Below are 57,671 nucleotides of genomic sequence, written 5' to 3'. Positions count from 1 at the left end.
CCCCGCAGGAGTAACCCCAAATGGGCGGTATTGTAAATCGCATCCGCCCGGGTGTAGTGGGTTGGCAGGACCTGGCGCGCTGTTTCTGTCGCCAACTCAAAATCCGGAATCGCCACTACTGGGACAATTTCTGAATGCCAGGGAACGTCACAGATTTCCCAACCGGGGCGATCGGTTGCCAATTCTTCCGGAGTCGATGCCGCCAGACGACATCCCCCGAGTAAGGCGGGAACGACGTTATCGGGATGCTTTTCCATGTCGATCGCCAGATCCACCAGTTGTAGTGGAGTCAGGGGTTTTCCGGCGAGGTGATTGGCGCCCATTAATCCACCGGCGATCGCCGTTGCGGAACTTCCCAGTCCTCGCGCTAGGGGAACTCCAAGTTCTATCTCGATTTCTACCGGCGGAGGGGATTGGCCGAGATGGGCGTAGAATTTAGCAAAGGCTTTATAGACCAGATTCGTCTCATCAGCAATCACGCGATCGGCTTCTAACCCCTTGACGAGAATCTGAAGCGTTTTTTGATCCGGTGTGGATGGATTGAGGGCGATCGCTGAAAATTTAAACTGGTTGTACAGGGTCAATGCGGCCCCAAAACAGTCAAAACCCGGCCCGAGGTTAGCAGTGGTGGCCGGAACGGTAACGGTAACGGTGGAGTGGGTAGAAGACATCAAAGGTTTTAAGGGAGTACGTTTCGTCGGTTCAGAAAAAAGCTAAAAGTTTTCGAGGGCGTCAGTTCAGTATTAAATCCGGAGGACAAAAAACCCGGTTTCTGTTCCTAATGGGTGGCTTATGAGCAAAAATTTTGTAAAGAAACCGGGTTTCTAACCTTTGGCAAAATCTAACTCCCCCCCTGACCAAGGAAGGGTTATTGGGGGTGGGTTTAGAGGAATTTTGCCAGAGGTCTAAGGAAATAAAAGTCAAAGTTCCGCGCCTGAGAGGATGAGGATTTGCAATTTCTTATCTTGACATTTAAGGGGGATGGCTGATTTAAAATTTTCGCTTTTTTTGTTCTTTATCCAAGACTAACGCGCCCACCCAAGCCAGGAAACCGATCGCCACGGGAAAGGATGCTTTTCCGATCGCCCAAAATAAAATGGCCCCACAGATTACCACAAAAGCCGTCATTAATGCATCAGGCACGACTACTTTTTTCTCGTTGGGGGTCGCCGCTAGAATTTGCACCCAGGCATAGCCGACTCCCACTACTGCAATCCAGGCAGAATTGGCGATTCTGTGGGATAAAGCGGGTTCCTCCAAGACGCCTATCCAGGTTTGCGCGGCGATGATTCCCCCCCAGGCTAAAACCGTAGCCCCGGCCCCAGCTAAATAGAGAATATCAAGTTGGACGGCCCCTAACTTTTTGAGGAGGAAGCGGAAGAGGTAATGACAGGCGATCGCCACCAGCAAAGCCGCGAGGGTAACCAAGAACGACTGGACCCCGAACAGGGCCGTTTCTTTGGCCGTAACTCCACGCCTAGCAATGGCCCAAATCCCTGCGAGTAGAAATGCTCCCACCCCAGTTACCGCACTGACCCCAATGATAGTTTTAGCGAGGAACTTGAGGGTAAATTCAATCACGCATCCCCGTCGATTTCCTAGGGAGAGTAATGAACTGTTGGCAATATGCTGGGCGATCGGCCAAAACAGGACCAATCCAGACGGTATCAATAACGCTAGTTTCCAGGTTACGGAGTCGAGTCCGACTACCACCCAACCCCATACTGCCCCCAGAGCCACAACCAGGGAGAGTCCAAGAAGAAAGAGCGAGCGTTGCATCCCCATTGGGTAAATCGCAGGTAGTTATGAGTTTTCCATTGTTAAAGGATTTTATCGCATTTATTCTGGCGCGCCCAAAAATCTCTGAGAACCATCCCCAGAGTTCGGATACCTCATCCAGGGAATGACCCGTCAGGTATCGGGACTATTGTGGCGATCGGGGATGCTGTTCAACGGCTCCACAGCGGGGGAATCCCCCGCTTGCGGCTTAAACCTCTTGGAGTTAACTAACTCATCGGCGCACTCACGACTCGCTCGGATTCATAGCTGGAACTGCCGCCGGTGGTTAAATAAAAGTAGCGCCTCGTCAGTTCAGGTAAAACCGCATCGGCAAAATTCGCGCCCTCCACATTCGTTCCCACCAAGGTGGCATGACTCAGATCCGCTTCTACCAATTCCGCCCGATTTAAAGAGGCCCAATTTAAGTTAGCTTTCTGGAGAGAGGCTCCGGTTAAATTGGCTCCACTGAGGTCCGCCCCCATTAAACTCGCCGATCGCAAGGTGGCATAAGCCAGATTAGCCGCAATCAGGTTCGCACCCTCTAAATTAGAGTTACTTAGTTTAGCTTGTTTGAGATTGATGCCATTCAGATTGACCCCATTCAGGTCCACCCCGTTTAAATAGGCTCCCTCTAAGGTAATGCCGTTTAAATTCGCACCATAGAGCATCGCACCGCTGAGTCGGGCACAATTTAGGATGGCCCAACTGAGGTTGGTCCCTGTGAGATTGGCCGCTCGCAGATTCACCCATTCCATATTGGCCCCAGACAAATTTGCACTCCGCAGGTTAGCGCTTCTGAGGTTCGTGCTATTGAGGTTCGCCGCGCTGAGTTTGGCTCTGGGTAATTTGGCTTTAACTAAGATTGCACCGGAGAGCGCCGCTTTGGTCAGATCCGCATCCATCAATTTAGCGTTTTCCATCTTCGCATAGCTCAGATTCGCCCATTGCAACGCCGCCTTACTCAAGTCAGCTTTAGTCAGATTTGCCCGACTCAAATTCGTTCCCCGCAGCACTGCATGGCTGAGATTTATGCCGCTTAGGTTGGTTCGGCTGAGATCGGCTCCACTCAGGTCCACCCCAGAAAAGTCCCTCTGACCCATTTCATACTGTTCAAGTAGTTCGCTAACGTTCATACGATTCATTGCTCCCTCGATTGTTGTGACAAGCTCGGCTCTCTCAACGTTTTTGTATTAGGACGTGGTTTAGGGTGGGCTAGGATCAGCAGAATGATATAAAAATTTAACGCTCAGACCTATTCTGCTTTAAGCCATAAATGGATGACTGCCCAAAAAATAAAATAATTTATTCATATTGTCATTGTACGCTTAAAGAATGCCAGCTCGTAATAAGTTTTGTTCCAAGAATTCTCGGAATCGGGCTGGCACTCAGGTCGCGTTGTAGTCCGGTCCAAGTCCTGCCAATCTCTAGGCCGGATTTTCCTAACGGAGAGTAGAAGTGCTTATTCCCTGAAACCCGAAACCGGGGGCGATGAGCTTTATTTGCAGAGGGTTGTGTCATTGAGTCCAGGATTCATGGGAGATTGATACCTGAGTATCCCATTGCTGCGATCGCGTTTTCCCCAGGGACAGAAAAAGTCCGTAGATTTGCCGACTTATTCTGATTCGGCTGCCATTAAACCCAAGGCGCGATCGATAATTTCTGCGCGATTTACTTTGTCTTCTAACTCCCTTACCTCGTAACGCCCTTCTTCCACTTCTAGGGACGCTTCATCAAGTGCATTAATATAGGCTTCTTCTACCGTTTCCAGTAAATCTTCCCCACTCAAGTAATAACCCCCTGATTTCCGCCGCTTGTTTTCCCGTTGAATTTCCCGAACTGAATTGCGAATCGACACCTCCCAAGACCGATTAGACCGATTTTCGACTTGCTGCTTAATCAGATGGAGCAGTAAAATCACCGCCTAACTGCGAATAGTCTTGATAATGTCTTTTCGTCCCATTTCTGTCAATTCTTCAACCCGTTCTAAAGAGCCTTTAATATCGCATTGGAGGAGTTTTTATGTGAGTTCTAACAGTTCTTCCATAGGTCAAATGATGTTGGGGTAGGATTTGAGGATTGTGAGGTCATTGTCAGTTTATGATGCAAAACTAAAATATCGGTTGATTTTAAAATAACCATCGCATATTCTTTCCCTTGTGACAGGGATGAATGGCTTCTAGGGCCGTTTTGTCAAAGGGCGATCGCATCCCTGCTGCCTAGATTAGGATATTTCTGGTGAAAAATACAACATTGGCTCAACTATTGCGACCCATCCTCCCGTCTCAGAGAAAGTTTAACAGGTCAAGAGCCAAAATCATATCGGGGAACGTTTAATGGGGGACCGACTTTGGCTGGGGGTGGCTCCTACTTGGGGAGGGCCTGTTCAGCGATCGCCTGATGCAGTAAACTACAAAAATAGGCGCTCCATTCTGCGAACCCCTGTAGCATGGAGCGCCTATTTTTGGGGTTAAATTTATAGAATTAAATACCATGACAGAGGCGATTCCTGAAGAGTTTTGGCAAGCTGTAGACCAGTTTAATGCTCAAGATTTTTATGCCTGCCACGACACCTTAGAAGCGTTATGGATGGATGCAGTAGAACCGGACAAAAAATTTTATCAAGGGGTTCTACAGATTGCCGTATCGCTTTATCATCTAGGGAATTTGAACTGGCGAGGCGCAGCGATTTTATTGGGAGAAGGAATGAACAAATTGGGATATTATTCTCCAGATTATTATAACATAGATATCGATAAATTAATCACAGAAAGTCAACAAATTTTAGTAAATTTGCAGGAGTCAGGTCCTGACAATGTGGCGGAGTTCGCACAGCAGTTATTTACTTCGGACGGCCTAAAAGAAGGGGATGAAATCGCCAGATTGCAAGTCCCTAAACTGGTGAAAATTATCTAATTGGGGAAGACAGTAGCGCTAAGAAAAACAGGGTTTCTTGACAAAGTTTGCAACAATCAGCCAAAAATAGTGTCAAGAAACCCGGTTTTTTGACCCTTTTATCTTTAGACAGAGACTGCACTTTGTTGAGTCGCTTGTTGATAAGCAGCGCGATGGCGTGCTTCTTCTTCCCCATATAAAAAGCTTAATAAAGCAAAGCGTCGTCCGCCGATGACATCGGTTGCTTCGTGGAGTAAACTACAGGAAAATATCACCGCGCTGCCGGTGTTGGGACGATATAAATGGGGACCATATTCGGGAAAACGTAGACAACCGCCTTCATATTCTCCCGCATTGAGATTAATAGTCATGGCAAAGACGCGATGTGCAGTTCCAGGAGTGGTATTATCGCGGTGCGGTCGGAAAAACCCACCTTTGCTGCTGTCATAGCAAACAATCCGAAAATCTTCGATGCGGGTGGCATGAAAGTGATGTGCTTTCCATATTTCGGGGGTAACTCGACTCCCTAAAAGATATTTGATCCGCTCTTTGAGTGGACTGGGTTGGATAAAATGGTCGCGCCTAATTTTGTGTTTGTTATCCATTAAGGCAACGGTTTTTCCATCGACTTGCCGCATAAAACCAGATTCCCCATTGTCGGTATGCCAGAGTTCAATGAGTTGCTGGCATAATTCGGGGTCTAAAACATTGGGAATGAGTAAAACCGGCGCTTGTTGTAAAATTTGGCGTGGTTCTTCACTGAAAAGTAAAGGTTTAACATCAGTTAGTAACTGTTGAGCGTGAGTAAAGGGGTCGAAGTTGGGATAAATTTTAATCACGCGATAGTTCCTGTCGGTGATGAAAGTCGTATAGGTGGAGGTTAAAGAGGTGGTTCCATAGAGGTTAGTTTCTCCGGTTACATTATAAGCGCTGCTAACTTGCCGATCGCCATCCGAAAGAATCGGAAACGTTAATCCATATTGAGTGGCGATCGCCTGATGTAACTCTACGGAATCTGGACCGATCGCCACGCATTTTAGACCGAATTGACGATATTGGGATTGCACCTGCTGCAATCCCGATAGAAGTGTAGTACAATCCATACGAATCGCACTGGGGAAAAAGCAAATAATCATCGGTTTTCCCAGGAAATTAGCGATTTCCTTCACCTCCCCAGTTTGGGATGGCAAATTGAAGGCGGGAATGCGATCGCCAATTGATAAATGAACCGATTCAATGCTCATTAATCTGAACCCCTCTCACTCTCTGGTCAATAAATACAGTTAAGGCCGTTGGCAGTATTGTTTGTAAGAACGCTTGAGTCACGGATTTTAGGCGCTAGGGAACTCAAAAAAATAAAACCCGCAAAACGTTCGTAGTAACCCCTTCAGGGGTTTCTTTAAAGATGACTCGGTGAAGGAGTCACTACGAACGTTTGGAGGATGTATTTCTTGGAACCCCCCTAGTGCAAATAGTGCTACCAGATTATCCCTGTATCCCGGGAGAAAACCGGAAAAAGTACCCCAAGTTCTCCGAGAAAACTTGGGGAAATCGTTGGACTCAAAAACCTCCCTTTACCCTGATTGAGGACATGAAAAAAGGACAAGGTATTGCCTTGTCCCGACCTTCATAATTTCTGATAAACCCTGTAATTACTTAGACCACCCAAGTTGCTAAATAGGCATCCGTTCCTCCTAATGGATTGGGATTGATGGCAGTGGATGTGGTGGCAACCCCGGGATTATTAACGGTTCCAAAAATCACCGCGCGATCGCCTGCCACAGCAAAAGAATTGACCGTTCCCGAGGACCCATTGAGATCGCCAGATGCAGTTAACGGCGTCCAGAATTTGCGGGTGGTAAAATCTGCGGAGACTGCCAACACTGCCATTTCACCCTGGGTATAATTCCCCACCGGAGCCCCGTTAATGGTTTTTAAATTCCGGTTTTGGAGAGAGGCAGCAGCACCCCCACCAATGTAAACATTTCCGGATTCATCGACAGCGATGGAATTAGGATCGAAACTATTGGCATTGCCATTACTCAGGCGCGTGGCGATAAATTGACCCCGGTCGATGATGCCGGTATTGCTATCAATTTTAGCAAAAAAGGTAAATGCTCCACTGCCAGCGCCGGATAAATTATTATACTGGTCTTGCTGAATTAACCGACTGCCAAGGTTCGTAGTAATCGTATTTTCATCCCGAGTAAAAACATTATTTCCGCCATCCGTTTTCCCGAGGAAATAAAGAGTACCATCATCAGCAATGGTCAGACGTTCTCCCCGAGTATCTGCTCCTAAATTTTGGGAGGTGACTTCAGTGGCACTGTAATCCCAGGTATTCCACAGGAGATTTAAGTTGGTATCAAATCCGCGAATAAAAGGGGTTTGCAAGTCAGTGGAAACTTGATTAAATCCGGTGACATAAACCTGATTATTCAGGGGATTGATGGCAATATCCGAGGGACGAATATCCGTACCCGTTAAGGTTGTAGAACCGAGGGAAGTGCCAGTCGCACTCCAAAGGGTGACCGTATCTGTGGCAATGTTTAAGGTGGCGATCGCACCATTATTGGCGATCGCGACCCGATCCACCATTCCCGGTTGGGACCAGAGAAGATTAGTGCCGGTACTGTCAAATACTTTAATCCCAAAATCCCCGGCAGTGACAATTTCTCCACTGTTGCGATCGATATCTAAATCCTTGACAGTTCCGCCTAAATTAATTTGGGACAAAAGAGTATCCCCGCGCTCAGAAAATCGCATGAGTTGCGCCGTCCCGTTTAAATTACCCGCAACGGTAATGGCGCGATCAATGGGAGAAATTCGCACAGCACTCGCTTCATCATTTCCAGAACCTCCGAGATAGGTTGCCTGGGTGAGTTCTAAATTATTGAGATTATCATTGTCAAGAATTTCCACAATAGCGGTATTTTGAGTTCCCAATACTGCACCACCCGCGAGATTTCCGAGGGATAAATTGAGGGTTTCTGTAGGTTCAACTGCGCTATCATTGATGATGGTAATCGGGACGGTTTTAGGGGTAGTGTCTCCTGCGCCAAAGGTGATGGTGATCGGTTCATTGATGTAATCGGCGGGTGCAGTTGCTGTTCCATCGCTAAGGATCACATCGGCAGTGATTGCGCCATTGCTGCCACCCGTGCGAACAACGCTGACAGAGGCGATCGCCGTTCCATCTTCTCTTACTGTAAAGATCGGCGCACTAAATCCCACCGCGCCTGGTGTGAGTTCCGGTGTGGGTTCCGGTGTGGGTTCCGGTGTGGGAGTGGGTTCAACAATGGGGTCTGGTGTGGGTTCCGGAGTGGGAGTGGGTTGCGGATTAGAGATTCCGACAGATGGCGTGGGTGCAAAAACAATTTCTGGAGCAGAAGAAGAGGGGGGAGAAAGGGAGATAAAATCATTCCGCTCTACGGTGGCGAAATCCACTCCATTTAAGATAGCTAAATAGTCAGCGGTGATTCTATCTTGAATGATGGTATGACTAGAATAAGCACCTGTCCCCTGAAAAATATGCAAGTCTTCAAATGCGAGTCCACCCTCTAGGTAAATGCGATCGAGATTGTTTTTAAAATCCATAATCCAGTCCGCTTCTGGCAAGTTGGCGCTGCCGGTGGACCGAAAACCGGACACATCATCTCTCCTGGCCAGTTCAAAGACATTATTGCCACTGCCACCCGTTAAGGTATCCGCACCCAAATCCCCATGAAGGGTATCATCTCCTAAATCTCCAAATAGGAAATCATTTCCCTGACCCCCTCGCAAGACATCATTCTCTTGTCCCCCATGAAGGGTATCATTGCCTTGGTTGCCATTGATGATGTCATCTCCCTGATTGCCATTAATAAAGTCATTTCCTTCTAATCCGAAAATGCGATCGTCTCCATCCAGTGCGAGAATAAAATCCGCCTGATGAGTCGCCACCACCCCCTCGGCATTTTCTGTTAGAAAGTAAGCGGTATTGTATCCGGCGATCGGTTGACGTCCTTCCTGTTTTCCGTGTCGTTGAAAATGTTCTAATCCCGAGGTGAACATCCCCGTCTCTACCGCAACTTTTACGTCGGGATTAGCCGTTAAATAGTCCGTCTCATTTACCAGGACGGTAAAGGTATTTAAGTCTAAAAATTCTTCCACGGGACTCCCTCCAGTTCAACTTTAATGAGTGCTATTACAGGTCCAAAAATTGCCTAATTTACAGCCCACTTTTAGGCAATAGCTGGATAAAATTCAGGATTTTTGCAATCCTATCCTGTCTAGCTGTTGCATCTTTTTATAGTTAGCTTTTCAAGAGTTATAATAATTTTCCGGCAAAATTCAGGAAGGAATTCAACCTAAACTTAAAAATTAGAGTTTCAGATTCAAGTTGGGATTAGTGGTCAAAACCACGGGAAATATTAAACCATCAGCCCCACAAAAACTCACTTTGTCTCGCAAGTAAGTTCTACTGAGCCGATCTTCTCGTGAATTGCATTCATGTTTTTAAACGGTTTAATGGTGACAGTAAAAATTTTACATTTTTATCCCTTGTTGGGACTTGATTGCCCGAAGAGAGGGGAAATATTGAGTCAAATATTTGTAAAAATTAGCCCTACATTGCTGGAGGAGAGAATAATGGGTAATGAATTCCGAGTCTCCCTGTTATTAGGATAATCAAAAATTTTTGGTTTTTTATCGGGGATAATACTTAAGTTTTTAAAGAATTAGATACGTTAAATTAAATTTATAGACCAGAAAATCAAGGGGATTATAAAATTTTCCAATCCCGAAGTTAAAATCCGGAAAGATTACCCGGAGGCCATTACGGCGAAGGGAAAAAGGCCGCTCCCGGAGGGGTGAAGGAGGAAAAGTCAGCCTGGATTTTTCCTCCTTGATTCTTAGCGAAAATCACCTAATTCCTAGGAGTAAATCCCCCTTTAGAGAGATGTTTTAGGCTATTGGGCGGAATAGTGGATCCGGGTAGGGTGAAAAGGGGTCACAACCGCTTAGGAGACGGAAAGACGGTGGCCCTTAATCCAGAGGGAGATAAAGTTTGGTAAAATCTTGTCCTAGTCAAGGCTTCCGAAACTTCGGAAGACTCAAAACAGTCAAACATCAAGCAGAATGGAGGCTACAGAAGTTGCCCTCCGATGCGATCCGGATTACGGATTGGTAGGATTGGCTAAACTACCAATAGAAGATGGCAGAACTCCATCTACATCCTCTTGCGAATGTGCTTACCGTGCCTATACCAGTGAACTCAGCTATGATCCCCTCTGTCCGCTTAAGTTCCTCACATTTATTGCTTCGCCTCGGGTTGGCATTGATGATGCCAGTCGCTTTGTCGAGCGTTGTTGCTATGCCGAGTTATCCGCAAACACCGAATACCCCGCAGGACAACCGTGCCTTGCGAGTGCGATCGGATATGCAAGAATCTGACTCCAGAACCGGGATTATCACGGCACGCGGCAATGTCCGCATCAACTATCCTGCGCGAAATATGCAAGGGACCGCAGCCCAAGCCCAGTTTTTTAGCCGAGAGCAACGCATCGTGCTCAGTGGTAATGCTTATGTGATCCAAGATAACAACAGCATTCGGGGAGAAACGATTACCTATCTTTTGGATGAGGGCCGATTTATTGCCCTTCCGGAAGACAACAAACAAGTGGAGTCGATTTATTTCCTACCGGATGGGACCACCCCTGGACTCTAAGGGAGAGGATGGACTCCGGAACAGTTAAAAATGCTTAAGAAGGAGTGGTTCACAGGCGATCGCCTGTTCCGTAACTCCTTCTCTCCTATCGGGGAAAACACTGCTCCGTTTGTAGAGATTAGCCCTTAGTCCCAAGAGGATGGTCCCGAGTGAAAATATGGTTGGAGAATATTCACAAATCCTACGGCAAGCGCGCCGTCGTCAACCGGGTGAGCCTTTCGGTTTCCCAAGGGGAAATTGTCGGTTTGCTCGGTCCCAATGGTGCCGGAAAAACCACCACCTTTTATATAGTGACGGGACTAGAAAAACCCACCGAGGGGAAAATTTGGCTCGATAACGTAGATATTACCCCGTTATCCATCCAAGACCGCGCTCGCTTAGGAATCGGCTATCTGGCTCAAGAACCGAGCATTTTTCGGAATCTGACGGTCCAAGATAACATTTTGCTGGTTTTGGAACAAACTAAAGTCCCGCCTTGGCAGTGGCAACAGCGGCTGAATACGCTACTGCGAGAGTTTCGTCTACAAGTTGTCGCCCATACCAAGGGCAAAAACGTCTCGGGGGGAGAACGCCGCCGGACTGAAATGGCAAGGGCCTTAGCCGTACAGGGCGAGGGTCCTACATTTTTGCTGTTAGATGAACCCTTTGCTGGGGTTGACCCGATCGCCGTGTCGGAAATGCAGGAAATCGTTGCCAAACTCCGCGATCGCCAGATGGGGATTCTGATTACCGATCATAATGTCCGCGAAACCCTCGCCATCACTGATCGCGCCTACATCATGCGGGATGGACAAATTCTGGCATTTGGCACCCCCGAGGAACTCTCGACCAATCCCCTGGTCCGACAATATTATCTCGGGGAAAATTTTACGCTATCTTAAAATTAGCTCAATCTCTGTTCAATCTCGCTTTTTTATTTAAAAATTACCGATGTAAATTCCCATTCATCCCCAAAATAGCAGGATGTAATTCTCATGAGTTGAAAATAACCGAGGGATTTTCCTTCATTTTAATAATTAAAGTTAGGGTTCATGCAGTCCCTCCTCCGGACTGCTAAACACTGCCATCGCATCAACTCCTCCTCACACTTACAATGATCTCCAATTCATTAAAATCTTTTCAATCCTTCAGTTGGTGGCTGTTGCGAGGCTCGGTGATGGATCGCTATATCGCCCTTGAGTTAATTGGGCCGTTTCTGTTTGGAGTCGGCTCATTTTCTTCCGTAGGGGTGGCGATCGGGACCTTATTTGACCTCGTGCGTCGCGTCACTGAAAAAGGTTTACCGATAGAAATTGCCGTCCAAGTTTTCCTGTTAAAACTACCGGATTTTATCGTTCTAGCCTTTCCCATGTCCGTATTACTCGCTACCTTGATGGGGTATTCCCGGATGTCCGCCGATAGCGAAATCGTGGCCTTACGCAGTTGTGGGGTGAGCGTCTATCGATTGGTCGTCCCGGCGATCGCCTTGAGCTTTTGCGTCACCGGATTAACCTTTGCCTTTAATGAACTGATCGTTCCGGCAGCTAACTATCAGGCGACCATTACCTTACAACAAGCGATGAATCAAGAGAGACCCTCTTTTCAAGACCGGAATATTATTTACACAGAATTTGACCGGGTAACCCAAGAGGATGGGGACCGAGTAACGGTGATGAAGCGCCTGTTTTATGCAGAAGAGTTCGATGGGGAACGGATGAAAACCTTAACCATTCTCGACCGTTCCCAAATGGGATTAAATCAAATTATTTCAGCAGAATCGGCAATTTGGAATCCCAAAGAAAATACCTGGGATTTTTTTAATGGAACTGTTTATTTAATCGCTCCCGATGGCTCTTATCGCAATATTGTCCGGTTTGAACATCAAGAACTCCAACTCCCTCGCACTCCTTTAGATTTAGCCTCCCGAGGGCGAGATTATGGGGAAATGAGCATCAAGCAATCCAAGGAACGATTGGAAATTATTCGCTTCGGAGGGAGTGAAAAAGATATTCGGGAGTTAGAGGTCCGGATTCAACAAAAATATGCCTTGCCCTTTGTCTGCGTTTTGTTTGGGTTAATCGGGTCTACCTTGGGACTCGGCCCCCGTCGTGCCAGTAAAGCAACCAGTTTTGGGATTAGCATTATTATTATCTTTGGCTACTATTTAACGGCCTTTCTCGCCAATGCTTTGGGTCAACTGGCTATTCTCTCTCCCTTTATGGCCGCTTGGTTGCCGATGGCGCTCGGGTTAGTGATAGGCGGATTTTTGCTGGTGCGGGCTTCACGATAAACAGGGGTTGATGGTAGAGGGACACCCTCAGAGCTGGGTGAGAGCCGGGGCGATCGCCCTGGCTCTCATGGTGTTAATGCTGAAACTGATTAATAATCCTGATGACCCTTATAAATAAGGCTTCATCAATCGATTTAAGCACTATAATAAAAAGTAGAGAATCTTTATAAAAAAAAGTTTATCCCGAACTGATTCCTTCGCCTCTAAAGTGCGACTATTCTATAATAAGCAACGTTAGAGCAGTTCATCCCTCTGCCTTGTCCATTAGCTCGGCATTAAAAGCTATGTCACACCCTAACCCCACCTCTCCTACGGTCCGCAAAATCCGAGCGCAGTTAAGACATTACACGCGACCCTTCGTGTGGGGTTCGGTGCTGATTCTGGGACTGTTAACCCTGTTGATCTGGGAGTTTTCCCACAATCCAGAACAGTTTTATCTGTTTAGCCTAGAAGATGATGAGGAGATGGAACTCGGCAATGAGCCAGAGGGAGGGATGGGGATTTCCCCAGAAGACAGTGCGATCGCCGCAGATATTGATAGTTCGGCGGTGTTGCTCAATGATTTGAACCAGATGCAGCAGCCTGCGCCCATTCCACTGCCTACCCCGAGGAACTCTAACCGGAGGTCTCCTTCAACGCGATCGCAACCGACCCCCCTACCCTCCTCGACTAACCGGGGTTCAGCGGGCCCGCAGGACGCCACTCAAAACGGGGAAGATCTATACAATCTGCCAGAGCTCTCTCTTTTACCCTCAGCGGATAATGGGACCTCTGAACCGGAAGCGTTACCCGAGGTCAGCATTCTCGGAGTGCCTACCCCTCCAGCAAATAGCAATGGGACCCCCCCAACCCCCGGGAATCGCTTGGGAATTTATTCCGGTCGCGTTAATAATTTTGAGACCCCAGACTTGACCCGATTGCCGGTGAGTCCCTTGCAATCAGCAATGGATCGCTTGTATTCTCCCAACAACTCGACCAGCGGCGATCGCAACCCTGACAATCCCGCAGCGAGTCAAGGGGGAGACTCTACCCCCCAAGCAGGATCTAATCAAGGAAGTGCTGCTGGAAATCGCCCCAACGCCACCCAAAATACCGCCAACTCCGGGTCCCAAACTTCACCGACTCCCTCGGGAAACACCCCTCAACCAGCGCCAACCCCTAACGGCACTCCCCAAAATGGGGCTAATCCCTCTCGAAACCCCATTGCACCGGGGCCAAATAACCCTTACGGTACACCCTTAACTTCCCCGAGTCCCTACGGAAACCAGCCTCAACAGACCCCAACGCCTAACAGCACCCCGGGGAATCTCCCCAATTCCTACGGAGTCCCGGGGTCCGTTTCAAATCAGCCGTCCGTGAATCCGAACCTGCAACTCACCCCGAGATTGCCGGGAGAAATGAGTCCTAACTATACCCTCGATTACTCGGAGGATTACAACAATCCGAACAACTATCAACCCCTTCTCTCTACCCCTCCAATTCCTAATTCCAACCCCACCAATGCTTATGATTATTTATTGCGATTGCGAGGTGAACAAGTCCCCTTGGCTCCAATTGCACCCACCGCTGCTCCCCAAGCACCGAGTAATCTGGGCACTGCTACGGACCTAATCCCCAACTCTTCGATCTATCAGTCTCCCAGTAATCAACCTGTGGGCAATTCTCCTTCGGTTTCCCCAGGAGTTCAACCCCTAAATCAACCCAATAATCTCCCCAGTCCCTCCCCCCTCAATCCCGCCAGCAATGTACCGATCTATCAACCCTTAAATCCCCCCTCGGTTCCGTCTCCTCAAATGGACAATTCCGGACTTAATCTCAACCGAGAGACTCCAGGAGTGCAACCCATTCAAACGATTCAGCCGTTTTCAGTCCCCAATTCCGTTCCCGGTCGCCATATTGGAGGCGGTGAGATTAATACCTTCTCCAATCCCTAGTCCAGGATTGCACTACAGGTTAGAAACCGGGTTTCTGATCACAGTTTCTGCCCACAAAGCCATCCATCTATGACAGAAACCCGGTTTTTTGTCCTTGCCTTAAAAATCGATGCTCAGGGGTGCACGGGGGAAAGGAATCACATCCCGGATGTTGCTCATCCCGGTCATAAATTGCACTAAGCGCTCGAATCCTAATCCGAACCCGGCATGAGGAACGCTCCCGTAGCGGCGTAAATCTAAATACCACCAATAATCCTCAATACTCAGTCCTTGCTGTTCCAACCTGCGTTGGAGAATATCCAGACGTTCTTCCCGTTGGGAACCGCCGATGATTTCACCAATTTTGGGGGCCAGAATATCCATTGCGGCGACTGTCTTGTTGTCATCATTCAGCCTCATGTAGAAGGCTTTGATTTCTACAGGATAATCCGTGACGATCGCCGTTTTTTTAAATAACTCTTCAGCCAGATAGCGTTCATGTTCCGATTGTAAATCTAGTCCCCACTCTACCGGAAACTCGAACTTTTTGTCCGCTTTTTTCAACAGAGCAACCGCTTCAGTATAAGTCACCCGCTCAAACTTATTGTTGATGATATTATTCGCCGTTTCTAGCACCGTTTTATCGATGCGATCGTTGAAAAATTCCATATCTTCCGGACATTTTTCCAACACAAACTTAAAGATATATTTTAAGAATGCCTCGGCTAAATCCATATCTCCGGTTAGGTCACAAAAGGCCATTTCTGGTTCCACCATCCAAAACTCAGCGAGGTGTCGGGAGGTGTTGGAATTTTCCGCCCGAAAGGTTGGACCAAAGGTATAAACATCGCTCAAAGCCATTGCCATGACTTCGGCTTCTAATTGACCGCTGACCGTTAGATAAGCCGGTTTGCCGAAAAAGTCTTTCCCATAGTCCACTTGATTGCTATTTTCTAACCGGGGAATGTCCTGGAGATTTAAACTGGTGACGGCTAACATTTCCCCCGCACCTTCACAATCACTGGCAGTCATGATTGGAGTATGAACCCAGAGAAACCCGCGTTCTTGGAAGAATTGGTGAATGGCAGTCGCGGCAGCGTTGCGGACGCGAAAGACGGCCCCAAAAGTGTTGGTGCGTCCGCGTAAATGTCCGATCGTCCTCAAAAACTCAAACGAGTGGCGCTTTTTCTGGAGGGGGTAGGTTTCCGGGTCGGATTCGCCATAGAGTTTCACCTCGGAGGCGTGGAGTTCGATCCGTTGTCCTTTGGCGGGAGACTCAACAAGAATGCCGGAGACTTCTAGGGATGCGCCGGTGTTGAGTTGTTTGAGAATTTCGGTGTATTGGGGTAAGTCAGGATTGAGAACGATTTGAAGGTTCGCCAGGGAGGAACCATCATTGACTTCAACAAAGGTAAATTCTTTTAATTCTCGTTTGGTGCGGACCCACCCCTGAATGGTTACGGATGTTTGGGGTTCGCCGGTTCGTAAAATTTCAACAATCCTTTGTTTCATTTTAGAGTTTTGCGTTTAGGTTGAGATTTTAATGATTTTAACGGAGGGACGGGGGTGAGGGTTGCGTTTTTGAGTTTAGCTGGCCCAGGCTCTTAATAACCAGCCGATGATGATGCCAATTCCACCAAAGCGAAGGGCTTGCCAAAAGGGTTCTCTGAGGGCGCTAAAGCTGAAGAGTTCGCTTTCTAAGTTGAGTTCGATCGCCTCTAGGGTGCCCTGGATTTGTTTTAACTCTTGTTTGAGTTCCGGCAGGAGGGAGGGGTGAGTGTTTTTGGCTTGACGAACCTGGCGACGGATGTCATCTCGTCGGTTTTGGAGTTCTCGTTGGCGCTGGCGATCGCGCTGGACTTGCGCGATCCGCTCTTTGAGGTGGTTGAGCGATCGCTCGGTGTCTTGGATCTGGTGCTCAATTTCTCCCAAAGGGTTGCTGTCAGATCCGGGGGGACCCTCACGATTTACGCCGCGATCGCTAGGCAATTCGCCCGATCGCTGAGAGTCTGAGGGGTCGGAGGGGTCGGAAGGTAATGTCATTCGGGACTGTTAGAAATAAAAATAGATAATTTTACAAGCTCACCGTGCAGGATGCCATAAATATGGTATGCTACTTCTACTCTTTTTCCATTCAAGATATCCTGCCCCTAAAATGGGGTGGAGTGATGCGCTCATCCATTCCTGACCGCGCATAAGAAATTCGCCCCCATTGAATTGATGGGATTTGTACAATGGCTAACCCAACTCCAACCCACGGCAACCGGACGATGGGTTTGCACAGTCCCCTTTCGGACAAGTTACAAGAGTTTAGCACCCTAGAACTCGCTCAGGCCCTCGCCGAACGCCTGACTTTAACAGAAACTGATTGGCATCGCCTGAAGTCTAACCGATCGGTTCGCGCGAAAGAACAGGCTGCTGCCGCTTTAGTGTTTTTGCTGAAGGAAAACCCCGAGGAAGCTTTATTACGGCTGCACCAAGCTGTGGGGTGGATTGACCGCTCGATTAGCGCTCCCCCCTGTCCGACTCATGGCGATCGCCCTTCTAAATCGTCTAGTCAATAGTCACTCCAGAAAAACCTCACAAGAGCTTGTTTCCCCAGATTGAGTCCCGTTTCAAGAATGATCCACCGGGGATTCCGGGATCCGGTGACCTAAGCGATCGCTTATCGAAGTTTAGGTAATCGTGAGGACTGATTAAATTGTTTACATAATTTGAGTTCTCGGCTGTTATTGTCCCAATTTACTTGATCAAAAATTTGGTGTAAAATAAAAAGCCCTCTGCCGCATTCTCCTTCATCATGGGGCAAATGTTCATCGGGCTGGATGTGACAAGGACAAGCACAGGCAAAGCCTTTTCCTTGATCGGAGATCGCCCACCAATATTCATCGGCGATCGCACTAAATCGAACCACAACGGTTTTTCGGGGGTCTAAATTGTTTCCATGCTTGGCAGCATTGACTAACGCTTCCTGAAGCCCGAGACGGATTTCAGCCTGCCATTGGCGCGGAATATCAACCAACAGCAGATCCAGAATGGGACACAAATAGAGCGTGGAAGCAAAGCTAATTGTGTTCCAGCTATGCTCTATTGGACGAGGTGAAATAGCAATCACAGAAAAAACCCCGCAGCTTTAGAAAAAATACATCAGTTGGTTAAGCAAGACCCTGTAGAATACCTGAACGCTCAGGCTGCACCCTTTACCTTGAATCGGTTGGAATCTTCTTGGACTCAAAGCGGCCCTCTTGATTGTTTCCTGGGCGATTCCCAGAGGGATTGCGCCGGTCAGGGGACTGTGAATCTCCATATTGCTAAAACCATGTTTGTGACCTGAATCACGAACTGCTTTTCACTTTTATTGTACCGAATTGCATTGAAAAAGCCACTATTTCACCGCTAGAAACTCTCCAAATCGTTAGCCTTATAAGGTTAAAGGGGAGAGGGATCGCCCCCCATCGTCCCGACGAATCCCGGGAAATCGGGAAGGGCCGAATGGGTTAGAACCCAGTCACTCTAGGCGATCCCCTTGTGGAGACGATCCGGCGAGCCGGAGTGCAGTCTGGGGTCAAGGGGAAACTCTAATAAAATAATAATATTTTTACATTTCTAAGCAAGCATCGGGGCGATCGGCCTAGAATTCTGAGCTTTCCCCTCTCCTGTGATTGGTTGTGCTTATGTCGGGAGCATGGGGAAATGGGTCCAATGTTTGTAGTAACGACTTCAGTCGTTGCTTTCGTGTCATGGCATCTGCCATGACACTTACCCTTCTGGGATTAAGCACCTGTTTGGGGAGATTAGGATTCATGTTTGTAGTAACGACTTCAGTCGTTGCTATCGTGTCATGGCAGATGCCATGACACTTACCCTTCTGGGATTAAGCACCTGTTTGGGGACTGGAGCGATCGCCTCTTTTGAGTGAGCGCGTGTCATGGCATCCGCCAAGTCACGCGGAAACGACTAAAGTCGTTACTACGAACAGGAACCCATCTCCCTTAAACCGTCTCCTCACTCAACAATAAGGCTAACGCCTCCTTCATTTCCCCTTGAGTGGTGGTGGCGGTGCCAAATTGCCGGACGACAATGCTGGCGGCCAAATTGCCGAGAACTGCCGCCTCCCAGTAGGAACCCCCGGCACAGAGTCCGAGGGTGAGTGCAGACACCACCGTATCCCCGGCACCTGTTACGTCAAACACATCGGTGCGATTGAACGGGGGGATGTGATGTTCCATCCCGGCCCGATCGCATAAGGTCATGCCTTCATCCCCTCGGGTAATCAGCATTTGTTGCGCCTGGGTGAGGGTCAGCAGGTCCCGGGAAGCTTGGGTGACAGATTGGGGCGTGGTAATTGAATATCCCACCGCTTGTTCCGCTTCTGGGACATTGGGGGTAAAGATGGTTGCACCGGCATAGCGATGGAGGTCAGTTTGAGCATCCACCACGGTTAGTCCATGTCCTAACGCCGCCTCAATCACTAGGGGAGTCAGGACCCCATCGCCATAGTCGGAACAGACAACGGCATCCACAGTGGGGAGTTGAGCACGGATATAGTCGGCGAGTTGTTGCTGTAAGTCTAAGCGGGGTAACTCATCGGATTTGCGATCGACCCGAACCACCTGCTGAGTCACCGACTGACGCGCATGGCCGGAAATCCGGGTTTTGGTGACCGTGGGCCGATCGCCATCGATGAAAATCCCCCCAATATCGATTCCTGCCGCTTCAAAAATGCGGCAGAGGGCTTTCCCTTGTTCATCTTGGCCGACTAAACCGGCGACTTTAACATTCGCTCCCATGAGGGCCAGATTGTAAACCGCATTGGCTCCCCCTCCGGGGACTTGGCGGGTGCTTTCATGGCGCAGAATTAAGACGGGGGCTTCTCGGGAAATACGCTCCACCTGACCCGTGAGAAATTCATCCAGGGTCAAATCGCCAATCACCAGGACTCGCGCTGTTGAAAAGCGGTCGATCAACTCTAGTGAGCGCCTTGCTCCTTCCCGGAGGCGATCGGCAAAGTGGGACTCTATAGCCATTTCAGTCAACTCTCTGTTAAACGTTCAGACATCAGAATTCTGGGGCATCGGGAGGAGATCGGCAATCTTGCGAGGGTCATTCACGGCGAGATCGCCCCTCCAAATCTGGATTTAGGGAGCCCTGGGGGACTCAACACCCCCTTCAACCCACACCGATTACCCGTCAAGGCCGACAGACACAAGACGGTGGGATTGAGGTGAGTTGTTGACGCGATCGGTGCGCCTGGGGACTACTTCAACTTTGTTTTGATTAAGGTCACCACTTGAGTCATCTGTTTCTTTAAGGCATTAATTTCAGCCTGCATTTTAGCCATTTGCTGCTTGAGGGCCTTAATTTCTGCCGCACTGGCATTGGAATCTGATGCCGTTGTGGGGGTGGGTGCAGCACCCGTCGGTGGCCATTTTTTGGCCTTCGCCATCGAAGTTTTAATCGCTTCAATCAGGGATTTCTTCTCAAACGGCTTCTCGATAAATTCAAAATACTCGAAGGGTTCAGCAATTTTTTCGGCGACTTCCTCCTTGCGTCCTGACATCAAGACCAGGGGAGTCATCTTCCCTTCGGTTTTGGACGTTTTTTCCAACTGTTGAAAGACCTCCCAACCGCTGACCTTGGGGAGGAGGAAGTCCAACATAATCAGGTTCGGGCGTTCGTCCCGGATCAGCTTGAGTCCTTGCTCGCCGTCTTTTGCTTCTAATACTTCAAAGTTACCGGCAGGCAGCATATCTCTGACCATGCGCCGGATCACTGCACTATCATCGATAACTAGGATCTTGTGACTTGCCACGACTGACTCCTCTGGGGGTGAGTGAAAGCTGTAATTCTAACAAGAGAGTTTTTTTGGATTAACGCTGTCCCGGGAATGCCTATGCACCCTCGCCCAAAGCGAACGGCGGGCCTAGCCGATCCCCAAACTGGCAGCTTTCTTGATTGTATTGGGCTTTGGGACAGGGTAGATCTATCTCTTGCCTCTTTTTGGATGAACCGAATCTATGTTAAACCCCATGATGATTGAAATTTCATCCCGGGAAGGTGTTTCGGGTTACGGATCAGGGGAGGGGTTGGAGTAGAATAAGGGCGCTGGCTGCAATCCCTGTCTGGGATGTCTCTGTATTTATCCCCGTTCCCCCGGTTAATGCGATGTCTGCTGAAACAAACGCTATGAATCTTAACTCTTCCACGCCCTTCCGGACTGACCTTGAGACGATGCCGGACTGGTTACGACGCCGAGGTATTGGCAAGGCGAGTGAGTTGTCCCAGGTGCAACGGATTATCAAGCAACGGCAGATCCATACGATTTGTGAAGAGGGCCGCTGTCCCAATCGCGGGGAATGTTATGGCAATCAGACGGCGACGTTTTTGTTGATGGGTCCGACTTGTACTCGCTCTTGTGGGTTTTGTCAGGTGGATAAGGGCCATGCGCCGATGCCGTTAGACCCCCAGGAACCGCAAAAGGTGGCGGAGGCGGTGCAGTTGTTGGGATTGCGGTATGTAGTGCTGACTTCGGTGGCGCGAGATGATTTAGCCGATGGGGGTGCCGGATGGTTTGTGGCGACGATGAAGGAAATTCGCGATCGCACTCCGGATACTCAGATAGAAGTGCTCACGGCAGATTTCTGGGGGGGACAGGGGGCGGAGTTGGCACAGTTGCAACGGGAGAGAATTGCAACCGTTGTGGCGGCGAAACCGGCTTGTTATAACCATAATATTGAGACGGTGCGCCGGTTACAAGGGCGGGTGCGTCGAGGGGCAAAGTTGGAGCGTTCTTTGGCGGTGTTGAAGGTAGTTAAGGAACTGGATGCAACGATTCCTACAAAATCGGGTTTGATGTTGGGACATGGGGAAACCCAGGAAGAGGTGATTGAGGCGATGGCAGAGTTGAGGGCGGTGGATTGCGATCGCCTGACTTTGGGACAGTATATGCGGCCCTCGTTAGACCATTTGCCGGTGCAGAAGTATTGGACACCGGAGGAGTTTGAGGAGTTAGGGACGATCGCCCGGGAGATGGGGTTTTCTCATGTGCGATCGGGTCCCCTGGTCCGCAGTTCCTATCATGCCGGGGAAGAGGGGTAAATTCGGCGATCGGTTCTGCTATAAATCAATCCCTTTTGTTGCTTCATTCCCCTCTACTAAAAGGGTGAAATGATGATAACAACTCCCCTCTTATTCGAGTTATCTAAAAGCCTCCATCGCCCTTCTATAGAAGAATTTTCGTTAACCAACCCGGAAAATCGGAAGCGGTGAAAATTCATGAGGGAATTGATGCCGAATCCCCGGAAATAAAAGTGCGAAAATTAGCCCGGTTAGAGCAATTTACGGAAGCATTATCTTTGTATTCTGCCAGGAAGTTTTTGGAGGGGGCGCAGTTCTGTGAGGTCGAGTTGGGCCCCCATTCCCAGAACAAATAAGTTATCCTAGAAAGCAGTTGCCTAGGTTCAAGGTGGCGACAAAATTAAACTCAAACTATCAATTCCATAGGGGTTCATGAGGGGCCTTGATTTTAAGGTTCCTGTTTGTTGATATTCCTCTTTTGAGTTGGATCAGTATCTGAATTGCCTCTCCCTGAGAGAAAGCGTAAGGGGTGACCCTAATTTCATTTTAGGGGTTTATTCATTTCAGTTCATTGCTTAATCTGCATCTACCTTAAGACTGATATTGAATACAGTTTTTTGCTTGGACCCACTGTACCCATAGGGGACGGCAGGTTCGGAATTGTACGTTGGCCCATTTTAGCCCCGTTGTGATGTTGATGGGGTTCGACTGGCGATCGCCCCGGCATTCCCTCAAATTTCATAGCGTTCTAGCGACCCTGTAATTATGCTGACTCTTCCTGGTGTTGCCGTTCAAGTGCAAATCTATGAAAGTTCTAACTCCCTCTTATATCGAGGGATTCGCGAACCCGATAATCAATCTATTATCCTCAAATTACTTAAAGAAAATTATCCCACACCTCAAGAACTGATTCGCTATCGCACAGAATATGAAATTACTAAATCTCTCAACGTGCCCGGAGTGGTTCAAGTTTATGATTTGCAAAAATATCAGAATCGCCTCGTCATGTTTATCGAGGATTTCGGCGGGGAATCTTTAAGCTATTGGATGCAGCATCGCCAATTTACCTTAGCCGAATTTCTGCAAATTGCGATCGCAACCACCGAGGCACTGGCCCAGATTCACGCGGCCAATATTATTCACAAAGATATTAACCCCAGTAATATTGTTTTTAACCCGACTACAGGACAGATTAAAATCATTGATTTCGGAATTTCTACCCAATTAACCCGGAAAAATACTGGACTCAACAATCCTAATAGTCTGGAAGGAACTCTCGCCTATTTATCTCCGGAACAAACGGGTCGAATGAATCGCTGTGTGGACTATCGCAGTGACTTTTATTCCTTAGGAGTTACCTTTTATGAACTGCTGACCCACCGCTTACCCTTTGAAAGTACCGACCCTTTAGAATTAATCCATTGTCATATTGCCAAACAGCCCATTCCCCCTCATCTGCGGGTTGAAAATTTTCATGCAGAAAGGAAATTTTTGGAAGGGGGAATCGAGAGTATTCCGCCAGTTCTCTCAGAAATTATCCTCAAATTGATGGCAAAAACCGGGGAAGAACGCTATCAAAATGCTTATGGATTAAAAGCAGATTTAGAATTCTGTTTACAGCAACTCCAGGAACCTGGCGGAATTTCTACTTTTCCAATTGCGCTTCAGGATATTTCTGACAAGTTTCAACTGCCTCAAAAACTCTATGGTAGAGAGGTTGAGATTAAAGCTTTAATTGAGGCTTTTGAACGCACCCGAAAACGAGGTCAATTGATGCTAATTGCGGGATATTCTGGGATTGGTAAATCTGCTTTGGTGCAAGAACTCTACAAACCGATTACCGCTCATCGGGGCTATTTTATTTCGGGCAAATTTGACCAATATCAGCGGAATATTCCCTATAGTGCTTTGGTGCGATCGCTACAGCAGTTAATCAAACACCTCTTAACCGAAAGCGAAGCTCAACTCAAGCAATGGCAGGAAAAACTCTTAACCGCTTTAGGGGTGAATGGTCAAGTGATTGTGGAAGTCATCCCAGAAATTGAATTAATCATTGGCAAACAACCCCCGGTCCCCACCCTCGGACCCAATGAGTCCCAAAACCGCTTTAATTTAGTGTTTCAAAAATTCATTAAAGTCTTTACAAAACCGGAACATCCGTTAGCCTTATTTATTGATGATTTACATTGGGCAGATGGGGCATCCTTGAACTTAATTCAACGACTGATAGCAGGGGCGGTCCCGGGACTATTTGTAATTGGTTCCTATCGAGATAATGAAGTCTCTCCCTGTCATCCCTTGGCGTTAATGGTGGATGAAATGACTAAAAATGGAGCGATTGTCGAGCGAATTTACCTGTCTCCCTTAGAGTTGCCGACGATTGCTCAACTGATTGCCGATACCCTGAAATCTACCCCAGCAGGAGTGATGGAACTGGCGGAGTTAGTCCAGTTTAAAACCGGGGGTAATCCCTTTTTCATGAATGAGTTTTTAAAGTCTCTTTATACCGAAGGACTGCTCCAGTTTAAAACCCAACTTTCTGAGAGTCTTGATACCCATTCTGACCTCCCTGATTCTCCTGAAACCCTAGGCCAGTTTAGGGTGGGATGGTGCTGGAATTTAGAGCAGATTAAGGCCCGAGATTTTACAGATAATGTGGTGGAACTGATGACGGGTAAGATTCAAAAGCTACCCGAAGCGACTCAATTATTAGTTAAATTAGCCGCTTGTATTGGCAATGAGTTTGACTTAAATCTCTTAGAATTAGTCAGTCAGCAATCGCTGAAAAAAACTGTAGAGGATTTAAACGCGGCGGTTGCGGAAAATTTAGTTAGGTCTCGGATGAATCAAGGGGATATCGACTTAATCCTGACCGAGGAGGATTATTCCTACTGTTATTTACCTCGGAAAGAATATCCTGCCCTAATTTATCAGTTCGTTCACGATCGCATTCAACAAGCGGCTTATTTTCTGATTCCCGACGCCGAACGCACTAAGGTACATCGCGATATTGGACAAATTCTTCTGGAAAATACTCCCCCCAGTCGCCGGGAAGAAAAAATCTTTGACATGGTAAATCAATTTAATTTTGCCCTGGAGTTAATCACCGAATCCGAGGAAAAATATAAATGGGCTGAATTAAATTTAAGGGCGGGGGAAAAAGCTAAACTGTCGGCAGCTTATCAACCCGCGTTGACTTATTTAAAAGTGGGCATAGATTTATTAGAACAGGACAGTTGGCATCAGCATTATTTTTTAACCTTATCTCTGTATGCAAAGGCAGCAGAAGTGGCTTATTTGAATACCGAGTTTGAGTTAATGGACCAAATGATTGAAACCGTTTTAAGTCATGCTCAAACGGTTTTAGACACCGTGGCCGTCTATGAAGTCAAAATCTTGGCTTATAATGCGCAGAGTCAATTTAATGAAGCGATCGCCATTGGATTAAAAGTCTTGAAACGCCTCGGGGTTAAACTCCCCAGTCATCCTCACAACGGCCATGTTTTATGGGGTTTGTTGCAAACAAAATTAGCCCTGGGATTTAAACCCATCCCCAGTTTAGTGGATCTACCCTTGATGACCGCTGCCTATCCCAAAGCTGCCATGAGTATCCTGGGAAAAATCACCTCTTCTGCCTATTTTGCCGCCCCTTTAATGTTCCCCCTGATTGTGTTTAAAAATGTCACGTTATCCATTAAATGGGGCAACAGTTCGGAATCCGCTTATGCCTATAGTAGTTATGGGGTCATTCTCTGTGGAGTCGTGGGACAATTGCAGACCGGATATCAATTTGGTCAACTCTGCCTCAAGGTTCTTTCTCAACTGAATGCCCGAGATGTGAAAGCCCGAACTGAATTTGTAGTAGGGGCTTTAATTCAGCATTGGATTGACCCCCTCAATTCCGTTTTAAAACCCCTGCTGAATGCCTATCAAATCGGTCTGGAAAACGGAGACTTGGAATATGCCGCTTATGCCGCTTGTCACTATTGTTATAATGCCTTTTTAAGCGGTCAAGAATTAGTCTCCTTGGAATCTCAAATGGCAACCTATGCTACCTGCATTCAGGAAATGGGACAGGTCCGGGTTTTAAACTTACAAGAAGTCTTTCATCAGGGAGTGCTTAACTTACTGGGAAAATCTCCGGATCCTTGCGCTTTAGAAGGAACTGCTTTTGATGAAGCAATCATGGTACCGGAACTAGAAAGTCGAAATGATCGGACGGCGATTTGTTACGTTTATTTTAATAAGTTAATCCTAAGTTATCTGTTTGGCAATTTAGAACAAGCGCTCATATCAGCTAATCTCTGCGAAGCTTATCTGGATGGGGTGACGGCCTCTCCCGTGGTGATTTATTTCTATTTTTATGATTCTCTGGTTCGGCTGGATATTGCGGCAAAATCAGACCCTTTATCTGGAAAAATGCTACTTCAAAAAGTGAGAAAAAACCAGAGAAAACTTAAAAAATGGGCGCGGATTGCCGGGATGAATAATGCTCATAAATTTGAATTGGTTGAGGCAGAACGGTATCGAGTCTTGGGCAAAAACCACCGGGCGATCGCCTGCTATGACTCCGCCCTGGAGTTGGCTCAAAAGCGGGATTGTCTCCCCGAAACTGCCCTGATTTATGAACGGGCGGCTAAATTTTATTTTGCCCAAGGAAAAGTATTAATTGCCCAAGCCTATTTACAGGAGGCTCACTATTTTTATAAACTCTGGGGAGCAGTGGCTAAGGTGAAGCAGTTAGAGAAATTATATGATAACTTACTCACCCCGGAAAATCGGAAAATTTCTGATCCCCAAAAAACGATATCGGCTAGTGCAGCCGATTTACTCGCTCATCTGGATATATCAACGATGATGAAAGCATCCCAGGCGATTTATGGGGAAATTGTCCTAGAGAAATTGCTCTCTAGTTTAATGAAGATTGCGATTGAAAATGCGGGGGCACAACGGGGTTGTTTGATTTTATCCCATCAGGGACAATTGAGGATAGAAGCAGAGGGAACAATTGATGGCGATCGCATCACGGTCTTGCAATCCATTCCCCTGACTGAATCGGACCGGGTTTCGGTTGCCATTGTGAATTATGTGGCCCGAACTCAAGAAGCCATTGTCTTAAATAATGCCACCCAAGACGGTGATTTTACCACTGATTCCTATATTCAAAAAAATCAGACCCAATCTATCCTCTGTGTTCCCCTGATTGATGGCGGCAAGCTGGTTAGCATTGTTTATTTAGAAAATAATCGCACCACCGGGGCATTTATACCTGAACGGGTGGAAATTTTAAAACTGCTTTCGGGACAAGCGGCCATTTCTATTCAAAATGCCAAACTCTATTCCGAGGTGCGAAATAATGAAAAGCATTTAGCCCAATTAAATCAAGCTTATGAACGATTTGTTCCTCGGCAGTTTCTCCAGGTTTTAAATAAAGAGAGTATTGTAGATGTGGTATTGGGGGATCAAGTTCAGGTGGAAATGTCGGTGCTATTTTCCGATATTCGTGACTTTACGACCCTGAGTGAAAGTATGACCCCGGAAGAGAACTTTAAATTTATTAACTCCTATTTATCTCGAATGGAACCCGCCATCGCTGAACATTCGGGGTTTATTGATAAATATATTGGGGATTCCATTATGGCCCTGTTTAGCGGAGAAGCGGATAATGCGGTCAAAGCGGGAATTTCTATGTTGCATCGCCTGTTTGAGTACAATCAGCATCGGGTGAGTTGGGGTTTTGCCCCGATTAAAAATGGAATTGGGATTAATACCGGGTCCTTAATGTTGGGAACCGTAGGAGGACAAAATCGTATGGATAGTACGGTGATTAGCGATGCGGTAAATTTAGCTTCCCGGGTGGAAGGATTGACCAAAAATTATGGTGTGGCGCTGTTAATTACGGAGCAAACTTATTCACGGTTAACCCATCGCGATCGCTATGCCATTCGCCGGATTGATCGGGTCAAAGTGAAAGGAAAATCGGAAGAGGTGACGGTATATGAAGTGTTTGATGCGGACTCCCCAGAAATCAAAGCGGGAAAGTTAGCCACCTTAGACCGATTTACTGAAGCATTATCCCTATTTGATGAGGAAGATTTTCTCGGATCAGCCCGTTTATTGGCCTATTGCCTACATCAAAATCCCGGCGATCAGGTGGCGCATATCTATTTCGATCTCTGTCAAAAGCGGTTTAGTGGATTACGCTAACCTCTGACGTTTTTTTGCCTCTCCCTGGCGGGTTCGCTTTGGCGCGATCGCCCGACCAATCCTTAGAGGGATCTGCCCTCGGAACCCGTGGCTACAGTATCAGTTTTATCGAACCAAAAATGGCTTTTGTCCCTAATTGGCTGCTAATTGGGAAAAATTTTGTAGAAAATCTGGTTTTTAATCCTGGATCCCCAGAAACCCGAGAAAAAACTGGCCTTTTTCCCATCTGCCGATTAAGTTAAACTTAAATTATCCATTCCTTCGAGGGCGGTGCTTGAGTGCCCGTCCGAGATCTCCTAAAACTTGATGGTTTCCCAACCCCTATTCTAATTATGCTGACTCTTTCTGGCGTTACCATTCACGCTCAAATCTATGAAAGTGCCAACTCGATTGTCTATCGCGGCATCCGGGATGCAGATTCTCAACCGATTATCCTGAAAGTCCTGCAAGAAAATTATCCCACCCCCCAAGAACTGGCCCGCTATCGCACGGAATATCAGATTACTCAATCCCTGAATGTGCCCGGGGTAGTGAAGGTTTATGACTTGCAGAAATATCAAAATACCCTCGTCATGTTTGTGGAGGACTTTGGAGGCGAATCCCTAAAACATTGGCTGAGTGAACGCAGCTTTGATTTGGAGGAGTTTCTGCATCTAGCTATTGCCATCACTGAAGCATTAGGGCAAATTCACTCGGCGAATATTATCCACAAAGATATTAACCCGAGCAATATTGTTTTTAATCCCAGCACTGGACAAGTCAAAATCATCGATTTTGGCATTTCCACTCAACTGACCCGAGAAAATACCACCCTCAAAAATCCCAATATCCTAGAAGGCACTCTCGCCTATCTCTCCCCGGAACAAACCGGGCGAATGAACCGCTGTATTGACTACCGCAGTGACTTTTATTCCCTGGGAGTGACCTTTTATGAATTGCTCACCCACCGACTGCCTTTTGAAAGCACCGACCCCCTGGAATTAGTCCATTGTCATATCGCCAAACAGTCGATTCCTGCTACTCATATTAATGCCGACATTCCCCCAGTCCTTTCGGATATAATCCTCAAACTGATGGCAAAAACGGCGGAAGACCGCTATCAGAATGCTTATGGATTAAAAGCAGATTTAGAAGAATGTCTGGGTCAATATCATGCCAATAGTAGTCTATTGAATTTCCCTCTAGGTCGTCACGATGTTTCATATAAATTCCAACTGCCCCAAAAGCTCTATGGCCGAGAGTCAGAAATCCAGAGTTTATTATCAGCTTTTGCACAGAGCAGCATTCAAAGTCAACTGATGCTGATTGGAGGATATTCCGGCATTGGTAAATCGGCCTTAGTCCAAGAACTTTATAAACCGATTACGGAGAAACGGGGTTATTTTATTTCAGGTAAATTTGACCAATACCAGCGAAATATTCCCTATAGTGCTATTGTTAGTGCCTTTCAAGGGTTAGTTAAACAACTGCTGACTGAAAGTGAAGACCACCTCAATCATTGGCGGGAAAATCTGTTAGCCGCAGTGGGAGTCAATGGACAAGTGATTGTAGAGGTGATTCCGGAAATTGAATTAATTATTGGTCAACAGCCGAAGGTTCCTGAACTTGGACCAAACGAGTCCCAAAATCGCTTTAATTTGGTGTTTCAGAATTTTATCAAAGTCTTTACCCAACCGGAACATCCCTTAGCCTTATTTATTGATGATTTGCAATGGGCAGATGGAGCCTCTTTAAAGCTGATGCAATTGTTAATGGCGGGGCGATCGCCCGGATTATTTTTAATCGGCGCTTATCGAGATAACGAAGTTTCCGCCGCCCATCCCCTGATGTTAACCTTAGATGAAATTGCCAAAACCGGGGCGATCGTTCAGCGCATTGCTCTGGCCCCCTTGGACTTAGAAACCATCGCCCAGTTGATTGGAGATACCCTCAACTGTGACCTAAAAACGATCAATGCTCTCGCCGAGTTAATCCAAGTCAAAACGGGCGGCAATCCCTTTTTCATGAATGAATTTCTCAAATCTCTTTATACCGAAGGATTGTTAGCGTTTGAGGTTAATACTCTAAGTTGGCAGTGGGATTTAGAGCAAATTCAAGCCCAGGGTTTTACAGATAATGTGGTGGAATTGATGGTGGGTAAAATCCAAAAGCTGCCAGAAGAGACCCAAGAAATTTTAAAAATTGCCGCTTGCATTGGGAATGAGTTTAATTTAGAAAATGTGGGGTTAATCCTTAACCAAACTTCAGCAGACATGGCCCCCCATCTCTATCCAGCGGTTGCCGAGAATTTATTGAATCCTTTAGGCAATATGGGAGATGTCGCCTTAGTGGTAGCGGAGGCAGAATTTTTGTCCCTGGACTTCCCCAGTAACTCGCTTCAATCTTTACCTTACAAATTTGTTCATGACCGGGTTCAGCAAGCGGCCTATTTTTTGATTGAAGACTCGCAAAAAGCAGGGTTTCATCAAAAGATTGGCCAAATCTTGCTGGAAAATACTCCGGAGGATAAGCGAGAAGAGAAAATCTTTGATATCGTCAATCAACTTAATTTGGGCAGTTCGTTAATTGCGGAGCATTCCGCCGAACCCCACCTGGCTCAATTAAACCTGATTGCCGGAAAAAAAGCGAAACTATCCACGGCCTATCAGCCTGCTTTGAATTATTTGCATATAGGGATAGAACAATTACCCCCGCATAGCTGGCAGGAGCAGTACCCTCTCACCCTTTCCCTGTACGAGGAAGCTGCGGAAGTTGCCTATCTCAATGCCGACTTTGCCCTGATGGAGGAATTTGTAGCCACGGTTTTATCCCAAGCTCAAACGGTGCTTGATAAAGTAAAAGTTTATGAAGTCAAAATCTTGGCCTATAACGCTCAAAACCTCTTGGAAGATGCGATCGCCATTGGCTTAGAAGCGCTGAATTTGCTGGGAATCAAGTTGCCTAACCAAGCGAGTAAACTCGATGTTTTGCGGGGACTACTGGCAACCAAATTGACCATCGGACGCCGAGCGATCGCCAGCTTTATTGACCTGCCAACTATGACGGATCCTTCTTCTCAAGCCACAATGCGGATCCTGGCTAAAATTTCATCTACTGCTTACTTTGCTGCGCCTTTGCTACTGCCCCTGATTGTGTTTAAACAGGTCAGCTTATCCCTCAAGTGGGGCAATACGTCAGAATCGGCTTATGCCTATAGTCTTTATGGATTGATTCTCTGTAGTATTGTGGAGGATTTTCAAGGGGGTTCTCAATTAGGCCAACTCGCCCTTCAATTAGTCTACAAACTGAATGCGCGAGAAGTTGAAGCCCGAACTCAGTCCATCATTTATAGTTTTCTTCACCACTGGATAAAGCCGGTAAAAGAAGCATTGAACCCCCTGCGGCAAGCTTATGCAGTAGGGTTGGAAACGGGAGATTTGGAATTTGCGACCTATTGCGCTCTCGAATACTGTAGCTATGCCTTCCTGAGTGGGTCTGAATTGGTACAACTGGAATCAGAAATGGCCACCTATACTCAGATCATGGAGCAAATGAGGCAAGAAAAAGCCCTGGCTATGCAATCGGTATTCCATCAAACTGTTCTCAACTTACTCGACGAGCGAGAAAATCCTTGTCATTTAATCGGAACGGCTTTTGATGAACAGGTGAGGTTGCCCATCCTCCAGAGTTTGAAAGATCGGACTACAATTTTATTGATATACATCAATAAATTAATCCTGGGCGTTCTGTTTGGGGAGGGCCATCAGGCGATCGCCAATGCCAACCTAGCACAAGAATATATCGATTCCGGTTCCGCCTCCCTGTTCCTCTCTCACTTTTATTTTTATGATTCCCTCGCGCATTTATTGGGGGCAACCGATGCTTCCCCACCTCAGCAAAAAGCCATACTCCGCAAGGTATCCCGCAACCAGAAAAAATTCAAAAAATGGATGCAGTATGCTCCCCAAAATAATTCCCAGAAATATTGGCTGGTGGAAGCGGAACGCTGTCGGGTGCAAGGCCAAGATGCCAAGGCAATGGAGTATTATGACAAAGCCATTAAACTCGCTCAAGACAATGAATATCTCCACGAAGTGGCGATCGCCTATGAACTCGCGGGCAAATTTTATCTCTCTAAAGGGAAAGAATTGACCGCTAAAGGCTATATCCAGGAAGCTCGCTACAGTTATCAACTCTGGGGTGCAACGGCAAAAGTTAAGGATTTAGAGACGCGATATAGCCAGTTTTTCACCATCCGGGAACGGGGGACCACCAACAGTCCAGCGACTTCAGGTGTAACGAGCACAGGTTCTAATCATAACCTCGATATTGCCACAGTGATGAAAGCCTCTCAGGCGATTTCCGGGGAAGTTCTGCTGGAAAAATTACTCTCTAGCTTGATGAAAATTCTCATCGAAAATGCGGGAGCACAACGGGGCTATTTAATTCTATCCATTCAGGGCCAATTGCTCATTGAAGCGGAAGGAGAAATCGAGGATAACCGAATCACCGTGTTGCAATCCATTCCCATTTCCACCTCTCAAACCCTTTCCGAATCCATTGTCAATTATGTAGCCAGAACTCAAGAAACCGTGGTCTTAAATGATGCCACGCGCAGCGGCAATTTTACCAGTGATGCTTATATCCAACAGGCTCAACCGAAGTCAATTCTATGCGTACCCCTGATTGATAGAGGTAAACTCGTTAGCATTGTTTATTTGGAGAACAATAGCACCACGGGAGCCTTTACCCCGGAACGAGTGGAAGTGTTACAGTTGTTATCAGGGCAGGTGGCAATTTCCATTGAAAATGCCCGCTTGTATCAAACCTTGGAAGAGAAAGTCAAGGACCGAACTGCCCAATTAGCGAATGCCAATGCAGAAATTACGATTTTGAATGAGCGGTTAAAAGCCGAAAATATCCGCATGGGGGCAGAACTGGATGTGACCCAGCGATTGCAAAAAATGCTGTTGCCGAACCAGTCGGAACTGGATGCGATTGAGGGATTAGACATTGCTGGATTTATGGAACCCGCAGATGAAGTGGGGGGAGATTATTATGATGTCCTCAAAAGTGGCGATTCCCCTGACGGCGATAGCTCCGCTTCACGCATCAAAATCGCGATCGGGGATGTGACGGGACATGGGTTGCAAAGTGGGGTGGTGATGATGATGGCCCAAACTGCGGTCCGGACGTTACTGGAAGGGGAGTTTACGGACCCGGTGCAATTTTTAAATATCATCAACCGCACGATTTATAAAAACGTGCAGCGCATGAATTCTGATAAAAATATGACCCTTGCTCTGCTGGATTATTATCAAGGGAAATTAACCTTCAGTGGGCAGCATGAAGAGGCGATCGTCATGCGTTCTGATGGAACCGTAGAGTGTATTGATACCTTTGATTTAGGATTTCCGATTGGCCTCATCCCTGAGATTTCTAATTTTGTCAGTACGAGAGAAATTCAGTTAAATTCCGGGGATGTGGTGGTGTTATACACCGATGGAATTACGGAGGCGGTGGATAGCAATTGGGTTCAGTATGGTTTGGAACCCATGATTGCATCAATTCGGCATCATTTACAAGGCAACGCGAGGGAGATTTGTCAAGGGGTGATTGAGGATGTCCGGCGACATATTGGCGGGCAGAAGATTTATGACGATCTCACCTTAATTGTTCTCAAACAGAAGTAAAGGCGCGATCAAGGGTCTGGTGTGGGGCTGGGTAGAGGATGAGTCGAGCAATCAAGGTTAAACCTCACCCCAGCCCGATTAAGAAGTCAGATACAAGACTACTTGTAAACTGGCATTTCTCCACTGTTGAGACGGAGCATATAATTGTCGAGATCCGCCCGAACTTTGTCCGCCAGGAGGAACCCGCCCAACATATTGGGAAAGGCCATTGCAAAGAACATCATATCGGAGAAATCGAGGATAGCACCGAGGTTAATGACGGTTCCGAGGAAGACGCAAACGACATAAATGATGCGGTAGACAATCATGCTGCTTTCGCCAAACAAGTAGGTCCAGGCACGTTCACCGTAGTAACTCCAGGAAATCATGGTGGAGAAGGCAAACAGGAAGACCGCCAAAGTGAGGACGGCGGGGAACCAACTGATCACTGAAGCAAATGCGGCAGCGGTGGTTTCTACCCCAGGCGCAGTGTTGGGGTTGGCATATTCTCCGGTGATAATCACGACTAAGGCGGTCATGTTACAGATAATGACCGTATCGATAAAGGGTTCGAGGAGGGCAACAATGCCTTCGCGGACGGGTTCTTCAGTTCGGGCGGCAGCATGGGCGATCGCCGCTGAACCCACCCCTGCTTCATTAGAGAATGCCGATCGCCGGAACCCTTGGACCAATACGCCAATAAAGCCGCCATAAGCCGCTTGGGGGACAAAAGCTTCGGTAAAAATTTGGGTAAAAGCGGTTGGAAGCTGGGGTAGATTCATCAGAATAATCCACAAAGACGCAGCAACGTAAATGGTACACATGGCCGGGACGAGTGCACCGGCGACGTTCCCGATCCGGCGAATCCCACCGATAATCACCAGGGAAACCAGGAAGGCGAGGACCAGTCCGTACAGCCAGTTGGGTAGGGTCGGAAATAAACCGGAAAGGGCGGCAAAGGATTGGTTCGCTTGGAACATATTGCCCCCACCGAAGGCGGCCCCAATACAGAGGATGGCAAACAAACTCGCCATAATATTGCCCAATTGACCCATGCCTTTTTCGGCTAAACCCCGAGAGAGATAGTACATGGGGCCACCGGCAATCCGACCATCGGGCAAGACAACGCGGTATTTTTGGGCGAGGGTGCATTCGACAAACTTGCTCGTCATGCCGAATAAGGCAGCAACGGTCATCCAGAACATGGCCCCGGGTCCCCCCACGGAAACGGCGATCGCCACCCCGGCAATATTTCCGAGTCCCACCGTGGCCGATAGGGCCGCAGCTAGGGCTTGGAAATGGCTGACTTCTCCGGTTTCGCCAGGGTCGTCATAGTGACCTTGAATCACAAAAAAGGCGTGTTTCAAGGCGCGGAAGTTGATAAAGCCCATGCGAATGGTGAAATAAACCGCCCCGCTAATCAACCATAAGACAATCAGAGGGATGCCCAACCCAAAATCAAAAAACAGGACGGCAGACATCCAGTTCACCAGTTGAGTGAAGACGGCATCCAGGGTGGGGAGGAAGCCAGTGGGTGCAGCCTCTTGAGCTTCTTGGGCGACTGCGGCGATCGGCAGGGCCAGTAGAAATAGGATGATGAGTGAAATCCAGCGTTTCTTCATAAGTGCAGTCAGTTAGAGGGAATGGGACAGGGAATGGGCGTCTTCAAGAGGTGACTATACTGCTCTTGGCGGGTCAAGCTGGGCTTAGCGATAAAAATTCCGCCTTGTTATCGTTCAATCTGTAACCAATCTGCGTAGTTTTGTCAAGAAACTGGGGGTGGATTCGGGTTTCGGTTTGGGACCCTAGAACGCGGATACCGGATTAAATCCTAATTCTGTCAAGGTCGTTGCATTAATTAAGATGACGGGGGTGAAGGAGTCCCTACGAACGGTTTGTAGTCACCCCTTTAGGGGTTGCATCAAGTTCGAGGGTTTTGCTGATCTGTTTTTAGGTGGGTTTTTAGGTGGGTTTAATTGAACCAAGACAAGGATGAGGGCGGACTATCCAAGCTGGGATGCTCCCTGGAGATGGCTCCATTTTTAGGCCATTAGGAACCCGACTGCCCTCGATTCTTTAAGTTTTTTAGCGCAATGGGTCAAAATTGTTCAGATTTGTAACGAATTTCCCAAAGAAATCTCAGGAATCTCTGATAAAATTTCATAAAAGTTAAAATTTCGTCAAACAATCCTGGATGAGCTTATTGGTTGTCGGTGCCACTGGTACCCTAGGCAGACAGGTTGCCCGTCGCGCCTTAGACGAGGGATACCAGGTACGTTGTTTAGTACGCAGCTTCAAAAGAGCGGCCTTTTTAAAAGAATGGGGCGCGGAGTTGGTCCGTGCAGACTTATGTGATCCAGAAACCTTGCCCGTTGCCCTAGAAGGGGTAACGGCGATTATTGATGCAGCGACGAATCGTCCAACGGATTCTTTAAGCATCAAACAAGTAGACTGGGAAGGTAAGGTGGCACTCATTCAAGCCGCTAAAAAAGCCGGGGTCGAACGGTATATCTTCTTTTCTATTCTGGATGCGGACCAGTATCCAGAAGTCCCCTTAATGGAAATCAAACGCTGTACAGAAGTCTATTTAGCTGAATCGGGATTAGATTACACCATCCTGCAATTAGCGGGCTTCATGCAAGGGTTGATTTCTCAATACGCCATCCCCATTTTGGACAATCAATCCGTGTGGGTGACTAACCAGACTGCTCCGATCGCCTATATGGATACCCAGGACATTGCTAAATTTGCAGTGCGGGCCTTGTCGGTCCCTGAAACCTCCAAGTCTGTTTTTCCCGTGGTGGGAACTCGTCCTTGGACTCCCCAGGAAATTATCGACCAGTGCGAACGACTCTCTGGGGAAAAAGCCAAGGTAACCCGAATGCCGTTGGGTGTCCTGCGGGCATTTCGCCGGGTGGTGCGATTTTTCCAATGGGGTTGGAATGTAGCCGATCGCTTGGCATTTGCTGAAGTGCTCGCCTCAGAGAAACCCCTAACTGCCAATATGGATGAGGTGTATCCCGTCTTTGGATTAGACCCCAAGGACACGACCACCTTAGAATCCTACCTCAGAGAGTATTTCAGCCGAATTTTAAAGAAGTTGAAAGAATTAGATTACGAACAGAGCAAAACCAAGAAGCAGTCCAAACGCCGAGTCCCATTTTAACCCCAGGGACCGGGTGGGAGCAGTCCCGGGAAGTCGCCTATCCGAGGCGATCGCCTAAAGGGTCTTGACAAATGGCATGGCTTTGTTCAGACTCTAGTTTCACAGGGCTATTTGGCATCCCTGATGCCACCGATCCGCCCAAGACGCATTTGCGGTGATTTACCAAGAATGTGACAACATCCCTAACTCTGGCAATCAATTAACCACTAGCAGGACTTGAGCGCGGTGCCGAAAGCTGGCATTATTTACAACGATATTAAACCCGTAGCTTGTCGTGCTGCCGAAGAATGGAGAGACAAGCTAATTGGGTTGGGTTGGGAAGTTGCTCTCGCCACCGGCATGGGGGGCATTCTGGGCTATTCTGACCTAGATAAGCCCGTCTGTCATACCACGGTTGAACAGCTCACCCCTCCTGGATTTAACGCTGAAATGTCTTTCGCGGTGGTATTGGGAGGCGATGGCACTGTGCTGTCCGCATTTCGGCAGGTGGCAAGCTGCGGCATTCCCTTGTTAACGGTCAATACGGGCCACATGGGGTTTCTGACGGAAACCTACCTCAACCAACTTCCCGAAGCGATCGAACAGGTGTTAGCGGGGGACTATCAAATCGAAGAACGGACTATGGTCACGGTGCAGGCCATCCGAGATGATATTGTCGTCTGGGAGGCGCTTTGCCTAAATGAAATGGTCCTCCACCGGGAACCCCTCACCTGTATGTGTCATTTTGAAATTCAAGTGGGACGTCATGCGCCGGTGGATATTGCCGCCGATGGGGTGATTATTTCGACCCCCACGGGTTCGACGGCTTATGGTCTCTCCGCTGGGGGTCCGGTGATTACCCCAGATGTCCCGGTGTTGCAACTGGTGCCGATTTGTCCCCATTCTCTCGCGTCTCGGGCTTTGGTGTTTGCCAATAGTGAACCTGTGACGATTTTTCCGGCGAATACCAATCGTTTGGTGATGGTGGTGGATGGGAATGCAGGGTGCTATGTACTGCCCGAGGACCAGGTGCGAGTCCAGCGATCGCCCTACTCGGCGAAATTTATCCGGGTCAATCCCCCGGAATTTTTCCATGTTCTGAGAGAAAAACTGGGCTGGGGTCTGCCTCACATTGCTAAACCCACTTCCGTAGAACTGCCTTAATCCCGAGGCACTCCGGTGCAGTCTCCACCCAGTCCCTGGGGCGATCGCACTTGAACCTCCTGGGATAGGGCAACTACTGCTCTATACTAACCGCCACCCTCCCCCTGGGGGACCCGTTCATTCCAGGGTCCCTAACCCCCACCCCGTACCTTTTTAAACTAAAATAGAATCTAAATCGGATGGAAATCCGTCAAAAAAGAGCGTGAACCTTCTCCCAACCTGTAACGACAGCAGCAGAATTTCCGGGGAAATGTCGCTATATTCTACCTAGTCCGGATTCCTCTGACGGCTCCCAACAATGGGCGCAGTTCAAGCTATTGCTGATTTCGTGACTCCCTTTTCAATTGATATCCGCTCAGTTTTTAAACCCGATTACATTTGGCTTTGGCTCCCATATTTGTGCAAATGAACCTTAACGAAAGACAACAATATGTTTTATGGGCGACTGTCCGGCACTATATCGCCACTGCCGAACCTGTAGGCTCTAAAACCTTAGTGGATGAATATAATTTAAGTGTTAGTCCCGCCACCATTCGCAATGCAATGGGGTGGTTAGAAAAAGCGGGATTACTTTATCAACCCCATACTTCTGCCGGACGGATTCCCTCGGATTCTGGCTATCGAATTTATGTGGATAAGCTAATTAAACCGGACGATGGCATCTCCCGCCAAGTGGAACAGGCCCTGAGCGATCGCCTGAAGTTGGAAAATTGGGCCTTTGAAGCCGTGCTCCGAGGGGCTTCTCAAATCTTGGCGGCCCTCAGCGGATATATTGCCTTAATTACAATGCCTCAGACTCACACCGCTTGTCTGAGGCATTTGCAGTTAATCCAGATTGAACCGCGCAAAATCATGATTGTGGTGGTGATTGATAACTATCAAACCCAATCTGCCGTCATGGAACTTCCCGAGTCCCCAGAGGACTCCCTCGCTGATGCGGAAGTGGTCGATCGCGAGTTGCAAATCCTCTCTAATTTCCTCAACAATCATCTACGCGGACAAACCCTCGCCCAATTATCCGCCCTAGATTGGAGTGAATTAGGCCGCGAATTTGAGCAGTATGCGGAAGTTTTGAGTCATTGGTTACAGGATTTAGCTGTCCGTGCTCAAACCCCGGGCAAAACTCAAATTTTGATTAGTGGGGTTTCGGAAGTATTGAGACAACCGGAATTTTGTGAACTGACCCAAGTCCAGACCCTGATTCAACTCTTGGAAGAAGAACAGGACCAACTCCTCCCCCTGATTTTTGAACCGCCTGCACCGGAAGGGTCCGGACGGCGAGTGCAAGTGCGAATTGGGGCAGAAAATCCCCTAGAACCGATTAGAACCTGTACCCTGGTTTCGGCAACCTATCATCGGGGAACGGTGCCGGTGGGGAGTGTGGGGGTTCTGGGACCGACGCGGATGGTTTATGAAAATGCGATCGCGATCGTAGAGGCAGCAGCGGATTATTTATCTGAGGCACTCAGCGTCTAAAATAGGGTTCATGTTGCTTGCGATCGGCTCTCGAATCATGAACTCAACTCACACCCTCCGCCAACTCCTCAATAACCCTGGAATGCTAGTCGTTCCGGGGATTTATGATTGTATCAGCGCCCAACTCGCCGAACGCGCCGGGTTTGAAATGGTCTTCACCAGTGGATTCGGCATCTCCGCCTCCACCCTGGGGCGTCCCGATTATGGCTTCCTCACTGCCACGGAAATGCTATACAGTGTAGGCCGGATTGCACAATCTGTCACAATTCCTGTGGTTGCCGATATCGATACCGGCTATGGTAACCCCCTGAATGTCATCCGAACTGTCACCGATGCCGTGCAACAGGGGATTGCTGGCGTGATTTTAGAAGACCAGGAATGGCCCAAAAAGTGCGGTCACTTCCAAGGAAAACGGGTGATTCCCGCAGAAGAACATATCCAAAAGATTCGCGCCGCAGTCCAGGCCCGAGGTGAGAGTGGATTGGTGATTGTCGGGCGCACCGATGCCAGAGCACCGTTAGGCTTACCCGAAGCCATTCGCCGGGGTCGCGCCTATTATGAAGCCGGTGCGGATATTGTATTTATAGAAGCGCCGCAGTCGGTCCAAGAGTTACAGGAAATTGCCACAGCCTTTCCGGATGTGCCGTTGTTTGCCAATGCCATAGAAGGCGGAAAAACGCCGGTGTTATCGGCACAGGAGTTAGAGGCATTGGGGTATAAAATTGCGGTGTATGCGTTGTCGGGATTGTTTGCAGCAACGAAGGCGATCGAGGACTGTTTCCAATATTTAAGACAACATCAGACTACGACAGGGTTTGATAATTTAGTGGATTTTCAGCAATTTGAAACTATCATGGATGTACCCAAATATCGAGAATTAGAACAAAAATTTTCGCAATTTAACGAATAACTAAAAAAAAAATCAATATTTTTGTGTTGTTTCGGGAGTTTCACGTTCTTAGCTTAGATTTTTTTAATTAAGGGAGAAATACTATGAATAAAACAGTGGAGAATCAAATTATTAATGCCGAAGAATGTCTGAGGCAGGCAATGCTTGCTTCTGATGTAAGGGTTTTAAATGAATTACTTGCCCCAGAAATTCTGATTACCAGTCATTTGGGAGAATTATTGAAGAAACAAGATGATATAGGCGCGCATGAATCGGGTTTAATTAAAATTCATGAATTGGAACCATCGGAGCAGCATATTCAACTACATGGAGAAGTTGCGATCGTTTCTGTCCGCATGAAAATCACTGGGAGTTACAATGGCAGCCCTGCAAATGGAGACTTTCGTTTCACGCGAGTTTGGGCTGTCTCTTCAAGCGGAAGTTGGCATATCGTTGCAGCTCATATCGGTAAAATATCTTAAAATCCGTAAATTTTGAGGCGATCGCCAATTCATCCGTCTCTGATTTCTGTAGAAGTCGTTTAGGGATTAGAATTACCCGAAAACCCCAGAGGCAACGTCCCTCCTTGACGCTTGCTCCTCCATTGGAAAACTTTACCCTCGATGATTCACCCTAGCGATTCAAGTCAGATACAATACAATCGCGTCTATCCTATTTCCTCAACTCATGACTCAACGTTGGACTCGTCGTCAAACTCTGTGGATGCTCGTTGGTGCCGCTGGGGGTCTGGCTTTACACGCTTGTACTCCTCCTGCTAATAACCAATCCCCTGCCCTAGGTTTATTTACTTGGGTAGGTTCTACTCCCCTTTATATTGCCCAAGCTAAAGGCTTTTTTCAAAACCGGGGGTTAAACTTAGATATTAAAGTCTTTAATGCCAATACCGATGCCAATATTGCTTTTATTTCTCGTCGGTTAGATGCGGTTTCTCCGGTGGGATCGGAAGCCGTAACTTTAGCAGCAGCAGGCAAGGCATTTAAAATTGTTTTAGTCCAAGATACTTCTGTCGGGGCAGATGGAATTTTGGCCCGCCGTAGTATTACCAGTTTATCGGATTTTAAAGGTAAACAAATTGCAGTAGAAGAAGGCAGTGTCAGTCATTTTTTCCTGTTGCAAGTGTTGGATACAGTAGGTTTAGGGGCGGGGGATTTTACGTTAATTAATGCGCCACCGGATGCCGCTGCGGCAGCGTATCAAAGTGGCAATATTCCCATCGCCGTCACTTATGCGCCCTATTTACAACAAGCCAATACTGCCCAACCCGATGGGCGAATTATTTATGATTCTTCCCAAATGCCGACGGCAATTAATGACCTTTATGTGTTTGATGCGGACTATGCCGATCGCAATCCAGACATGGTAGAAGCCTTTGTTGCCGGAGTTTTGGAAGGATTGGCATTTCTGGAAGCAAATCCCGAGGAAGGAGTGGCGATCGCCTCCACTCAATTAGGCATTCCCCCCGATGAATTGCAAGCAGGATTACAAGGAGTGCGTCTCCCGGATTTGGATGCCAATATCGAGATGCTGGCGAATCCTGAGAGTGAACTCTATTTATTAAATACCATGAATTCCCTTGCCCAATTCTTACAATCTCAAAATCAAATCCAACAAGTTCCCGATTTAACACCCTTGATTGAACCGAGATTTGTTCTTGCCCTGCGAGACAAACAAGCAAGTTAGGATAATCTGGGGATGATTGCAAATTTTGATTTGCTTCATCCCCTAAACTTTGAGTCAGCAATTCTCTAGCTTGGTAATTGCGATCGCACCCACTGCCGAAATTCCCGCAGTCGAGCATTTTCTCCTTTTTCCGAGTCTACCTGCATAAACCGCGCCAACTCTTTCACCGGAAACGCCCCAAACGCTAAACTATTCTCTGATTCTACATACCCTGTCTCAGTCAAACAATAAAGACTGAGTTTCCCCTCCTGATAACGCCATACCTCGGGAACTTTTAATTCTGCATAAATCTCCATTTGATTTACAGAGGAATGGGTTGTATCAATTTCAATCGCTAAATCAGGCGGGGGGTCTACGGCTAAATTAATCTTTAATTTACCGCGCATTGCCGGTTCATTTTGAATATAAAAACATTCATCCGCTTCTTTGCCGACTGCCTTGGGTTGCGATCGCCAGGTTGTGGATTTTAACCCGCAAATTTCCATCTCCAGTTCCTCCGATAGCGCCGTAATCAAACGCCCCAAAATCCAGCTATAGCTTTGATGTTCCGGTAACGGCGTCATCAGTTCTAACGTTCCCTGGTAGTAAGTCATGCGAGGCGTTGGATTTTCTGCAAAAATCGCCAGCAGTTGTTCATACATCTGCCAACTGACGCCATACAAAACCAGATACGAACCGGCTTCTGGGGGTGTAACTAGGGTTTGAGTCATAGAGCAAATTTAGGGGCAGTGGGGTCGAACCCTGGTTCGGTTTGCGCTCTTCTATTGTATCAGAGGTTTGAGGAGGCGATCGCAATTGGGGCGAAACCGAACAAAACCCCAGACTGTTTTCTTAAGATGAACACAGAGATATAGAGTTTTCCGGACTCATCAGGGACCGAGGCTATAAAAATATACCTCATAACGATGCAACCCGCTCTTTCCCTTGTCCCCAGACGCAGGGAATGAGTGCCAATTTATAGCCACTTCATCCCCCTAACCTTTGGGTTTAATGTTGAGAATGTTCCGCCCAAGGGGTGACTCGTTTGGATAGGGTTTTAAAGGCTAAATCTAGGAGTAAGCCGATCGCCCCAATGACTACAATCGTTACTAAGACGCGATCGGTTTGTACAAACCGTTGCGCCCGGGCAATTCTAAACCCTAACCCGCGATCGGCTGCAATTAATTCAGAAATTACTAAGAAATTCCAAGCCCCCGCTACATTCACCCGCAAGGTATCCAAAATACTGGGAACCGATGCGGGTAAAATGACCCGAAATAAAATATCGCGGCGATTCGCCCCTAGGGTATAAGCCGCATTCAAGAGTTCATTGGGAATAAACTTGACCGCATCAGCAATCATCAGGGCATTATAAAAGACAATGCCTAAAAAAATAATCACAATTTTGGCACTTTCCCCCAGTCCAAACCAAACAATAATCAGGGGAATAAATGCCGCGACTGGCATATATCGCACAGTTCCTACAATGGGGCTAAATAAACTATCCATACTGTAAAAAGTTCCCATTGCAATGCCGATGGGGATGCCAACGGCAGCCGCTGCAAAAAATCCGGCAGCGACGCGCAGGAAACTGGCAACCACATCCCCCCATAAGTTCTCGTGGGCAAACATTTGAATGCCTGCACTAAAAACAGCGGTGGGGGTGGGTAAGAGCATCGGTGAGATCCACCCGCCATAGCTTAAAATAGACCAAACTACCAAGGGAATAGCTAGGGCGCTGATGGCTAACAAAATTCGGAGTTGGTAAGGAAATCCTTGCCGAATGCTCCAAAATATGGAAGGCTTAAGATAGGGTTTAGGCGATCGCGGCATAATCTTTCAGTCTCTCGTCGCAACGAATCCCATCTACTCTATCGCAGTTCCCATCCCGACGATGGCGACTGCCCAGGGATTAAAATAACGTTACCATTGCGGCGCGCCAACTTTTTTTAAAAAAATGTGCCGCATCTTGATTTTTATGATAATCTATTAGATAATGAGAGTGGTGACTAAAATTTTACAACAAGCACCACTTTCATTATCTCATATAATAGCATGAACAGCCCGTTTTGCAACCCCAACCTCAAAAAAAAATCGCGCCGCGCCCCAAAATTTTATTTAAAATAACCAGATTGCAATTAATCAAATGAACCAAGCCGCCCCCGAACTTGAATCCCTCAAACTAGAAGTCAAAGGACTCTATAAAACCTTCGATCGCCTAGTGGTCCTAGAGAATATTAACCTGTATCTCCAGGCCAATGAATTTGTCTGTATCGTCGGGGCCTCCGGCTGTGGAAAATCCACCTTATTAAGTATTATAGCAGGATTGACAACCCCCACATCTGGGCAAGTGCTAATGGATGGAGAACCCGTCTTAGGGCCGGGATGCGATCGCGGGACAATCTTCCAGAACTACTCCTTATTTCCCTGGCTAACCGTATCCGATAACATCGGATTTGGACTCTCCCTCAAAGGCATGAGCAAACCGCAACAACGAGAAATCATCAACTATTACTTAGAAGTTGTCGGATTAACCAAATTTAGCCATGCTTACCCCAAACAACTCTCCGGCGGAATGAAACAACGAGTGGCGATCGCCCGCGCCTTAGCCAACGAACCCGAAGTCTTACTGATGGATGAACCCTTTGGAGCCTTAGACGCCCAAACCAAAGAACAGATGCAACAATTCACCTTGCAACTGTGGGAAAAAACCCAAACTACCATCCTCATGATCACCCATGATTTAGAAGAAGGAATCTTTCTCTCCCAGCGCATTTATATCATGAGTGCCAATCCTGGACAAATAAAAGAAGAACAAGCCATCTCCCTACCCCCCTCTCGCACCTTAGACACCAAACTCACCCCAGAATTCATAGAAATCAAACGCCACCTCATTCACACCCTTCGCACCTAATTCCCTCCGTGAAAATCAGGGAAATCAGTGGTTACCCTCCCCTCTTAAATCCTCTTAATCCCCTTTAAATTCGCCCCAGCATTCCGCCTCCACATCGCCGGTTTAATCCGACGCAACGCTGACCCCCGAAAACGCCGGTCCCACTCCTCATCCGAAATATCTGCTAACTCTGCCAGAGTCGGTGCAACATTCTCAGGATAGGGTTGAAACTCAGCAACATCCGTCGGTTGAGCAAAGCGTTGATTCCAGGGACAGACTTCTTGGCAAATATCACAACCGGCAACCCAGCCGCTTAAGTGAGGTTGGATCGACTCGGGCAAGGTTTCTGAACGATTTTCGATGGTATGATAGGCGATACAACGATTGGCATCGACTACAAAGGGTTTGGCGATCGCCCCGGTGGGACAAGCCTGGATACAACGGGTACAAGTGCCGCAATGGGAGGTATGACGAGAATCAGGGGGTAAAGGTAAATTAGTGAGAACTTCCCCGAGAAAGATCCAGGAACCGTACTGTCGAGAAATCACATTGCCATTTTTAGCAATCCAACCGATTCCGGCCCGTTGTGCTAACACTTTGTCTGGTACAGGGCCGGTATCCGCATAATAGCGGGCTTGAATATCTGGATTGTGCCCTTGCAGCCATAAAGTGAGAGCTTTTAGCTTTTTATGCATGATTTTATGATAGTCCCGCCCCCAGCCATAGCGAGAGATTTTGGCATAACCTGCGTCTTGGGAATGTTGGTGTTCGGTGTAGTAGTTGAGGGCGACACAGATCGCGGATTGGACATCGGGCATGACTTGGCGGATATCCTGGCGTTTGGGATTGTTCATCCAATCCATTTCAGCCTGATAGCCTTGGGCTAACCACTGTTGTAAGGCGGCGATGGGGGCGGGGTCTGGAGGGTCGATCGCCGCAATACCGACTTGATGAAATCCCAATTCTTGGGCTTTGGCTTTGATTTGGGTGGGGGTGGGGTTCATGGCTGGATTTCGGGGTAGGTGGATGGGAGTCAATCCGCTGGAATGAAGACAGTCACCGGGGTTGGGGAGTCTCATTACTCTAGGTTAAGACAATGATTGGTAATTCTGATTGTCGAAGGGTTGTTATTTGTAAAGAAATGTTACATAATGGGATTCAAGAAGGAAAAGCGTCAAGCGAAAACAATCCGCTGACTGGCTTAATCCCCCTTGTTGGTGGCAGAACCTACAAGGCGGCGAAGACTCTTTAAATTTTAAACTCTGTAAGTTTTTATCTGGATCTGGAGGAGGAGATAAAACCCTCCGATTGAGATTGATATAAGTTTTTCCAACGTTCTTGCCTCTCCCTAGGCAAACCCCTATCTGGCTTGTGGAAGTTTTGGTTTTCTTCCCCAGCCAGATTTTATTTGTTGACATAGAATTATAATGGTTATTAGTTTAATTCAAAATTTTAGGAGACAATTATGACAAATTTAGAGACCCTGACTGAGAGTAATTCTAACTTCAACCTGGACAATTCTATGCCGGAAGGGGGAAGACAGGAAGAGTTTCCTGCAACAATTCAGCAGTATTTTAATGGATTGAATGAAGGGCAGTTTGAATCCGTCAGTTGTTTATTTGCACCAGAGGGGGAATTGCGGCCACCGTTTGAGGAACCTGTGGTGGGACCGGAGGCGATCGCTGCTTATTTAGAAGCCGAAGCCAAAGGAATGAAACTGTACCCGAGAGCCGAATTTCAAGAGGGGGTTGAAGGGGAGAACCGCTATTTTGAAATTCCCGGACAGGTAGAGACGACTGTTTTTAAAGTGAATGTTTCCTGGTTTTTTGTCCTGAATCCAGAGACAGAAATTCTCAGCGTCCGGGTCAAACTGTTAGCCTCGCTGAAAGAATTAGTCAACTTCAGACGGTAGGAAGTTGGAAGGGGGGATGGGGGAGATGGGGAGGATGGGGAGGATGGGGGAGATGGGGAGGATGGGGAGGATGGGGGAGACCGCCATCGAGATGGGGAGGATGGGGGAGAGGGAATCTTTAATTTTTTGAAGATAGAATGCACCCCTTGTTCAGAGGGAAGGCGAGAGGGGAACGTCAAGGGGCGATCGCCTAGAGAGTAGCTTTCCGAGAGAATCCTCGTTGCTTGAACGGACGATCTGAACCCCAGACAAAAATAGAGCGATCGCCGTTCCACTAGGTCCGGTAATCGCTTACGCTTTTTGTTCCGACATACTCGCTTCCAACTTGAGACAGTTACGACCATCAATTTGGAGACTGTACTCAACGCGATCCATCAGACGATTCATGATTAACCATCCATAACCGCCATCAGGCATTTGTTCAGGAACTGGGGCCATATAGGTCGATAAATCGTACCCTTTGCCGTGATCCCAAACTTCCAGGGCGATATCCCGTTCCTTAAGTTCCAGGCGAACCAGGACCGGGAGATTGGGTTGATCCCGGTGAGCGTGACGCACCACATTAGAATAGGCTTCCGCCAGAACTAAACGTAAGCGATTCGACTGACGGGGCCACTCAATATGATCTCCAAGCTCCATTTCCAGACAGCCCAAAAGCCAGCTTTCGACAATTGTCAAAAACCGCAAGTCGCTTGGGACGTGCAACTCAGTTCTCATTGCTTACAGAACCTCCAGAGAAAGTATAGTTTGGTCATCTTCCTGCTCTTGAGCAATTTCGCGGACGCGAGCTAATAGGTGATTGAGGTCGAGGGGATGATTTTCCTGACCGATCAAGTGCCAGAGACCCTCTTGTTCCAACATCGACCCCTTATGGTGTCCGATAGAGGAGTCTGGGTTGGTGATGGTGGCCTCCGTGAGACCATCGCTCGTTAGCAGAAAAACTTCCCCTGGATTTAACTCCATGCTCCCAACGGTTCCTCGCCAGACTGGAAGAATCCCTAAAGGAATTCCCCGCGCTTTGAGGAAATTGGGTTCGACGGTTGCTGCATCAGAAGACGTTAACATTTGATGAGACCAGACGAGGGGATAGATATGTCCAGCATTGGCATAAGCCAACTCTCTGGTAGAGGGGCGATAACGAGCCACAACCATTGTAATAAAACAGTTGTTGCCCATTAGGTCATCAGCCAGAGCGCTATTGAGGTTCATCATGACCGTTTCGGGTTCTGGCGAAGTTTCCTGCGCCAATTCACGCCGCATCACCGAAATAGCACTTGCCATAAACAGCGCAGCGGGGACCCCTTTACCGGACACATCACCGACAGCGACCCAGATATCACCTTGAGCATGAACGTAGACCTCGAAGAAATCACCACCGACGGCGCGAGCTGGATAGCAAGAGGCTTGAACCCGAGCGGTTTCAAATTCCGGCCAACTTTGCCGAAGCAAATTGGTTTGAATTTGACGAGCCACCTCTAATTCAGCCATCATTTGCTGGGCTTGCTCCTCCGTGCGCTGATAAAGCTTGGCTTGAGACAGCGCCAGGGCCGCTTGTTCGGTCACCCCTTCAATCAATTGGATATCTTCAGGAGACCAACTGGTAGCGCTGCCATCTTGGTAGACGGACATCACCGCGAGCAGATCCTTTTGGTAACTCAGGGGGACAACCAAGCGAGTGGAATCCTTGCCATTGTTGTCTCCTTGAACTAATTGAGTCTGACGGCTTTCCAGGACGGTGGCAATCAGGGAATCCTCCTCCTCGGGTACATCAATGGAGCCTGTATCGGGGTTCAGATAGGAAAACGAGTCTGGCGTGAGGCGATCGCCCTCGACAGGTCGCAGAATGCAACGAGTCGCCTCAAAATTTTCGCCAACCGTTTCCACAATCGTCTGCAACATACTGCGATAGTCCAACGACTCCCGAATCGCACTCATCACCGCATTAAATAATGCTTCTCGGCGCAGGGCGCGACGCAGGATATTCGTACTTTGCTTAACGACCTTGTAAGTTTCCGACGCTTGCTGAACCACTGCCTTTAATTCTTCAGGGTTCCACGGTTTTGTGATGTACTTGAATACTTGGCCGGAGTTAATCGCCTCTACCAGGTCCTCTACATCGGTGTAGCCGGTCAGTAGAATCCGAATCGTATCGGGAAACCGTTCTACCGTTTTACTGAGAAACTCCGTGCCGTTCATTTCTGGCATTCGCTGGTCTGAAATAATCACGGCCATTTCGCCGCTTTCGTCCAGCTCCTCCAGAGCTTTAAACGCACTATCTGCTCGATAAACGTCAAAGTCCCGCCGAAACGTCCGGTATAGCAAGTCTAGGTTGTCGATTTCATCATCGACCACCATCAGTTTCAGCTTGCTCCCTTTTCCCCGACTCATGCGATACCCCACTTACAGGCTATATGGATTCAGTGTGACTTGCGCCCTTGTACGGCTGTTTTCGACGGGCCGATCTCAATCGGGTGCCTAACGGGTTGAGAACACCACTGGCAAATCACGCTTTGGGTGGGCATTCCTTTCTTTATAAAAGTACCCGGCGATCGGCAGGCACTAACGGGCTTTGCTCCGCTCAAATGAGCTTAACATAGAGAGCTGGCTTGTTAGCAGCCTGCCATTGAGTTCGGTCGATTTGTTAAAGACCGTTACGGTGTTGGGGTGAGGCAGTGGGTCAGTCTTTCTGGCCCCTCCAAGCCCCTGGCATCAGGATTAACCCAATAGAGTGTCACCTCCTAGGTTAGATCCGGCTCAATGCGCTCGAATAATCTCAACTTTGCCGATCGCGATCGCGAATTGTGGGCAATTTCTGCTTCCCCGGGCGTGATCGGCTTTTTCGTCAGCACCTTTAGAAGCGGTGAATCCCGCATCCGATGCTTAACCAGTCGATCTTCTAGGCTATGAAAGCTAATAATACCCAGCCGTCCCCCCGGATGCAACCACAAGGGAGCCTTTTCTAAAAAGGTTTCCAAAGCAGCCAGTTCCCCATTCACCGCAATCCGCAAAGCTTGAAACACCCGGGTAGCCGGATGAATTTTGCCATGACGGGACTTCCCCGGCACCGAAGAAGCCACTGCCGACGCCAACTGAGTCGTAGTTTCCAACGGACGCCGTTCCACAATTCGCCGTGCAATCCGACGAGAAAACCGTTCCTCCCCATAGCGATAAAAAATATCTGCCAACTCCACCTCATCCCAATAATTCACAATATCCGCCGCACTCAACTCCTGCCGTTCATCCATTCTCATATCCAAAGGAGCCTCATACCGAAAACTAAACCCCCGTTCCGGGCGATCTAACTGCGCCGAACTCACCCCCAAATCCGCCACAATCCCATCAAACCGCATCTCTTGGGGCTGATACTCCGCAAAATTTCCCTGCCAAAATGTCACCGCATCCCCATACTCCGCCAACCGACTCCCTGCTGCATCCAAGGCGAGGCGATCGCGGTCGATCGCCACCAACTGCACCCCAGGGGCCGCCTCCAAAATCAATCGCGAATGACCTCCCCCACCCACCGTCGCATCCAAATAACGCCCCCCCGGACGAATCGCCAACCCCTCCACCACTTCCTGACTCAAAACCGACAAATGGACAAACCCCTCCATTGCCTCCGGATTTACACTCACTCCCTGATTTACCACGGACCCAATCTCCCTATAATGATGAAAGCAATGAAACAAAAAGCAACAATTGGTAACAGCACTGCCGTACCCCGTCCCGATTTTAGATTGTAGAAAATCCCCTATCTGACGTCGGTACAGCAGCCCAAATCTGTCTCAACAGGAGCACCCTCATTTATGGCACCACCAACCCGGATAGAAACTAGAACCGATCCCATGATTCTCAGCATGGGACCGCACCATCCCTCCATGCACGGGGTCCTGCGCCTAATCGTCACCCTTGACGGCGAGGATGTAGTCGATTGCGAGCCAGTCTTGGGCTACCTGCATAGAGGCATGGAGAAAATTGCCGAAAACCGCACCAACATCATGTTCGTTCCCTACGTTAGTCGCTGGGACTACGCTGAGGGAATGTTCAATGAAGCGGTAACCGTCAATGCACCGGAAAAACTCGCCGACATTGAAGTACCCCGACGTGCCAGCTACCTGCGGGTGATCATGCTGGAACTGAACCGTCTTGCTAACCACTTACTCTGGTTGGGACCCTTCCTCGCCGATGTCGGAGCACTGAGTCCATTCTTCTACATTTTCCGCGATCGGGAAATGATTTATGACCTCTGGGAAGCCGCCACCGGGCAACGCATGGTCAATAATAACTACTTCCGCATCGGTGGCGTCGCCGCTGACATCCCCTACGGTTGGGTGGATAAATGCGAAGACTTTTGCGACTACTTCGATCCCGTCATTGACGAATACGAACGCCTAATCACCAACAACCCCATTTTCCGTCGCCGGATTCAAAACCTCGGCGTCATCTCTCGGGAAGAAGCCATCAACTGGGGTCTCTCCGGTCCCGTCTTAAGAGCATCCGGCGTCAAATGGGATTTAAGAAAAGTTGACCATTACGAATGTTATGACGACTTTGATTGGGAAGTCTGCTGGGCAACCGAGGGGGACTGTTTAGCCCGATATATCGTCCGCATGGCCGAAATGCGCGAATCCGTCAAAATCCTCCGCCAAGCCTTGAAGGGTCTTCCCGGTGGACCTTACGAGAACCTAGAAGCCAAGCGGATGATGGAAGGACCCAAATCCGAATGGAACGGATTTGACTATCAATTCATCGCCAAAAAGATTGCCCCCACCTTTAAAATTCCCGCTGGAGAGCATTATTTCCGCGTGGAAAGTGGCAAAGGAGAACTGGGAATTTATCTGATTGGTAATGATAATGTCTTCCCCTGGCGCTGGAAAATCCGCGCTGCTGACTTCAATAATCTGCAAGTCTTGTCCTCTATTTTACGCGGTAACAAAGTTGCAGATATTGTGGCAATTCTCGGCAGTATCGATGTGATTATGGGTTCCGTGGACCGATAATTAAACGTTGATGAGTTTTGAGTTTTGAAGCAACAACCGGCGGGGGTTTAAACCCCCGCCTAACAGAATCAAGCCGGATAAATCCGACTAATAACACACCTCTCGTGTCACGGCAGAGCCATGACACGCATTCTTAGCGGCTCTGCCGCCTAATTCCTATAGGGTAACCAATACCCCTCTCCTATTAAATACTAACTCAATATGTCGAACTTGTTAATCCCAATCATCCAAGAAAAAATCCAACAACATCCCCAACGGCAAATCACCTTTGCCGACTATATGGAATTAGCCCTCTACCATCCCCAACATGGATATTATGCCGCCCATGTCGGAAAAATTGGCGCACAGGGAGACTTTATGACTTCCCCCCACTTAGGCGCAGATTTTGGAGAAATGCTGGCAGTCCAATTTATCGAAATCTGGGAAATTCTCGGACATCCCACCCCATTTCACCTCGTAGAAATGGGTGCGGGACAAGGATTAATCGCTGCCGATGTCATCAAATATCTTTATCGCCACCATCGAGATTGTTTTGCAGCAACGGAATATCTAATCATCGAACAATCCCCAGCAATGCGCCAGTTACAACAGCAGCAATTCTCCAAACTCTCCAGCGGCGGGGCAAATTTGCGCTGGGTAACTTGGGAGGAAATTGCAGCAGATTCAATCACCGGATGTTTCTTTTCTAATGAATTAATCGATGCCTTCCCGGTGCATCAAATCCAGGTAGAAGAGGGAAAACTTCACGAAATTTATATCACCACCTCGGACAAAATACCCGAGTCTCCCGAAGCATCTCCCTTTCAAGAAATCCCTGGGGAACTCTCCACTCCCAAAATTACCGAATATTTTCAACTCATTGACATTGACATCACGGGGAAACCCTACCCCGACGGATATCGCACCGAAGTCAATCTGGCGGCATTGGATTGGGTGAGACAAGTGAGCGAAAAACTCAATCAGGGATATGTGCTAACCATTGATTATGGATATCCGGCTCACGGATATTATACACCAATGCGACATCAAGGAACATTACAATGTTATTATCAACACCGCTATCATGATAATCCTTATATTTTAATTGGAGAACAGGATATAACCGCTCATGTTGATTTTACCGCATTGGAACGACAAGGGGAGTCCTGTGGATTGGAGAAATTGGGGTTTACCCAGCAGGCGATGTTTTTAATGGCATTGGGGTTAGGCGATCGCATTGCGGCACTCTCCACCACCCCAGGCATGGATTTGGGAACCATGATTAATCGCAGGCAAGTCTTGCATGAGGCGATCGACCCTAGAGGATTAGGGGGTTTTGGGGTGTTGGTACAGGGAAAAGGATTAAGTGAGGACCAGAAGGGGAAAGGGTTAAAAGGGTTGAGGATACCGCCGATGAGGTGAGGTTATTTTTCCTTGCGTTTAATCCATAACCAGGCGATCGCCATAAACAACACCCCGGCAGCGAGACTACATAGCAATGAGAGAAATGCCGCATCCCAGGAGGCAGAAAGACTGGGATTGAGTTCCACCGAGGCGATCGCATTTGTCTCCTGGGTTGTTTCCGTCGTCAGCACTTCCACCGGCACAATCACATAGGGAAACTGTGCCGAAAGGGAAGCAGCGATCGCCGCTGCTGCTAAACCCCACCCGAAGATTGTGATATTATTCTGAAACCGCCGTTCTTGCCTTGCGCGATCAACTTCTACCAACCCCCGAATCGTGGCGATCGCAAACTCCAACCGCTGTAAACCCGGACTCAAATTTTCATAATCTTTTTCCACTTGGCGTAAATATTTATCCGTAACCAGATTGCTAAAATTCGCTAAAAATGCGATATCTGTGAGTTGAGTACCAACCGCCGAAAACTCCTCAGATGTTAATTTTTCAGCAATGATTTCGAGGCGTTTTTTGTAGTTGTCCAGATTAATGGCGATCGTCCGCAATTGATACCCAAAATCATCCACATCAATCGTGTAATCCGAGACAATGTGACGAGCTTGATTGAGAATATCTTTCAGTTTATTTAAAGGTAAATTCTGATACTGGTTCCCGTAAATTTGTTGCAAACAATCTTGAATTGTGATATAACGTTGCTTCAGCCTTTGTTTCAGTTCCCGGGTCTGTCCATAAGCCCAAAGAATTTTAGCGCGATAAGCAAATAACCGCATCCAATCAGAATATAACTCCGCCCCTGCTTTAGCTGCATTAGCCGTCGGATACAGAACAATGATTACATGATGACTATCAAAAACCCGGGACTTAGATGCCACAGAATCCTCGGATTGATTGTCCGTTTCTTGCAGCAATAGCTTAAAACAATCCAGTTCAAACACAGTCCCCCCCAACAGGTGACCTTGACCCCGAAAATTCTCCTGCCAATTCGCCCAAGGAAACAACGCCTTATAACAAATTTGAGCCACATCTTCCGGATTTTGACCCGGGTGAGGTAACTGCCCATAAATCAACCAACTTTGACCTAACGTCGCCGAACTTTCGCCCAGACGACGCTTTATTTCCCCCTTAATTTGTTTAATACATTTTGCCGGTTGCGGAGTCAATTCATCCGACACCGAACAATCCAGCAACAGCCCATACATATCGCTCATCCGCACTGGGTAATAAAACCCTTCGTAACCCTGATTGCTGAATTGGTAAAATTCGTTCTTTTTCGGTAAAAGTTCTTCATACTCCGATTCAAACCCAGAATCAAACTTGAGCCGGTTATGCAGAGTTTCCGGTAATTTTTGTTTAAAATTATCCCAATTTTCTTGCACTTTCTCAGGATTATCGCCTAATCCATCCCGCAAATCATAGATAAATAAATCAACTGTGGGATAAATGATATCATTCATACAACTTTGTCATTGAATTTCCTGGAGGCAATCAGCAGGATTGTCCTAAAATATCGGTGCTTGCGGTAACTCCCAATACTCCTCCAAACCCTCAATTTTTTTAACACTTTTATCCGGGCGATCGCGCGTCATCACCATCCGACTCAAATTCACCACTTCACTCGTCCGTTGATTCGGCTTCCCTTGGGGTAGATAACCTCGGTCAATCTCCCGGATGCCGAGTTGCTGCTGGAGCAAATTTTTCGGCGGCAACCATTGATATAACTGCCCTTCCTCCAGAGACGCAACTTTTGTCATCGCTTCTTGATAGAGTTGATTTAAGCCGGGATTTTTCTCCAAAATTGTGTTAACTTCCTCGATAATGGCCTTCTCCTTGTCTGGACGAAGTTCCAAGAGAGTCCCCACATTATTTTGCAAATCCACAACTTCCGCCATCGTCAGTTCGTCGTCCAGCCGGTACAGGGCCAGCAAAAAAGCCAGTAAAGTTTTGTCAACCGAAGTTTCCATAGATTTGGGGTATTATAATTCAGATACCAATAATTCTAGCGGATGGTGGGCCAATGAAAAAGCGGCAAGCATTGGTAGTCGGGATTAATGATTATCTGGTTCTGCATGAATTGCGGACCCCAGCCAACGACGCGAATGCAGTCGCCCAAAAACTGATAGAACTCGGATTCGAGGTCACTGGATTACCCGCCGCCTCCACTCAAGAAGCATGGCGCGTCCATCCCGAGAAACAGTTACTCACCCACGAATTAGAAAACGCCATTACCAACCTCTTCGCCCTCGATGCCAATGTCAGCATTCCCGAAACCGCCCTGCTGTTTTTTGCGGGTCACGGATTGCGAAAAGTCAAAGGCAACCTCACCAAGGGTTTTTTAGCCACCAGTCGCGTGGATAGCAAAGAATCCTGGGGATTTCCCCTCAAAGAATTGCGCGAGATTTTAGAAAAAAGTCGCGTCAAACAGCAGATTGTGATATTAGACTGCTGTCACGCTGGAGAACTGCTCAACTTTGACGAAGCCGATCCGGGGGATGGGGAAACCATCTCCCGCTGTTTTATCGCCGCTTGTCGAGAATTTGAGCCCGCTTACGAACCCACAACCGGAGAACATAGCGTCCTCACCGAAGCGCTATTGCAAGGGTTGCAGCAAGAGGGGATTATCAGCAACGTCACCTTATCAAAAGCGATCGAAACTGCCTTACAAACCCGCAACCAAACCCCCATTTGTCATAACTGGGGCGAAATCGTCCTGAGAGATCCGGGAGTCGAACTGCCAGAGGAAATTCTCCAGGATGAATGTCCCTACAAAGGATTAGAAGCCTTTCAAGAACGGGATGCCAAATATTTCTTTGGCCGGGACAAACTGACCCAAACCTTAGTTTATCGCCTGCGAGACAGCCAATTTCTGGCAGTTTTGGGCATTTCCGGCAGTGGAAAATCCTCCCTTGTGAGAGCTGGTTTAATCCCGGACTTAAAGCAAGGCAGCACCCTTTCCGAGAGCAAAACCTGGAAAATCTGTACTCCATTCAAACCCGGAGACGACCCCCTCGCCAGTTTAGCGCAAGTCTTGGTGGACGAGAACCTCTGCACCTCAGAACAAGCCACCCAGGAACTCGCCAAAGGTGCGAAAGGCTTACACCGGCTGATTTCCCCAGCAAATGCCCCTTGCGTGTTCGTCGTGGATCAGTTCGAGCAAGTGTTTACCCAATGTCAAGATCCGGCAAAGCGATCGCAGTTTTTTGACTGTTTGTTAGGGGCGACTGACTCTGACTCACTTCGTGACAAGGGGGATTGGGGGAGATCGGCAACCTCACCCCTGCGCGTCATCATCACCATGCGGGCGGATTTTTTGGGCAAATGTGCGGAATATCCCCAACTGGCGAAACTCATCGAAACCCATCAGGCGATCGTCACCGAAATGAAGGAGGCGGAGTTACGAGAGGCGATCGGCAAACCCGCCAAAAAAGTCAACTGGAACATCCCCCCAGACCTGGAAAACCTGATGGTTGCAGATGTTCAGAAATCCCCCGGCAGTTTGCCCTTATTGCAAGACATCCTCCAACAACTCTGGGACCGACGCAGCCAACGGTTGACCGTCCAAACCTATCAAGACATGGGCGGCGTCCAAAAAGCGCTACAAAATCGAGCCAATAAAGTTTATCAGACTCTTTCCCCAGAACAACAGACCATAGCCCGGAGTATATTTCTCGAACTCACCCAACTCCTAGAAAACACCAAACCCACCGCCCGACAAGTCCGCAAAACCCAGTTAACCGACTTACCCCCCTCCCCCAAACAGGTGGAAACCGTCCTAGACAAATTAGAAACAGCGCGGTTAGTCGTCACCAGCGAACTCCAAGCCAGAGGGAACCCAGAGGATAAAATCACCGTAGTGGATGTCGCCCACGAATCCCTAATCAGTAACTGGGAGCAATTAGAACAGTGGGTCAACGAAAACCCCGAAGTGAAGCGGCAACGAGACGAAATCCAAGCCAAAGCCCGAGACTGGGAAGACAAAGGCAAACGCCGCGAAGGATTGCTCAGGGGAGCAGATTTAGTTGAGGTCGAGGTATTTGAGCGAAAACATGGCGATACCTTTCCCCTGTCCGCATTGGCGCGAGAGTTTGTGAGAAAAAGCATCCGCCAGCGCCGCACCACCCGCATTGTCAGTATTAGTGCCGTCCTCGCCGTCTTAACCCTAGTCACCGGACTCTGGCTAAATGCCCAACGCCAAGCCACCATTGCCAATTTGCGGGCAAAAGCCGCTCAGGCCCAAAATTTGCTCACCAGTACCCAACCGTTAGATGGGTTAGTCCTGGCCATTCAGGCGACGGGAGAGAGTCAAGACAAATTGCGGCGAGTGATGAGTGTGGTGGAAGCGAGCTTGCTCACTAGCATTCAAACCACTCTAGAACAAAATCGCTACGGCCATCAGAGTTGGGTCTTTGCCGTAGCCATCAGCGCGGATGGTCAGACCATTGTCAGTGGCAGTTCGGACAACACCGTGCGCTTGTGGAACCACCAGGGGGAACAGATTGGGGAACTGCGCGGCCATCAGGGTTCGGTCAACGCTGTAGCCATCAGCGTGGATGGTCAGACCATTGTCAGTGGCAGTTCGGACAACACCGTGCGCTTGTGGAACCACCAGGGGGAACAGATTGGGG

Annotated in this window: 40 protein-coding genes and 1 pseudogene (1 of these 41 running past the window's edge); 21 read left to right on the top strand and 20 right to left on the bottom strand. The window is 48.0% G+C overall.

The genetic code is table 11. The features are described 5' to 3' along the window. The 4 genes and pseudogenes from thrB to NG795_RS20370 all read right to left on the bottom strand — a co-directional run. Nucleotides 1–671, bottom strand: partial view of a homoserine kinase gene (thrB, locus tag NG795_RS20385; RefSeq protein ID WP_367290478.1) — the 5' portion only. 340 nt of this gene lie to the left of the window's left edge; 671 of the gene's 1,011 nt are visible here — the first part of the coding sequence; its start codon is at nt 669–671; its stop codon lies beyond the left edge, outside the window. Between the two features lie 319 nt (nt 672–990). Beyond that, entirely contained in the window at nt 991–1,779 is a 789-nt protein-coding gene (locus NG795_RS20380) for a hypothetical protein (protein ID WP_367290477.1), read from the bottom strand. Nucleotides 1,780–2,006: 227 nt separating this feature from the next. Further along, entirely contained in the window at nt 2,007–2,912 is a 906-nt protein-coding gene (locus NG795_RS20375) for a pentapeptide repeat-containing protein (protein ID WP_367290476.1), read from the bottom strand. Nucleotides 2,913–3,391: 479 nt separating this feature from the next. Further along, nucleotides 3,392–3,778, bottom strand: a pseudogene (locus NG795_RS20370) (DUF29 family protein). Between the two features lie 491 nt (nt 3,779–4,269). Here NG795_RS20370 and NG795_RS20365 point away from each other — a divergent pair. After that, the gene (locus tag NG795_RS20365) at nt 4,270–4,692 is read left to right on the top strand and encodes a DUF309 domain-containing protein (protein WP_367290475.1); all 423 of its coding nucleotides are present in this window, start codon (nt 4,270–4,272) and stop codon (nt 4,690–4,692) included. Nucleotides 4,693–4,796: 104 nt separating this feature from the next. Here the strand turns inward: NG795_RS20365 and NG795_RS20360 are convergent, their stop codons facing one another. Beyond that, nucleotides 4,797–5,915, bottom strand: coding sequence for a redoxin domain-containing protein (locus tag NG795_RS20360; protein WP_367290474.1), 1,119 nt, complete (start codon nt 5,913–5,915; stop codon nt 4,797–4,799). Nucleotides 5,916–6,327: 412 nt separating this feature from the next. Continuing rightward, the gene (locus NG795_RS20355) at nt 6,328–8,823 is read right to left on the bottom strand and encodes a Calx-beta domain-containing protein (RefSeq protein ID WP_367290473.1); all 2,496 of its coding nucleotides are present in this window, start codon (nt 8,821–8,823) and stop codon (nt 6,328–6,330) included. Nucleotides 8,824–9,931: 1,108 nt separating this feature from the next. Here NG795_RS20355 and NG795_RS20350 point away from each other — a divergent pair. The 4 genes from NG795_RS20350 to NG795_RS20335 all read left to right on the top strand — a co-directional run bounded on the left by NG795_RS20350 (nt 9,932) and on the right by NG795_RS20335 (nt 14,581). After that, nucleotides 9,932–10,378 carry an LptA/OstA family protein gene (locus tag NG795_RS20350; protein WP_367290472.1) on the top strand — a complete coding sequence of 149 codons (447 nt, stop codon included), beginning with the start codon at nt 9,932–9,934 and terminating at the stop codon, nt 10,376–10,378. 149 nt (nt 10,379–10,527) lie between these two features. Beyond that, nucleotides 10,528–11,259 (top strand): LPS export ABC transporter ATP-binding protein, encoded by a 732-nt coding sequence (gene lptB, locus NG795_RS20345; RefSeq protein WP_367290471.1) that lies wholly within the window; start codon nt 10,528–10,530, stop codon nt 11,257–11,259. Nucleotides 11,260–11,534: 275 nt separating this feature from the next. Further along, a complete protein-coding gene (locus tag NG795_RS20340; protein WP_367290482.1) occupies nt 11,535–12,647 on the top strand; it encodes an LptF/LptG family permease in 1,113 nt (370 codons plus the stop codon). A gap of 284 nt (nt 12,648–12,931) precedes the next feature. Further along, on the top strand, nt 12,932–14,581 hold the full coding sequence (locus NG795_RS20335) for a hypothetical protein (RefSeq protein WP_367290470.1): 1,650 nt from the start codon (nt 12,932–12,934) through the stop codon (nt 14,579–14,581). 99 nt (nt 14,582–14,680) lie between these two features. Here NG795_RS20335 and asnS read toward each other — a convergent pair whose 3' ends face one another. Both asnS and NG795_RS20325 read right to left on the bottom strand, forming a co-directional pair. After that, a complete protein-coding gene (asnS, locus tag NG795_RS20330) occupies nt 14,681–16,072 on the bottom strand; it encodes an asparagine--tRNA ligase (protein WP_367290469.1) in 1,392 nt (463 codons plus the stop codon). 75 nt (nt 16,073–16,147) lie between these two features. Continuing rightward, complete coding sequence (locus NG795_RS20325; RefSeq protein ID WP_367290468.1) at nt 16,148–16,603, bottom strand: sll0565 family protein; 456 nt, start codon at nt 16,601–16,603, stop codon at nt 16,148–16,150. A 227-nt stretch (nt 16,604–16,830) separates the two neighbouring features. On the opposite strand from NG795_RS20325, the gene NG795_RS20320 reads away from it, so the two are divergent. Then, nucleotides 16,831–17,124, top strand: a complete 294-nt coding sequence (locus NG795_RS20320) for a DUF6439 family protein (protein WP_044196923.1) — start codon at nt 16,831–16,833, stop codon at nt 17,122–17,124. A gap of 101 nt (nt 17,125–17,225) precedes the next feature. On the opposite strand, the gene NG795_RS20315 is transcribed toward NG795_RS20320, so the two are convergent. From NG795_RS20315 to NG795_RS20305, 3 genes are all read right to left on the bottom strand, one after another. Continuing rightward, a complete protein-coding gene (locus tag NG795_RS20315; protein ID WP_367290467.1) occupies nt 17,226–17,675 on the bottom strand; it encodes an ATP-binding protein in 450 nt (149 codons plus the stop codon). An 877-nt stretch (nt 17,676–18,552) separates the two neighbouring features. Further along, nucleotides 18,553–19,587 carry a bifunctional heptose 7-phosphate kinase/heptose 1-phosphate adenyltransferase gene (locus tag NG795_RS20310; protein ID WP_367290466.1) on the bottom strand — a complete coding sequence of 345 codons (1,035 nt, stop codon included), beginning with the start codon at nt 19,585–19,587 and terminating at the stop codon, nt 18,553–18,555. A 230-nt stretch (nt 19,588–19,817) separates the two neighbouring features. Beyond that, complete coding sequence (locus NG795_RS20305; RefSeq protein WP_367290465.1) at nt 19,818–20,372, bottom strand: response regulator; 555 nt, start codon at nt 20,370–20,372, stop codon at nt 19,818–19,820. Between the two features lie 374 nt (nt 20,373–20,746). Here NG795_RS20305 and lipA point away from each other — a divergent pair, with 374 nt between their 5' ends. The 4 genes from lipA (at nt 20,747) to NG795_RS20285 (ending at nt 33,516) form a co-directional block, all read left to right on the top strand. Beyond that, nucleotides 20,747–21,658 carry a lipoyl synthase gene (gene lipA / locus NG795_RS20300; protein WP_367290464.1) on the top strand — a complete coding sequence of 304 codons (912 nt, stop codon included), beginning with the start codon at nt 20,747–20,749 and terminating at the stop codon, nt 21,656–21,658. 167 nt (nt 21,659–21,825) lie between these two features. Continuing rightward, on the top strand, nt 21,826–21,993 hold the full coding sequence (locus NG795_RS20295; protein ID WP_367290463.1) for a hypothetical protein: 168 nt from the start codon (nt 21,826–21,828) through the stop codon (nt 21,991–21,993). 409 nt (nt 21,994–22,402) lie between these two features. Next, on the top strand, nt 22,403–27,844 hold the full coding sequence (locus tag NG795_RS20290) for an AAA family ATPase (RefSeq protein ID WP_367290462.1): 5,442 nt from the start codon (nt 22,403–22,405) through the stop codon (nt 27,842–27,844). A 332-nt stretch (nt 27,845–28,176) separates the two neighbouring features. After that, nucleotides 28,177–33,516, top strand: a complete 5,340-nt coding sequence (locus NG795_RS20285; protein WP_367290461.1) for an AAA family ATPase — start codon at nt 28,177–28,179, stop codon at nt 33,514–33,516. A gap of 98 nt (nt 33,517–33,614) precedes the next feature. Here the strand turns inward: NG795_RS20285 and NG795_RS20280 are convergent, their stop codons facing one another. Beyond that, a complete protein-coding gene (locus tag NG795_RS20280) occupies nt 33,615–35,117 on the bottom strand; it encodes an alanine/glycine:cation symporter family protein (protein WP_367290460.1) in 1,503 nt (500 codons plus the stop codon). A 572-nt stretch (nt 35,118–35,689) separates the two neighbouring features. Between NG795_RS20280 and NG795_RS20275 the strand changes: the two genes are divergently transcribed. From NG795_RS20275 to NG795_RS20250, 6 genes are all read left to right on the top strand, one after another. Continuing rightward, the gene (locus NG795_RS20275) at nt 35,690–36,661 is read left to right on the top strand and encodes an SDR family oxidoreductase (RefSeq protein WP_367290459.1); all 972 of its coding nucleotides are present in this window, start codon (nt 35,690–35,692) and stop codon (nt 36,659–36,661) included. Between the two features lie 225 nt (nt 36,662–36,886). Next, entirely contained in the window at nt 36,887–37,804 is a 918-nt protein-coding gene (locus NG795_RS20270; protein WP_367290458.1) for an NAD(+) kinase, read from the top strand. Between the two features lie 405 nt (nt 37,805–38,209). Continuing rightward, nucleotides 38,210–39,280, top strand: a complete 1,071-nt coding sequence (gene hrcA, locus NG795_RS20265; protein WP_436836071.1) for a heat-inducible transcriptional repressor HrcA — start codon at nt 38,210–38,212, stop codon at nt 39,278–39,280. Between the two features lie 37 nt (nt 39,281–39,317). Further along, on the top strand, nt 39,318–40,190 hold the full coding sequence (locus NG795_RS20260; protein WP_367290457.1) for an isocitrate lyase/PEP mutase family protein: 873 nt from the start codon (nt 39,318–39,320) through the stop codon (nt 40,188–40,190). A gap of 83 nt (nt 40,191–40,273) precedes the next feature. Further along, complete coding sequence (locus NG795_RS20255; RefSeq protein ID WP_367290456.1) at nt 40,274–40,651, top strand: nuclear transport factor 2 family protein; 378 nt, start codon at nt 40,274–40,276, stop codon at nt 40,649–40,651. 205 nt (nt 40,652–40,856) lie between these two features. Beyond that, a complete protein-coding gene (locus NG795_RS20250) occupies nt 40,857–41,870 on the top strand; it encodes an ABC transporter substrate-binding protein (protein WP_367290455.1) in 1,014 nt (337 codons plus the stop codon). 65 nt (nt 41,871–41,935) lie between these two features. Here NG795_RS20250 and NG795_RS20245 read toward each other — a convergent pair whose 3' ends face one another. Both NG795_RS20245 and NG795_RS20240 read right to left on the bottom strand, forming a co-directional pair. After that, nucleotides 41,936–42,580 (bottom strand): Uma2 family endonuclease, encoded by a 645-nt coding sequence (locus NG795_RS20245; RefSeq protein WP_367290454.1) that lies wholly within the window; start codon nt 42,578–42,580, stop codon nt 41,936–41,938. A gap of 277 nt (nt 42,581–42,857) precedes the next feature. Then, nucleotides 42,858–43,682: an ABC transporter permease gene (locus tag NG795_RS20240; protein WP_367290453.1), complete on the bottom strand. Its 825-nt coding sequence runs from the start codon at nt 43,680–43,682 to the stop codon at nt 42,858–42,860. A 313-nt stretch (nt 43,683–43,995) separates the two neighbouring features. Between NG795_RS20240 and NG795_RS20235 the strand changes: the two genes are divergently transcribed. After that, the gene (locus NG795_RS20235; RefSeq protein WP_367290452.1) at nt 43,996–44,763 is read left to right on the top strand and encodes an ABC transporter ATP-binding protein; all 768 of its coding nucleotides are present in this window, start codon (nt 43,996–43,998) and stop codon (nt 44,761–44,763) included. Nucleotides 44,764–44,807: 44 nt separating this feature from the next. Here the strand turns inward: NG795_RS20235 and queG are convergent, their stop codons facing one another. Then, complete coding sequence (gene queG, locus NG795_RS20230; protein WP_367290451.1) at nt 44,808–45,746, bottom strand: tRNA epoxyqueuosine(34) reductase QueG; 939 nt, start codon at nt 45,744–45,746, stop codon at nt 44,808–44,810. Nucleotides 45,747–46,207: 461 nt separating this feature from the next. Here queG and NG795_RS20225 point away from each other — a divergent pair, with 461 nt between their 5' ends. Then, entirely contained in the window at nt 46,208–46,654 is a 447-nt protein-coding gene (locus NG795_RS20225; protein WP_367290450.1) for a ketosteroid isomerase family protein, read from the top strand. Nucleotides 46,655–46,945: 291 nt separating this feature from the next. On the opposite strand, the gene NG795_RS20220 is transcribed toward NG795_RS20225, so the two are convergent. The 3 genes from NG795_RS20220 to rsmH form a co-directional block, all read right to left on the bottom strand. Next, nucleotides 46,946–47,371: an ATP-binding protein gene (locus NG795_RS20220; protein WP_367290449.1), complete on the bottom strand. Its 426-nt coding sequence runs from the start codon at nt 47,369–47,371 to the stop codon at nt 46,946–46,948. Between the two features lie 3 nt (nt 47,372–47,374). Beyond that, nucleotides 47,375–49,042 (bottom strand): SpoIIE family protein phosphatase, encoded by a 1,668-nt coding sequence (locus NG795_RS20215; RefSeq protein ID WP_367290448.1) that lies wholly within the window; start codon nt 49,040–49,042, stop codon nt 47,375–47,377. A 350-nt stretch (nt 49,043–49,392) separates the two neighbouring features. After that, entirely contained in the window at nt 49,393–50,265 is an 873-nt protein-coding gene (rsmH, locus tag NG795_RS20210) for a 16S rRNA (cytosine(1402)-N(4))-methyltransferase RsmH (protein ID WP_367290480.1), read from the bottom strand. A gap of 192 nt (nt 50,266–50,457) precedes the next feature. Between rsmH and NG795_RS20205 the strand changes: the two genes are divergently transcribed. Continuing rightward, complete coding sequence (locus NG795_RS20205) at nt 50,458–51,651, top strand: NAD(P)H-quinone oxidoreductase subunit H (RefSeq protein WP_367290447.1); 1,194 nt, start codon at nt 50,458–50,460, stop codon at nt 51,649–51,651. Between the two features lie 201 nt (nt 51,652–51,852). After that, nucleotides 51,853–53,052 carry a class I SAM-dependent methyltransferase gene (locus tag NG795_RS20200; protein WP_367290446.1) on the top strand — a complete coding sequence of 400 codons (1,200 nt, stop codon included), beginning with the start codon at nt 51,853–51,855 and terminating at the stop codon, nt 53,050–53,052. 2 nt (nt 53,053–53,054) lie between these two features. Here NG795_RS20200 and NG795_RS20195 read toward each other — a convergent pair whose 3' ends face one another. Continuing rightward, nucleotides 53,055–54,503 carry a hypothetical protein gene (locus NG795_RS20195; RefSeq protein WP_367290445.1) on the bottom strand — a complete coding sequence of 483 codons (1,449 nt, stop codon included), beginning with the start codon at nt 54,501–54,503 and terminating at the stop codon, nt 53,055–53,057. 45 nt (nt 54,504–54,548) lie between these two features. Continuing rightward, complete coding sequence (locus tag NG795_RS20190) at nt 54,549–55,010, bottom strand: hypothetical protein (protein ID WP_367290444.1); 462 nt, start codon at nt 55,008–55,010, stop codon at nt 54,549–54,551. A 53-nt stretch (nt 55,011–55,063) separates the two neighbouring features. On the opposite strand from NG795_RS20190, the gene NG795_RS20185 reads away from it, so the two are divergent. Then, nucleotides 55,064–57,671 (top strand): nSTAND1 domain-containing NTPase (locus NG795_RS20185; RefSeq protein ID WP_367290443.1); only part of this gene is annotated, 2,608 nt, incomplete at its 3' end.

The organism is Laspinema palackyanum D2c (genome assembly GCF_025370875.1).
In the GTDB taxonomy this organism is placed as follows: domain Bacteria; phylum Cyanobacteriota; class Cyanobacteriia; order Cyanobacteriales; family Laspinemataceae; genus Laspinema; species Laspinema palackyanum.
The sequence above is the reverse complement of the archived record's forward strand: the minus strand, read 5'-3'. Positions and strand labels throughout refer to the sequence as shown.

Bases quoted from the DNA above. Each gene is read 5' to 3' on its own strand.
- NG795_RS20260 (WP_367290457.1), top strand. From the start codon at position 39,318: ATGAACTCAACTCACACCCTCCGCCAACTCCTCAATAACCCTGGAATG.
- NG795_RS20205 (WP_367290447.1), top strand. From the start codon at position 50,458: ATGGCACCACCAACCCGGATAGAAACTAGAACCGATCCCATGATTCTC.
- NG795_RS20280 (WP_367290460.1), bottom strand. From the start codon at position 35,117: ATGAAGAAACGCTGGATTTCACTCATCATCCTATTTCTACTGGCCCTG.
- NG795_RS20325 (WP_367290468.1), bottom strand. From the start codon at position 16,603: ATGACATTACCTTCCGACCCCTCCGACCCCTCAGACTCTCAGCGATCG.
- NG795_RS20285 (WP_367290461.1), top strand. From the start codon at position 28,177: ATGCTGACTCTTTCTGGCGTTACCATTCACGCTCAAATCTATGAAAGT.
- NG795_RS20335 (WP_367290470.1), top strand. From the start codon at position 12,932: ATGTCACACCCTAACCCCACCTCTCCTACGGTCCGCAAAATCCGAGCG.
- NG795_RS20200 (WP_367290446.1), top strand. From the start codon at position 51,853: ATGTCGAACTTGTTAATCCCAATCATCCAAGAAAAAATCCAACAACAT.
- NG795_RS20350 (WP_367290472.1), top strand. From the start codon at position 9,932: ATGATCCCCTCTGTCCGCTTAAGTTCCTCACATTTATTGCTTCGCCTC.
- lipA (WP_367290464.1), top strand. From the start codon at position 20,747: ATGAATCTTAACTCTTCCACGCCCTTCCGGACTGACCTTGAGACGATG.
- queG (WP_367290451.1), bottom strand. From the start codon at position 45,746: ATGAACCCCACCCCCACCCAAATCAAAGCCAAAGCCCAAGAATTGGGA.
- NG795_RS20195 (WP_367290445.1), bottom strand. From the start codon at position 54,503: ATGAATGATATCATTTATCCCACAGTTGATTTATTTATCTATGATTTG.
- NG795_RS20290 (WP_367290462.1), top strand. From the start codon at position 22,403: ATGCTGACTCTTCCTGGTGTTGCCGTTCAAGTGCAAATCTATGAAAGT.
- NG795_RS20320 (WP_044196923.1), top strand. From the start codon at position 16,831: ATGGGTTTGCACAGTCCCCTTTCGGACAAGTTACAAGAGTTTAGCACC.
- rsmH (WP_367290480.1), bottom strand. From the start codon at position 50,265: ATGGAGGGGTTTGTCCATTTGTCGGTTTTGAGTCAGGAAGTGGTGGAG.
- NG795_RS20190 (WP_367290444.1), bottom strand. From the start codon at position 55,010: ATGGAAACTTCGGTTGACAAAACTTTACTGGCTTTTTTGCTGGCCCTG.
- NG795_RS20340 (WP_367290482.1), top strand. From the start codon at position 11,535: ATGGATCGCTATATCGCCCTTGAGTTAATTGGGCCGTTTCTGTTTGGA.
- asnS (WP_367290469.1), bottom strand. From the start codon at position 16,072: ATGAAACAAAGGATTGTTGAAATTTTACGAACCGGCGAACCCCAAACA.
- NG795_RS20225 (WP_367290450.1), top strand. From the start codon at position 46,208: ATGACAAATTTAGAGACCCTGACTGAGAGTAATTCTAACTTCAACCTG.
- NG795_RS20310 (WP_367290466.1), bottom strand. From the start codon at position 19,587: ATGGCTATAGAGTCCCACTTTGCCGATCGCCTCCGGGAAGGAGCAAGG.
- NG795_RS20250 (WP_367290455.1), top strand. From the start codon at position 40,857: ATGACTCAACGTTGGACTCGTCGTCAAACTCTGTGGATGCTCGTTGGT.
- NG795_RS20375 (WP_367290476.1), bottom strand. From the start codon at position 2,912: ATGAACGTTAGCGAACTACTTGAACAGTATGAAATGGGTCAGAGGGAC.
- NG795_RS20365 (WP_367290475.1), top strand. From the start codon at position 4,270: ATGACAGAGGCGATTCCTGAAGAGTTTTGGCAAGCTGTAGACCAGTTT.
- NG795_RS20220 (WP_367290449.1), bottom strand. From the start codon at position 47,371: ATGAGAACTGAGTTGCACGTCCCAAGCGACTTGCGGTTTTTGACAATT.
- NG795_RS20275 (WP_367290459.1), top strand. From the start codon at position 35,690: ATGAGCTTATTGGTTGTCGGTGCCACTGGTACCCTAGGCAGACAGGTT.
- NG795_RS20255 (WP_367290456.1), top strand. From the start codon at position 40,274: ATGAATAAAACAGTGGAGAATCAAATTATTAATGCCGAAGAATGTCTG.
- hrcA (WP_436836071.1), top strand. From the start codon at position 38,210: ATGAACCTTAACGAAAGACAACAATATGTTTTATGGGCGACTGTCCGG.
- NG795_RS20360 (WP_367290474.1), bottom strand. From the start codon at position 5,915: ATGAGCATTGAATCGGTTCATTTATCAATTGGCGATCGCATTCCCGCC.
- NG795_RS20235 (WP_367290452.1), top strand. From the start codon at position 43,996: ATGAACCAAGCCGCCCCCGAACTTGAATCCCTCAAACTAGAAGTCAAA.
- NG795_RS20240 (WP_367290453.1), bottom strand. From the start codon at position 43,682: ATGCCGCGATCGCCTAAACCCTATCTTAAGCCTTCCATATTTTGGAGC.
- NG795_RS20245 (WP_367290454.1), bottom strand. From the start codon at position 42,580: ATGACTCAAACCCTAGTTACACCCCCAGAAGCCGGTTCGTATCTGGTT.
- NG795_RS20380 (WP_367290477.1), bottom strand. From the start codon at position 1,779: ATGCAACGCTCGCTCTTTCTTCTTGGACTCTCCCTGGTTGTGGCTCTG.
- NG795_RS20215 (WP_367290448.1), bottom strand. From the start codon at position 49,042: ATGAGTCGGGGAAAAGGGAGCAAGCTGAAACTGATGGTGGTCGATGAT.